Raw genomic sequence first — 57084 nt, 5'->3', positions numbered from 1 at the left:
ACGCCATTTGATGCCGAGAAGGCGGCACGGGACTACGCGCTGTCGACCTTTCCAGATCGAAAGTCCGGTATCGTGGCGGTGGAAGTTCGCAAAGACGACGGCACGGTTGTATTCAGCAAAGCAGGGGGCAGCTAAATCTCAGCGCTTCCCCATCCTGGGCCATTGCCTGTTCCATCGCGTTCTGCCTCTGCCTTGTCTTTCGCGAGGAAGAGATGGCCGACACGCCGCCCTGGCGCACCAGTTACTGCGATGCTACTTCGGCTCGCAGAGGTGCTCCGTTGAGCGACGAACGACCGCCTGCAGCCACTCCGCTGTTGTGAAAGGCGGAACATATCTCCCAGCCCGGAGCGATGGTGGCAGCGTGGAAGGCGATTATCAGCTTTCCCGTTTTCCGATCCCAATCGGGAAGGCCGGTGATACGGGATGACGGCAGCTATCGCCACCCGCGTTCTCGAAACCTGCCGGACCGCTTTCCATCAAACCCGGCCATTCAGAAAATGGCTAAAACCGCTGACGAACCGCACCAATTAGCCCTGGAAGTCGCACCGTGCGGCGTTAGAGGGCTATAGCGTAGACATAGTGCTCATCATCGGCGGGCACGGCCCCGCCATAAATAATTGATTTAATTTGATTATTTTGTCTTCGTGCGAGCGAAGACGAGCGCCGCATTATGTAAGGCCGGTGATCGGCCTCGTCTTGCCGCTGATATGCGCGCCCAGTGTCAGTGTTTGCGGGAAAATCCGAACAGCCGCCCCCATCAGTGCCGCGCCGCCGGGGCCGATGGCCATCCGGGCGATGGCTGCAGCTGCGTAGACCCGCGTCGAAAACAGTTTTCGCCAGGCGGCTTGATAGCGTCTACCGGCAGCTTCACGCCCCGCTCGGCCGCTCGGCGCGCCCGCAAGTTCCGTGGCTAGCAGCCAACCGGACTGAAGCGCCATCGAGATGCCTTCGGCGATGATCGGATGAGACTCTCCGGCGGCATTGCCGACGCGGAAGATATCCCCTTCATAGCAGGCGCGAATACCAGGCCGGATCGGGCCGGCTGCAAGCCACGGACCGTCGCGCCGGGCTCCATCCAGAGCATCGCTCATGCCCCGGCAAGAAGCCATGAGATGGCGAAACACCGCGTCGGCAGCCGACACCTGGCCATCCTGTTTGGGGCCATCCCGTCTGGAGCTATGGTTCCTGCGCAGCCGCGCGAGCATGTCGCGACGTATGCAGCATGAGATCGACAGCCGGCCACGATCGGCCAGGACCATGCCGCCATAGCCGCCGGGAAACGCCAGCAGCGGCATCAGATCGGGCGCGAGCGACGACCCGGTGAAATGCGCCTTGAAACCGAGCAGGTCCCACGGGCGGCTGGTCTTTTCGAGCTGGCTTGGCAGCGGTCCCGGTTCCCAGGAACCGTGCGCGGCGACGATCACCGGCGCACGCAAGGTCGTCTCATCGGCGGAATTGTCGTCCCTTGCCTGAATGTGCACCCTTTGCATGTCTCCATCCCGGTCGATGGCGACCGCCTGGCAAGGCTGGAAGATCTCGGCACCCGCCGACCGCGCCGCCTGCAAGAGCAGAGTGTCGAGAACGTCACGGCCCAGCGCCCGGCCGAAGCCGTCTTTTGCGGGAGGCCCATATTTTGCACCCGGCATCGGCGCCTCGACGCAGGTCTCGCCGGAAAAGAAGCCGACGCGGCGGATTTCGGGACCGGCATTTGCGCGCCAGGCATCGCCGATCTCCAGATGGTCGAGCAGCGCGATGTTGCTGGCCGAGACGTATTCCCCGCAGACTTTGCGGCGCGGGAATGCGCTCTTTTCTACAATCGCCACGGCCCATCCGCGCCGGGCCAGCGTCAGCGCGGCGGAGGAACCGGCCGGGCCGGCGCCTATGATGACCGCATCGTAGGTCGACAATCGCCTCATGAGTCACGACCGCCGTCGGCGCTGGCGCCGACGAAGATGTGGGAAAAGAGACCGGCGCGCCGCTCCTCGAGCGGCCTTCCATTCGCCGCAAGCCAGAGAGCGGAAAGCTCGCTGTCGCGAAAGCCGGCGCGCACGCTCTGGGCCGCATCATGTCGGGTAACGTCGTTGGCGCCGATCACCGGCAGAAGTCGGGTCGCGGCCAGTGCCGGCATCGCCCTCAGCGGTTCGGTCGCCAGGAGCAACGGGGCTTTCGGCGCCAGCAACGAAAACAGAAGCACCAGTTGGGCGTCGTGGAAATGATGCAGGAACAGATTGACGGTGATTGCATCGAAGTGCTTGCCCTCGGCCCTTTCCGCCCAATCGAAGACGTCGCAGGTGATGGTCTCGATCTGCCATCCCAGCCTACCGAAATCGGCGGACAGCGCAGCGGTGACAAGGCCGGTACGATCGAGCAGCGTCAGCTCGACCTGAGGCCAATGCTTGGCGATGCGCCGCGCCACGGCAAGCATGAAGGTGCCGTCGCCGGCTCCGATCTCCAGAATGCGGCGTGGCGGCCTCGGCACGAATTTTCGCAGCAATGATGCCATGATCCGCGCCTGGAACATCAGCGCGTTGATGTGGCGGAGATCTCGGCGCGAAGTGAGCGCGCGCGGATCGTCGGCCGCAAGCCCGTCAAGGATTTCCGGGACGAGGCTGCGGTGGCTGAGCGCCGTCATGACACGGTTCGGAAAAGCATGGTTTCGGCCGTCAATCCGGGTCCGAACGACATACCGCAGCCGAGCAGACCCGCTGGTGTCTTCAGCATCTTTTCCAGCACGAACATGACGGTGGCCGACGACATGTTGCCGTATCGGCGCAGCACCTCGCGCGACGGCGCCAGTGCTGCGGGCGCAAGGTTCAGCGCCCTTTCGACGGCGTCGAGAATCGAACGTCCGCCGGGGTGTACGGCCCAGAGATCGATCGCTTCGGTTGGCCGGTCGTGGAGGATAGCGCCCAGGTTGCTCCGCAAGGTTTCATGAACCGCCGCCGGTACCTGGCCGGAGAGAACCATGTTAAAGCCGTGGTCGCCAATGTCCCAGCTCATCAGGTCGCGCCGCTCGTCCGCGACAGCGCAATGGAAGCTCTCAAGCTCGATGCCGGGCGGCTCGGCGGTGACAAGTGCGGCAGCGCACCCATCGCCCCAGAGGCAGAAAGACAGCAGCTTTTCCAACTCACTGGTTTCCCTGAGATGCAAGGTGCAGAGTTCGATGTTGACAACCAGGACCCTCGCCTTCGGGTCGGATCGAACGATGTGGCGGGCAAGCTTGAGCGCGTTGATCGCCGCGTAGCAGCCCATGAACCCGATCATCGTGCGTTCGACCCTGTCCGACAGGCCGCAGCGCCGAACCAGGTCCAGATCGATACCTGGCGCGGAAAACCCTGTGCAGGTGGCAACGATAAGATGGGTAATGCGTGTCGCTTCGTCGCCAAGCCGCAATCCGTCGACGCCTTTTTGTGCCAACACAGGGGCGGCTTCGCAAAACATCGCCATTCTCGCGGCCGTTCCGGGAAACGCGCCGCGGATGAAGCTTCCCTGAAGATCGACGAACGGCCCTTCAGGGTCTAGGGCGGGTGCAAAACAGGAATAGCGGCTCTCGATGTCGGCAAGGCCGGCCATGCGTTCGAAAATCCTCCGGTGGCTGGCAGCAAGCATGGAAGCCGCGAACCGCAGATAGAATTGATGAACCTCATGTTCCGGAACCGCTGTCGCGATCCGGTTGATATAGGCGTTCGCGGACATTTCCGGTCTCCCTGGGCGTCATGCGCGGCTTCGCGCCGCTGCCGGAGCAGGAGGAGTTTTTGCTCACTGACGCCGGTGTTGGACGCCAGTCTTGCGCTGCCTGTTCCATGAACGTTTCCGCAAACAGGTTTCGTCCCGGGCTATCTGTGGCGGCGCTTCATGCCAGTCCGGCTGGCCGAACGCGCTATCCGGGAGCTGGTGGCTGGGCATCCCATGCACACGCACGATCTCGTTGTCTCGCTGCGCAACTTCATCCGCGAGGCCCTCGACCTTGCGCCGATCCCGTCCGATCTCATGATCCCGCAACAAGGTCCGACCAGGCCATCGGCTTCGAGCGCACGCGGCAAGAGCGACCGTGGCAACGAGCCTTCCGGCGGCGGTGGGAAAGGCCGCATGGGTGGTGGAGGGCACAGTTGGAGAATAGCTTCCCCTCACCTCTAGACAGGGGTATAATCGAGCGTTGTTTAGCCTAAGCTCGGCAACAGGTAGGAGGAGCAGGCCCATCCCCCCCTGGGTCTGTCCGTCGCCCCTCCCCCTCGCGACGCTCCTCCTACTGGCCCTCGCCCGTCGCGCGTGGCCTAACCCCTCTTGGCTGCACTGCGGTGGAAACCGAACGAGCCTGCGGGCTGTTGAGGATTGCCGCGTGTCGGATGGGGTGCGCTTCGCTCGACCAAATTATTCCGCGCGAACGCCAATTGTGGTATGATTGGACCCGGGCCTTGAGGACAGGGCTGACCGTCCTCGGCCAAGGTTGCGGAGGACTGGGCGATGTCCGTTACCGACCAAGCACTAAAACACGGTATCCTGAGCGCCAAGGAGTTGGCTCTATTGAGTCGCGCGTTCGACGAGGCATGTCGTCAACGTCTGGTAGACGACCATTCGTTGGAGGCGGAAATCATAGCTGAGGAAATCGTTGCCGCTTATCGACATGGAGTGAGGGACGAGGACGAATTGATCAAGACCGCTGGAACCTCGTCACACATCGGGTAGATCACACTGCCCCCGGCCATGCACGTATTCGCTACCAGCTGATCCCGACCTTAGCCTTGCCGGCATAGCTCTGGACATTGCCGGAGAACTCACCCTGGAAGCCGAGCGACGCAAACAGGCCGGAGCCGGATGTGTATGTCGCGCTCGCATTGAGGAGGGCGGCGTTGGTGTCCGGTTCGGCCCCGTCGATGGTGAACGTCGCGCCGGGCAGGTCCTGGAACGTCGCCGTCACCTTGCGGCCGGTGCTGCCGTTGATGGCCCAGGCGGCGCGGCCCGACAGCGTCAGCTTCGCGCCGTCCTGCAGCAGGATGTCCTTGTCGAGGTTGAGGCCCAGTTCGAAGCGCGTTGCGGTGGTCGTCTGGGATCCGTAACCGAGCGCGAACTCGCCGGAACCGGCGCTGGTCTCGGAATAACCCGGCAGGTGATAGGCTGTGGCCTGGAAGGCGGCGTAGGGCGTCAGCACCGCAACCGGCGTGGCGAAGCGGTAGCCGCCCTCGACGCGTCCAGACCAGGTCTGCGCGTTGAAGGAAGCCTCCAGCGTGTCGCCCGGCACCGCCCGGCTGGTGTCGGTGTCGTTGAAGCCATAGGCCAGCACGCCGGCGATATAGGCATCGCCAAAACCCTGCCGGCCGAACACGCCGACATTGAAACTGTTGGCATGGCCGGAGCCGAGATCATCCGACAGGGAGAAGTTGGACGAGCCGCCGCCGATGGCGACGCCGAGACGGCTGTCGCCCCAGTTCCTGACGATGCCGCCGGCGACGCCAAAAATGTCCGAATTCGTGTCGTGCGAACCGACGCTGGCATCTCCGCCGATCTTCTGCGAACCGCCATAGACGGCGCCCCATGCCTGCCAGCGGCTGGCGAAGACAGACCCCACCAGGTCGGCATTGTGGCTGGCCTTCACGCCGAGCGAGGCGAACTGGTCCTTGCCGCCGGCCGCTTCTTCTTCGCCATAGGCCGTCCCTGTGCCGCCGCCGGTCGTGGCCGCCTCGCCCTGACCTGCCTGGGCATCGAGCGCATTGATGAACTGGTCGGCGCTGTCGATGCCGGCATTGATCGCACCGGCCGCCACCTCGCCCGACAGCTGGGAAAGCCCCGCCGCCGTCAGGCCGCCGAACACCAGCGGAATGCTGCCATTGGTGTCGAAGGCGTTGATGATGGCGTTACCGACGGCTTGCTGGTTGCCGGAAAGCCCTGTGCCTGGCGGCGGAATGAACGCGAGCGACAGATCGAGATAGGCGTGGGTGCCGTCGTAGCTCAAATCCGCCTTGAAACCAGACGGCAGGTTGGTGTTGACGAGCGAGTCAAAGGCCCCGCCGACACTGGTTGCGGTCAGGATGGTGTATTGCTTGGCGACATAACTGCCATTGGCGTAGGAGGCATTCACCGTCGCGCCGACGAGCGTCGCCGTGCCGGTGACGTTGGCGAACGACGAGGTCGCGGGATTGAGCTGCACCAGATATTGCGCGCCGGACTGGAATGCGAGATCGCCCGATATCGTCATCGACGTGCCCGGCGTGCCGTTGCCTGGCGCCAGCATGCCGCCGGACGCGATGGTCACGGTGTTGGGGGGACCGACAAGGCCGGTGCCGGTCAAGGTACCGCCGGCGTTCACGGTCACGCTCGATGAGCTGGTGATCGCGCCATCGACTTCCAGCACGCCGCCGTCGATCGTGGTCGCGCCGGTATAGGTGTTGGTGCCGGAGAGAATGAGCGTACCGGTGCCGGTCTTGGTCAGCGAGCCGCCGGCGCCGAGATAGAAGCCACCATCCTGGATCACGCCGGAAAAAATGGTCGAGAGATTGTTGCCGCCGACCGCGAGATCCGCCGCGCCGAGAAAGACACTGCCGTTACCCTCGATCGAACCGGCGGTGGTGCTGCCGGTCGTGAGCCCCGAAATATCCAGCAACCCGCTGCCGTTCAGGATGAAGCGCGCGGCTCCGCCGCTGGCACCGCCAGCTATATAGGTCTGGCCGCCGCTGTTGGTGGTGATGATGGCGCTGCCGGCCGTGCTGGTATGATTGAAGCGCAGGGTCGCGCCGGCGTTGTTGGTGATGTTGGCGCTGCCGGCCGTGCTGGTGTTGAAGAATCCCATGCCGGCGTTGTTGGTGATGCTGGCGCTGCCGGCCGTGCTGGTGCTGGTGAATTGGACGCTGCCGTTGTTGGTGAGATTGGCGGTGCCAGCGGTGCTGGCGTCGCTGAAGAGCATGGTGCCGCCGCTGTTGGTGGTGATGTGAGCGCTGCCGGCCGAACTGGTGTTGAAGAAATCCAGGCCGTGGTTGTTGGTGATGGTGGCGGTGCCGGCCGTGCTGGTGTCGGAGAAGACAAGGCCGCCATAGTTGGTGATGTGGGCGCTGCCCGCGCTTGTTGCGTTGAAGAAGCCCGTGGTACTGTTGTTGGTGATCGAGGTGATGCCTGTCGTGTCCGCATTGACGATGTCGAACGTGGCATTGTTGACCACCGCGCCGACGATTTTCCCCGTATTGCTGGCGTCGCCGAGCTGCAGGGTGCCGGCCGAGATCGTCGTGCCGCCGGTGTAGGTGCTGGACCCGGTAAGGATGGTGGTGCCGGCGCCGTTTTGCGCCACCGCACCGGCTCCCGAGATCGCGCCGGCGAAGGTGTAGGCGTCAGACCGGTTGAACGCCAGCAGGCCGTTGTCGAGCACGGCGCCGACGATCGACCCGCCGGCCCCGCCATTGCCGAGCTGCAGCGTTCCGCCATTGATCGCCGTGCCGCCGGTGTAAATGCTGGCACCGGTGAGGATCGTGGTGCCGGTGCCGTTTTGCGCGAGCTTCCCGGCGCCGGTGATGGCGCCGGCGAAGGTGTAGGCGTCAGACCGATTGAACGCCAGCAGGCCGTTGTCGAGCACGTCGCCGACGATCGACCCGCCGGCCCCGCCATTGCCGAGTTGCAGTGCGGCCCCGGCATCGATCGTGGTGCCGCCGGTATAGGTGTTGGTGCCCGAGAGAATCGTGGTGCCGCTCACCACATCGAGCGCACCGGTTCCCGTGATCGCGCCGGCGAAATTGCTCGCCCCTCTCAAGCCCAGTGTAGCCCCCCGGTTGCGACCGTGCCGCTGCCGAGGAGAGTGTTCACGCGTGTGTTGAAGCCGTTGATGTCGAGCGTGGCGCCGCCGTCGACCGTCGTCGAAGCTCCGGCGTCAAGGAGTGCGCCCAGGGCGGAGTTACCGGCGCGCAAGGTGCCGCCGACCACCTCGTAGGTCTGGGTAAAAAGAGCGCCGGTGAACGTTCCTTGTGCCGGCGCGAACACGACGGTGCCCGTGTCCGTCGCGGAGCCGAACCTGATGCCCGAGCCGTTGCCGATGACAAAATCTGGCGTATTCAACGTCAGCGTCTGTCCCGCCGCCGCGCCAAACGTCGCGGTCACGCCATCGTTTATCACAATGGTGTGCGTCAGCGTCGTCGTGGCATCCGCGCCGAGTGTGCCGGCGCCGGCGAAGATCACATTGCCGGTTCCGAGCGCCCCGCCGGCGCCGATGCGCAGCGCGCCGGCGGCGATCGTCGTCCCGCCCGAATAGGTGTTGGCACCGGTGAGGATCGTCGTGCCGGTGCCGTTTTGCGCAAGCGTCCCGGTGCCGGTGATGGCCCCGGCGAACGTATAGCTGTCCGACCGGTTGAAGATCAGCGCCCCATTGTCGAGAACGTCGCCGACGATCGACCCGCCGGCGCCGCCATTGCCGAGTTGCAGCGCGCCGGCAGCGATCGTCGTCCCGCCCGCATAGGTATTGGCGCCGGTGAGGATCGTCGTGCCGGTGCCGTTCTGCGCAAGCGTCCCGGCGCCGGTAATAGTGCCGGCGAACGTATAGCTATCCGACCGGTTGAAGATCAGTGCCCCATTGTCGGTGGCGTCACCGAGGATCGAACCGCCGGCGCCGCCATTGCCGAGTTGCAGTGTGCCCGGGGCATCGATCGTGGTGCCACCAGTGTAGGTGTTGGCGCCCGAGAGTATTTGCGTGCCCCAATACACGTGGAGCGCACCGGTTCCGGTGATGGCGCCGGCGAAGTTGGACCCTCCGCTCAGGTACAGTGTGGCGCCCCCGGTTGTGATCGTGCCGCTGCCGAAGAGAGTGTTCACGCTTGTGTCGAAGCCGTTCAGGTCGAGCGTGGCGCCACCGTCGACCGTTGTCGAAACTCCGTTGGCAAGAAGGCTGCTCAAGACGGAATTGCCGGCGCGCAAGGTGCCGCCGGCCACCTCATAGGTGTTGCTTCCAAGTAGGCCGATCCCCGCCGATGCCGGCGCGAACACCACGGTGCCGGTGTCCGTCGCGGAGCCGATCTTCATGCCCGCGAGGACGCCGATGCCAAAGAATGAGGAATTCAACGTCAGCGTCTTTCCCGCCGCCGCACCGAACGTCGCGGTCACCCCATCGTTTATCAAGATGTTGTTCGTCAGCGTCGCCGTGGCATCCGCACCGAGCGTGCCGCTGCCGGTGAACGTCACATCGCCGGTTCCGAGCGCCCCGCTGGCGCCGATGCGCAGCGCGCCGGCAGCGATATTGGTGCCGCCGGTGTAGGTGTTGGCATCATTCAGAACGACAGTACCGGGACCCGCGATGGTCATTGCGCCGACGCCGGTGACCAGGCCATCGACTGTCAGATGGGCCGCGGAACTGGCAGTGGTGATCACCGTATTGGAATTCAGTTGCAGCGTTGCCGTGGTCGCAAAGTCGGCCGCGAAATTGCTGCTCTGCACATTGATCGCCGCCGACCCTGAACTGACCGCCATGATCAGCGTGCCCATTTGAAGATTATAGCTGCCGTTGGTGGAACTATTGAGGTTCAGCGTACCAACCGTGAACGGACCGCCGGTCAGAGCAACGCCGTAGGTCCAGTTGGGAACGACGGCGTTGAAGGTCGCGGTCGCGTCGATCGCATTGGGAACGATGGCGGGGCTCCAGTTGGCCGAGTCGCCCCAGTTTCCATTGGTGGTAGTCCAGATACTGTCGGCTGCCGCTGGCAGTGAGGCCACCAGCACAGCCGCCAAGGAGGTTGTGGTCAGAAGAACTCGCGCGCGGCCCGCTCGACGAGCGGCGCCCGGAAATGTCACGCCAGACATGCCTTGCCCTCAAAAAAGACCGTCGCGCGCCCTATCGACACACCAACATCGGCCGGATGCGCCGACTGCAACGACCCAAGGCATGTCTCATCATGGTTTATGAAGGCTTTGAACGAGAATCCGTGCGCCACTTGCAGTAGAGAGCCCAGATATCTCGGAGAGCAAGAGCAGCATTCACGCCGCGGGCTTTTCATCTTGGCTTGTTGCTTGCCGGCAACAGGAACATGGAAGTAACCGGGCAGAAGGCCCAAGTCGTGCATAAAAAAGCGGCATCGTCAGCAAAAAATAGCGTCGCCAGGCTTCCGATTCGCGCACCGCAATCGCGCCCGGAAAAACCACGCCGAACTCCTTGAGCTTGGCGAGACGAATGCCATTGACTTCGGGCTGCTCGGCCATGTCGATCAGCGTGCGATCGCAGACGAGCACATAGACCGGTACTTCCAGGCAAAACGCATTCGCCCGCGCATTAAGTTCATTTGACCGGCTTCGGTTGAACGGTAGGCTGGAAACAAGCCGCCGATTGCCGCATGGGATCGGTTCCCGTCCCATGCGTGCAGAGGCCGCTTGCTGTGAGCATTTTCGACCGATTTTCCCTGGAGGGGCGTGTGGCGCTGATCACCGGGGGCGGGCGTGGGCTCGGCTTCGAGATTGCGTGCGCCTTTGCCGAAGCCGGAGCCCATGTCGTGGTGACCGGACGCACCGCCGCAACACTCGATGGCGCCGTCGCCGCCATCACCGGAAATGGCGGCAGTGCGCAGGCGGCGGTCTTCGACATCGCCGACATTGGGGCGGGTCGCGCGACGATCGCCGATATTCGCAAAACCCGAGGCCGGCTCGACATCCTGGTCAACAATGTCGGCGCCCGCGACAGGAGGCCGCTCGCCGCTTTCGACGACGACGATATCCTCGATCTGATCAGGACGGATCTCTTGTCGGCGATCTCACTGTCACGCGATGCGGCGGAAATCATGAAAGCGCAGGGCTATGGCCGGCTGATCGCGGTGACCTCGATCGTCGGTGAGATGGCGCGGCCCGGCGATGCCATCTATCCCGCCGCCAAGCAGGGGCTGACCGGGCTGATGCGCAGCATGGCCGTCGAATACGGCGCGCACGGGGTAACGAGCAACGCCATCGCGCCAGGAATGTTCGCCACCGAGACCAATGCCGCGATGGCGGAAAATCCCGATATGGTTGCCTTCGCCCGCCAGCGGGTTCCGCTGCAGCGCTGGGGGCGGCCGCATGAAATCGCCGGTGCCGCACTTTACCTCGCCAGCGATGCGGCCTCCTTCGTCAACGGACATGTCTTGACTGTCGACGGCGGGATGTCCGTACAGATGTGACGACGCACGACAGGTCTTCAGACCGTTCCATCCGACTGGTGCGCGGCGATGGCGCTCAGAAAAGTCTGGCCGAACTCCTTGAGCTTGGCAGCACCGACGCCATTCACTTCGGCGAAGGCGTCGAGGTCGCGCGGGCGGCGTTCGGCCATGTCGATCAGCGTGCGGTCGGAAAACACCACATAGGCCGGCACCTGACGCTCCTTGGCGAGCCGCAGCCGCAGGGATTTGAGCGTGGCCAGCAGCGAAGCATCGACGCCTTCGGCGTTAGCACCCGACCCCTCGGCCGCTCGCATCTTGCGCAAGGCGCGGCCGCGCACCTCGACACGGTAGTGGAATGGCATCTCGCCACGGCCGAGCGCATGGCCTTTTTCGGCGATGGCGAGGCCGCCATGGCCAGCCGGATCCGGCGCCAGGAACCCGCCCGCGGCGAGCTGCCGGATCAGCGACAGCCAGAAATCCTTCTTTTGCGTCAGTCCGCTGCCGAAGCTGGCGAGCGGAATCGCATTTTGACAGCGGGAATGCGGTCAATCGGAATAATTCGAACGGGGGGCTCGTTAATTCCTCAGACGACGCCGGGTTTAGGCAAAGTGGATATGTCCGACGTTGAAGCCGCCAGGCAGGCCGCGGCTTGCTCTGGCTTAACTCGAAGGAAATCAGAGATGAAAACGGCTGTTTCAACCTCTTTAACAAGACGAAGCGTCGTTGCAGGGCTGGCGATGACCGCCGCATCGACGGCTGTATTGGCGACGGACAACGCGCATGCGCAGGCCAAACAAACTACACCTGAGAAAAGTCTATACGAGCGGCTGGGGGGCGTATTCGCCATCGCGGCGGTGGTGGATCATTTCAGCGACGCGGTGGTGAAGAACCCCATCGTCGGCCAGAAGTCCAAGAACCCGCAGTTGCGGAAATGGCACACCAAGAACCTTGGAAGGCTGCCTGGCCTCAAGTTCATGCGGACGCTGTGGGTCTGCGACGTTTCGGGTGGGCCCTTCAAGTTCGTGGCTACCAAGCCCGGCACGACGCCGCTCGGCCTTGAGGAGGCCCACCGGGACCTGCGGATCTCTCCCGCAGAATTCGATGAGGTCGCAGCGGAACTCGGCCGGACCTTGGACCACCTCAAGGTTCCAAAGCCCGAGAAGGCCGAAGTTCTGGCAGCTTTCGCCGCCCATAAGGACGAGGTCACCGCCGGCTACAAGCGAGCCTGAAGCCCGATGTTTCTTGACGGCGATGCTGCCCCCGCCCAGTGAAGGAGACGTAGAGAAAACATAGACAATGGATAAGATCAGGAGTCCGAATGATCCTTCCGGAAATTCTGTAGGGAGGCATGACGAAGACCCCTCCTCGCCACGCCTGGTATTGTCCGACGGAGGTAGGGGGATAAGCATGCTTGGATGAGTGGCTGGATAGGCGTTCGGACCAAGATCGTGTTGGGCCGGTCGTTCAACGCCGACGCTGCGATCATAGCTGCTTTGCTTTCTCAGCCCGCTCCACCCGCTTGGTGCGCGGCAATCGCGCTCAGAAAGACCTGGCCGAACTCCTTGAGCTTGGCCGCACCGACGCCATTCACTTCGGCGAAGGCGTCGAGGTCGTGCGGGCGACGCTCGGCCATGTCGATCAGCGTGCGATCGGAAAACACCACATAGGCCGGCACCTGGCGCTCCTTGGCGAGCCGCAGCCGCAAGGATTTGAGCGCGGCCAGCAGCGCGGTGTCCACATCCGCCTGCCCGAGATCCTGCGCGGAACGCGTCTTGCCGCGCAAGGCGCGGCTGCGCACCTCGACGCGGTAGTGGAACGGTATCTCGCCACGGCCAAGCGCATGGCCTTTTTCGGCGATGGCGAGGCCGCCATGGCCGGCCGGATCCGGCATCAGAAACCCGCCCGCGACGAGCTGCCGGATCAGCGACAGCCAGAAATCCTTCTTGTGCGCGAGCCCGCTGCCGAAGCTGGCAAGCCTCTGGTGGTTCCTGGCCAGCACCTTCTCGGTTTCATGGCCGAGCAGAATGTCGATGACATGGCCGGCCCCGAAACGCTCGCCACTGTGCGCGATGGCCGCCAGGATGATCCGCGCCTCCGCTCCGCCATCGGCGCGCGGCGCCTGGTCGAGGCAGGTGTCGCAATTGCCGCAAGGCTGCGCTTCCTCGCCGAAATAGCCGAGCAGCACCTGGCGGCGGCACTGCGCCGTCTCGCAATAGCCGATCAGCGTGTCGAGCCGGCCATGCGAGCGCCTCTTGTGCTCGGCCGGTGCGTCCTCGTCGTCGATGAACATCCGCCGCATGCGGATATCGCCAAGGCCGAACAGCATATGCGCCTCAGCGTCCCGCCCGTCGCGGCCCGCACGCCCGATCTCCTGGTAGTAGGCCTCCAGGCTGCCCGGCATGTCGGTGTGGAAGACATAGGCGACATCAGGCTTGTCGATGCCCATGCCGAAGGCGATGGTCGCCACCATGACGACACCCGACAGGGTCATGAAGCTGTTCTGGTTGGCGTCACGCGCCTCCTTGCTCATGCCGGCATGATAGGCGAGCGCGGTGACGCCATTCTTCTCGAGGAAGGCCGCCATCTCCTCCGTCTTCTTGCGCGACAGGCAGTAGACGATGCCGCTGCGGCCGGGATGACGCTCGACGAAGCGCAGCAATTGCCGCTTGCTGTCCTGCTTGGCCTCGATGGCAAGCTTGATGTTCGGCCGGTCGAAGCCCAGCACCAGGGTCTCGACGCGTTCGGCGAACAGCCGGGCTTCGATGTCGGTGCGCGTGCCCTCGTCCGCCGTCGCCGTCAGCGCGATGATCGGCACGTTCGCAAAGATATTGCGCAGCCGCGACAGGTCCTCGTACTCGCGCCGGAACGCCGGGCCCCATTGGGAAATGCAATGCGCCTCGTCGACAGCGATCAGGCTGATATCGAGCCTGGCCAGCGCGTCGAGCATCCGCTCGGTCATCAGCCGCTCCGGCGCGAGATAAAGCAGGCGCGTCTGGCCCGAAGCAACCCGCCGCCAGGCGGCGATATTGGCCTCGCGGTCGATCGAGGAATTGATCGTGTCGGCCGCCACGCCGGCAAGGCGCAAGGCAGCGACCTGATCCTGCATCAGCGCCACCAGCGGCGAAACGACAATGGTGAGCCCGCCCAGAACCAGCGCCGGAACCTGGTAGCAGAGCGATTTGCCCGCACCCGTCGGCATGACGGCCAGCACATGACGCCCGGCCAGCAGCGCATCCATGACATCGGCCTGGCCGGGACGAAAATCATCGAAGCCGAACACGTCCTTCAGGACGCGCCGCTTGGGATCCTCCGCCCGAACGCTCGCTGCCTGTGCCTGCATCAATCGGACACCGGGCTGGAATTTCTTGGACTGGAGAGGGTGTGGAAACCGGTCAAAACGACTCTCTGCATGGGCACCTTGGCTTAGCGCAGCTGTCATCGCACCACAACAGGAACAAGCCGGTATAGGAGATGGTCGAACTTCGGGAGCGCCGAAGCAGGCCGACTGATCGGCAGCATTCAGCAGGGGCGGGCCTTCCCCTGGGACACCCGCACGCCCGCTGGATTCCTCCACGCCTTGCGATGTAAGCTCGGCCCGACAGGCCAGGGAGGGCGCGATGCTGCAGACCAGACAGGATGTTCTCGGCGAGCGGCTCCAATCGCAGCGCGCCGCCTTCGAGGCGCAACCTTTCCCGGACTTTGACGTCCGCAAAGACCGCCTGAAGCGCCTGCTGGCGCTCACCGAGCGGCACGAAGCCGAGATTTGTGCGGCGATCGACGCCGACTTTGGTGGCCGTTCGGCACACGAGACGCGGCTTGCGGAACTGTTCGTGGTGCGCGCCGGCATCCGCCATGCGCTGTCGCATGTCAGGGGTTGGATGCGCGAACGTCGCGTAGCCACCACCATGCCGTTCCTGCCCGGCAGAAATCGCCTCATTCCACAGCCGCTCGGTGTCGTCGGCATCGTGTCGCCCTGGAATTATCCTTTCCAGCTCGCCGTCGCGCCGGTGACTGCAGCCCTTGCCGCCGGCAACCGCGTGCTCATAAAACCTTCCGAACTGACGCCGGCATTTTCGGCGCTGCTGGCCAAACTCGCTGCCGAGCATTTCGCAGCCAACGAGCTCAGCGTCATCACCGGCGATGCGGAGATGGGAAAGGCCTTCGTGTCGATGCCTTTCGATCACTTGCTGTTCACAGGCTCGACCGCGGTTGGCCGCCAGGTCGCGATCGCGGCGGCCGCCAACCTGACCCCGGTCACGCTCGAGCTCGGCGGCAAGTCGCCGGCAATCTTCGATCCGTCATGCGACCTCGATGCAGCGGTATCCAGCATTGCCTATGGCAAGCTGTTGAATGCCGGGCAGACCTGCATCGCGCCCGACTATCTGCTGGTACCGAAGGGACAGGCAGGCACGGTCGCTGCCAAGCTCGCAATGGCGATCGCGAAGCTCTACCCGACCTTACGCGACAACCCCGACTATACCGCCATCATCAGCGACCGACACCACCAGCGCCTGCGCGATATGGTCACCGAAGCGCGTGATGCCGGCGCCGATGTCACCGAAATCAACCCGGCCGGCGAGCAACTCAGCGCCACGAGCCGGAAATTGCTGCCGACCCTGGTCCGCAATGCCGGCGCAAACCTGCGGCTGATGCGCGAAGAGATCTTTGGGCCGGTGCTGCCGATCGTCGAATATGCCGGGATTGATGAGGCAATAGCCCATGTAAACGGGGCGGACCGGCCGCTGGCGCTCTACTGGTTCGGCCGCGACGGCGGCAATCGTCAACGTATCCTGCGTGAGACCGTCGCCGGCGGCGTCACCATCAACGACTGCATGCTGCATCTGGTGCAGGAGAACCAGCCCTTCGGCGGCGTCGGCGCCAGCGGCATGGGCGCCTATCACGGCGAATGGGGCTTTCGCACCTTCAGCAAGGAGAAGCCGGTTTTCCTGCAGTCGCGGCTGAGCGCTGGAGCCATGTTGCGTCCGCCCTACGGCAAGACGTTCGAGCGGCTTTTCAGCCTGCTCCGGCATATCACCTGACAGAGGACAGCTCTCGGTTGTACGGCGCATTAAGTCGATGTTCACCATGGTCCGGCAGGCTTCACATCCTGCGGTCATGTCTTGAGTACCGCGGCGCCACAAGCGCCCAGGCAACAACCCGCGCCTCTTGGGGCGCGGGTTTTCTCTGCGCGCTCGATCTTCTACCCGCCAGCCAGCCGCCATCCGCCGGAAACCACCGCGCCATGCACGCCGGCGCCAGCAAACAGACGGCGGCGTCGCCAATGTCGCCCGCCTCGCCCAGCGACCGGCCGGGATCGCGCCTGGATAACGGCGCTGCGAGAGATGACCAAATTCGTTGACGAGTGCGCCTCCTTGATATCAAGGAATCCGGTGGGAGCGTCGATCGCAGCGCTGCGTTGCTAAGGAGTCCAGAATGCGGGTGGGTATTTTAGGCGGGGGCCTTCAAGGCTGCTGCTCAGCTCTAGCTTTGGCCGAGCGAGGCATGGATGTGGTCCTTTTCGACAGAAATGATGCAATTCTCAGTCGAACAGCCGTCGCGAACGAAGGGAAGATTCACCTTGGATATATGTATGCTGGTGATCCGTCTCTTTCGACAGCCCGGATCATGATGAAGGGCGCTCTCGCCTTCGCACCTTTCATGGATCGGCACCTAGGCACTGACACGAACGCCTTGGCAACCTCGGTTCCCGCGGCCTACGTTGTCCATCGAGACAGCCAACATTCTGCCCAGGCGGTTGGGGGCTATCTCCGGGACGTTCATCAGTTGGTTGTTGAAGCATCAACTGGACGCGAGTTCGACTACTTCGGATTGGATCTTTCGGCGCCGCCGCGAGCATGGTCCAGCAGTGAGCGGGATACAACATTCAACTCGGACGCGGCGCTTGCGGCTTTCGACACTCCGGAAGTCGCCATCAATCCGGTAGCGCTGGCATCGGCCCTTAGGAGAGCAATTGCCGACCATCGCCGCATCGAAATGCGTCTTGGGCATCAGGTTTCGAAGGTTGACAGGGTCGATGAAAGGCTGCGCGTTGCGAGTGAGAAAAATGGCTTCCTTCAAGTAGATGCTTTCGATCACGTCGTGAACGCGCTTTGGGACGGGCGTTTGGCGATTGACGCGACAATGGGGCTGAAACCCAATCGACCTTGGCTTCATCGGTTAAAATACGGAATCAGCTTCACCTTGCCGGACGGACTTGACCGTCCTCCCAGTGCGACCTTTGTCTCTGGGCCATTCGGCGAAGTGGTCAGTTATCCTGATCGGCTGACATATCTTACGTGGTACCCGGAATGCATCCATGGGTATTCAACCGAGGTGATGCCGCCGGTTTGGGATACCTATCCGCCAGAGCCGCTCCGCACAAAAATCCTGACACGAACAATTGCCGCCATGGCAGAGATCGTCCCCTCACTGGCCGCGGTTGATGCCGCGAACTTGCCGGATGCCCTGGTCAAAGGTGGACTTATCGTTGCTTGGGGCGAGACGGACATCTACGACACCGATAGCGAACTGCATCAACGATATCAGATTGGAATTACCTCGAAGGGCGGTTACCACTCAATAGATCCAGGCAAACTCACCATGGCACCATATTTTGCCGATCAGTGTGCAGCGAGGATAATGGGTGACGTCTGATACCTCAAAGGATCGCGATGACGCCGACAATTACGGTAGGGATGCCTGTATATAAGGGCACGAAATATGTTGAGGGAGCACTCAAATGTCTTCAGGAGCAGACTTTCCGTGACTTCGAGGTCATAATTTCAGTCGACGGGAACGACCTTGCAACGGCCGAAAAGTGCCGGCCATTCCTCGACGACAACCGGTTTAGAATGGTTGTCCATCAAGAACGGCTCGACTGGTTTGGAAATCTCAACTGGTTGCTGAAACAGCCGCTCGGCGAGTTCTTCTGCTATCGTCAACACGACGACACAACCACGCCGGACTTCTTCGAAAGATTGGTTCGCACCGCCCGGGAGAAGCCCGATGCGGCGGCCGTTTACGCCGACTGCAAATGGATGGGCGGACGGACCGGTATGGATACATCTCCGTCAATCGAAGGGGAAACACTTCATCGCCTTCGGCAGCATATTGAGCAAAAGGAGCCCGTGGCCGTGCGGGGTCTACTCCGTCGCGACGCCGTTCGGCAAGCCGGACTCATTAGAGCCGATGAGTATCGGGGGCTTTCCGAAATATTTGTATGGTTGGCAAAGGTGTTGCGCTGGGGCAGCTTCATTCGAATTCCGGAGGCGCTATACTACCGGCTGGACCACGAGGAAAACTATCACAAACAGTGGTTTGACTGGTCCGAGGAGCAAAAACGCGGGTCTTGGACCACGCTATACACCGGACTTCTCGAGGCTGTAATACCGGTCTGCCATACAGCTGAGGAGCGTTTCTTCTTCCACCAGTTTATCCTGGATCGGATCGCTGTCATCCGGCCAAATCAGAGCTATCATTATTTGGCCGACTCACCTGACGCAGGTGGTGCCCTTATGATCGAATGCCTTGAACGGCTTGCGAGCGAAGGGAACATGCACCTCTTAGAGCTCCCTGCCATCCTGCAATCCAATGATTACGGTCAGGCGCTCCGTGCTGAGATCGACACGCTAACAGAGAAAAATTCCAAACTGGAAGCCGATCTTTCAGCCTTCCGGCGGGAACAGATGAGCCCTAGGCAAAAAATTCGCCGGTTCTTTGGTATCCGCTAAACCGAAGTAGACGAAACCGCGCAACTGCAATCCAGGGCCGCAGGCACTTCTGGTCGCTTGTTCCGCGCCTTGCCAGTTGCTGCCTCCTTCGCGCCTTGCGCGTCCAAAGCGTCGAGGCAACTGCCTACTTTCCAGGTTTGTCGTTCGAGGAGCGGATAGATGCGGCGCTGGCGCGCTCAGCCGAGAAAATCGGCCCGGTGCGGCGTAAAGCTGTCGACCAGCCGCCCCGCTTCGAGCGCCTTGACGCCGTGCACCAGACCGGACGGGACGATGAAGCTGCCGCCCGTCTCGAGCGTTTCGGTCCGGCCGTCGATGGTCACCTCGAAACGGCCCTCGGCGACATAGCTTGCCTGGACATGCGGGTGCGAATGCAGGGCGCCGACACCACCCTTGTCGAAGCCGAATTCGACCAGCATCAACTCATCGGTGTGAAGGAGAACACGTCGCCTGTTGCCGTCCGGGGTCGTCGTCCAGGCGCCCTCGCCGGCATGCGCGAAAATCTTTGCGGTCATCGTCATCTCCTCATCGCGGATAGCTGACCAGCGTCGATTGCGCGAGCACGCGTCAGAGCCGATAGGCTTTCTTGGCGAGCGTGTAGGCCAGTTCCCCCGCCAGCTCATGCGCCTCGTCCTCGCGCAGCCGATGTTCGGCGACCAGACGCGCCAGGAAAGCGCAGTCGACGCGACGCGCCACATCGTGGCGCGCCGGTATCGAGGGGAAGGCTCTCGTGTCGTCATTGAAGCCGACCGTGTTGTAGAAGCCGGCCGTTTCCGTCGTCATTTCGCGGAACCGGCGCATGCCTTCCGGGCTGTCGTGGAACCACCAGGCCGGCCCGAGTTTGAGCGCCGGATAGACGCCAGCGAGCGGCGCCAGTTCGCGCGCATAACTGGTCTCGTCGAGCGTGAAGAGGATGACGGTGAGGTCGCGCTCCAGCCCGACGCAGTCCAGCAGCGGCTTCAGCGCCGTCACATAATCCGTTCTGGTCGGAATATCGAAACCCTTGTCGCGGCCGAATTTCTCGAAGACGGCGCGTGAGTGATTGCGCTGGGAACCGGGATGGATTTGCAGGACCAGACCGTCGTCGAGGCTCATCTTGGCCATCTCGGTCAGCATCTGCGCGCGAAACAGCCGCTTTTCGCGCTCGTCGTCCGAGCCATGGCGGACCCGATTGAACAGCTCCTCGGCCGCGGCATCCGAAAGATTGGCGGTCTCGGCCGTCGGATGGCCGTGGTCGGACGAGGTTGCGCCAAAACTCTTGAAGAAGGCGCGCCGCTGGCGATGCGCGTCGAGATAGCCCACCCAACTGCCGGTATCGCAGCCGGTGATCTCGCCAAGCCGGTCGAGATTGGTCGAGAACCCTTCGAAGTCGGGATCGACGACCGCGTCCGGGCGATAGGCGGTGACGACGCGGCCCTGCCAGCCGCTGTCGCGGATCATCTTGTGCCATCTGAGATCGTCGAGCGCGCCTTCCGTCGTCGCGATGACCTCGATGTTGAAGCGCTCGAACAAAGCGCGCGGCCGAAAATTCTCCCACTGCAACAGCGTCGCGATCGTGTCGTAGTGGCCATCGGCCGTCTTGGCACTCAATGGCTCTTCGATACCGAACAGATGGGCGAGAACATGATCGAACCACAGCCGGGTCGGCGTGCCGCGGAACAGAAAATAATTTTCGGCAAAGCACCGCCAGATCGTCCTGCCGTCGGTTTCCACCGGTGCGCCGTCGAGCGTCGGCACGCCGAGATCCTCAAGCCGGACACCTTGGCTGAACAGCATGCGGAAAATGTAGTGATCCGGCACGATCAGCAGTTGCGCCGGATCCGGGAAAGGTTCGTCCAGCGCATACCAGCGCGGATCGGTATGACCGTGCGGGCTGACGATCGGCAGGTCCTTGATGCCGGCGTAGAGGTCGCGGGCAAGTGAGCGCGACTGCGCTTCGGGCGGAAACAGCAGGTCCGGATCGGTCAGCGCGACCATGGGAAAAGCGGCTCCTTCCAGGTTGAACATCGGTACGTTCGGGCAAAAGCGATGTCAACGTAGGCTCACAAACAGGCATCCTTGCGGCAAGCGGAAACAGGTGTTACGCCGCTTGTCACCCACCGCGCGGGACACCGTCATGCCGCCCCATCCAAAACCATCCGCCCTGTGATATGATGACCAGCAGCCATTTGTCCGACGCCTCGCTACAGTCACTGCCCGAGCGGGTGACAATTCCCGGATATGACCGTCGCGAGGTCGTCCCGGGCATCGTGCATCTCGGTGTCGGCGCCTTCCATCGCGCGCATCAGGCCGCCTATGTCGACGACTGCCTGGCGGCTGGCGAGACCGACTGGGGCATTGTCGGCGTCTCTCTGCGCAGTGCCGACACACGCGATGCGCTCACGCCGCAGGATGGGCTCTACACGCTGGCGATCAGAAGCAGTGGAACCGAAAAGCTGCAGGTCATCGGCTCGATCGGCGCGATGTTGGTGGCGCCGGAGGATCCGGGCGCGGTGCTGGCCGCGCTGACCGATCCGCGCACCCGCATCGTCATGCTGACGATCACCGAAAAAGCCTATCTGCGGGCAGCGGGCGGCGGACTGGATACCGCTCATGCCGATATCGTCCACGACCTGGCAAACCCGAAAATGCCGAAGACGGCGCATGGCTTTCTGACCGAGGCGCTTACCCGGCGACGCGCGGCCGGCACGCCACCTTTCACCGTGCTGTGCTGCGACAACCTGCCCGCCAACGGCGCCACGCTGCACCGGCTGCTGATCGAATTCGCCGAATTGCGGGATGCCAGCCTCGGCGCGAAGGGCGATGCCGGGCTCGCCAACCACATCGCCCATCACGTCTCGTTTCCCTCAAGCATGGTCGACCGCATCGTGCCGGCGACCACCGATGCCGACCGGGCGCGGATCGCAGAAGAACTCGGCGTCGAGGACGCCTGGCCGGTCATGACCGAGCCGTTCTGCCAATGGGTGGTCGAAGACAATTTCCCGGGGGGCCGGCCGGCCTGGGAACAGTTCGGCGTCACCATGGTCGACGACGTCAGGCCGTACGAAGACATGAAGCTCAGGCTGCTCAACGGCTCGCATTCGGCCATCGCCTATCTCGGCCTGCTCAGCGGCCATGCCACCGTCGACCGCGCTTTCGCCGATCCGGCGATACGAGCCTTTGTCGATGCGCTCTGGGCCGAGGCCATCCCGACACTGCCCAGGAATGCCGGGCTCGACACGGTGCGCTATACGGCCGAGCTGGCAAAACGCTTTTCAAACACAGCACTTGCCCACCGCACGGCGCAGATCGCCAATGACGGCAGCCAGAAATTGCCACAGCGCATCGTCGCCTCCGCGATCGAGAGGATCGAAGCCGGGGCTGTGCCCGAACACCTCACACTGGTGATCGCCGCCTGGATCGCGGCCTGCGAGGCCCGGGGCAAGACCTTGCCGGAGAGCCATTTCACCGATCCGCTCGACGCGGCACTGGCCGCATTCGGCGCCCGGCACCTGTCGGCCGCCGAAACCGTCGCGTCGGTTTTTGAGCTGGCTGGCTTTGCGAAAGGGGATCCGGGGCACGAGAGATTAATGGATCTCACGACCGCGCATCTCGAACAGCTGCGCCGCAGCGGACCAGCCGCTGTCTTCACTGCATTGGGCATCTAACAAAAAAAGCGAGGCAAGGCCCCGCTTTTCATCAAGTCTTCTGAAGCAGACTTCAGGCCGGCAGGATCGCGCCTTCCAGCGTGGTGAGCTGGCTAAGGAACTGTTCCGCCTTGCTGCGGGCCTGGTCGTCTTTGGCGTCGGCGGCGTCTTCTTTGGCTTCCTGGATGCGGCGCGCGAGATCGGCGCGGTCGACATCCTTCACGGCCACAGCCGATTCCGCCAGCAGCGTGCAGCCGGCCGGAACGATGTCGGCGAAGCCGCCGAACACCACATAGCGCTCTTCGCCACCCGACGCGGCCTTCACCGTGACGACGCCCGGCTTGATCGTGGTCATGACCGGCGCGTGATGCGCCATCACCGTCATCTCGCCTTCGGCGCCCGGAATGACGACGGATTCGACCTGCTCGGAAACGAGCAGACGCTCCGGCGACACCAGTTCGAACTTGAAAGCTTCAGCCATGATCAAATTAGCGAATAGCGAATAGCGAGTAGCGAATAGTCAGAAGAAGAATTCGCCGGCCCATATTCCCTATTCGCTACTCCCTATTCGCTATTCGCTTAATTACGCTGCTTCAGCCGCCAGGCGCTGTGCCTTCTCGACCGCTTCCTCGATGCCGCCGACCATGTAGAAGGCAGCTTCCGGAAGGTGATCATAGTCGCCATTGCAGAGGCCCTTGAAGCCCTTGATGGTGTCGGCGAGGTCGACCAGCTTGCCCGGCGCGCCGGTGAACACTTCGGCGACGAAGAACGGCTGCGACAGGAAGCGCTCGATCTTGCGGGCGCGGGCAACTGTCTGCTTGTCCTCTTCCGACAGCTCGTCCATGCCCAGGATGGCGATGATGTCCTGCAGCGACTTGTAGCGCTGGAGGATCGACTGCACCTGGCGCGCGACGCCATAGTGCTCGTCGCCGACGACCAGCGGGTCGAGCATGCGCGAGGTCGAATCCAGCGGATCGACAGCCGGATAGATGCCCTTTTCAGCGATGGCGCGGTTCAGCGTCGTCGTCGCGTCAAGGTGGGCGAACGAGGTCGCCGGCGCCGGATCGGTCAAGTCGTCGGCGGGCACATAGATGGCCTGCACGGACGTGATCGAGCCCTTGGTGGTGGTGGTGATGCGTTCCTGCAAAGCGCCCATGTCGGTGGCGAGCGTCGGCTGATAGCCCACCGCCGACGGGATACGGCCGAGCAGAGCCGACACTTCGGAACCCGCCTGCGTGAAGCGGAAGATGTTGTCGACGAAGAACAGCACGTCCTGGCCCTGGTCGCGGAAATATTCGGCAACCGTCAGGCCGGTCAGGCCGACGCGAGCACGCGCGCCCGGCGGCTCGTTCATCTGGCCGTAGACGAGTGCGGCCTTGGAGCCTTCGCCGCCGCCCTTCTTGTTGACGCCGGATTCGATGAACTCGTGATAGAGATCGTTGCCTTCGCGGGTACGCTCGCCAACGCCGGCGAACACCGAATAGCCGCCATGCGCCTTGGCGATGTTGTTGATCAGCTCCTGGATCAGCACGGTCTTGCCGACGCCGGCGCCGCCGAACAGGCCGATCTTGCCGCCCTTGGCGTAGGGAGCCAGCAGGTCGAGCACCTTGATGCCGGTGATCAGGATCTGTGCTTCCGTCGACTGCTCGACATAGGTCGGAGCCGGCTGGTGGATGGAGCGCATTTCGGTCGCGTCGACCGGGCCTTCTTCGTCGACCGGCTCGCCGATGACGTTGATGATGCGGCCGAGCATGCCCGGGCCGACCGGCACGGTGATCGGCGCGCCGGTGTCACGCACTTCCTGGCCGCGAACTAGACCTTCGGTCGAGTCCATGGCGATGCAGCGCACGGTGTTTTCACCCAGATGCTGGGCGACTTCGAGCACCAGGCGGTTGCCGACATTGGTCGTCTCGAGCGCGTTCAGGATCGCCGGCAGGTGATCGCCGAACTGCACGTCGACAACGGCGCCGATGACCTGGCGGACCTTGCCGACAACGCCGGTTGCCTTGCTGGCCACTGCCGATGTCTTGGCAGCGGTGGCTTTCGCTGGTGCTGCCGCCTTGGCCGGGGCCGCCTTCGCGGCTGCTACTGGAGCCTTTGCCGCCTTCGCGGGGGCTGCGGTCTTCGCGGCTGCGGCCTTGGGGGCCGCCTTCTGGGGGGTCGCTGCTTTCGCCATCGTCTTTACCCTTTTTCGTCCTTTGTTTCTCACGCGGTCCGGTCGCGGGTCGATGACCCGCGAACCGCGCCTAGAGCGCCTCGGCGCCCGAAATGATTTCGATCAGTTCCTTGGTGATCTGCGCCTGCCGCTGGCGGTTGTAGGTGATCGACAGCTTGTTGATCATCTCGCCGGCGTTGCGCGTCGCATTGTCCATGGCGCTCATCTTGGCGCCCATTTCGCCGGCCGCGTTTTCGAGCAGCGCCCGGAAAACTTGCACGGAGATATTGCGCGGAATGAGATCGGAGAGGATTTCACCCGGCTCCGGCTCATACTCATAGACAGCGTTGCCGCCATCCACCGCCTCGGCCGGAGCCGAAGCAACGCCTGCCGGGATGATCTGCTGCGCGGTCGGGATCTGGCTGATCACCGATTTGAACTGCGAATAGAACAGCGTGCAGATGTCGAAGCCGCCCTCGTTGAAGAGGTGGATGACCTTCTTGGCGATCGCATCGGCATTGACGAAACGCAGCGTCTTGACCTCGCGCAGGTCGACACGGTCGATGATCATCGAGGCATAGTCGCGGCGCAGGATATCGAAACCCTTCTTGCCGACGCAGATGATCTTGACTTGCTTGCCGTCCGCCAAAAGCTTGCGGATATGGTCGCGGGCAAGGCGGGCGATCTGCGAATTGAAGCCGCCGCACAGGCCGCGCTCGGCGGTGCAGACGACGAGCAGATGCACGTCATCCTTGCCGGTGCCGGTCATCAGCGCCGGGGCATCGCCGCCGCCGCCGATCGCCTGGGTGATGTTGGCCAGCACGGAACCCATGCGCTCCGAATAGGGGCGCGCCGCTTCCGCGGCCTCTTGCGCACGGCGCAGCTTCGCCGCGGCGACCATCTGCATCGCCTTGGTGATCTTCTGCGTCGCCTTGACCGAGGCGATACGGTTACGAAGGTCTTTTAATGAAGGCATGCTTCAAACCTGATCCCGTCTTGCAATTCGCTCAGGCGAAGGTCTTGGCGAAAGCGTCGATCTCGGCCTTCAGCTTGGCGCGCAGATCGTCCGACAGCGCCTTTTCCTTGCGGATGGCGTCGAGAACGTCCTTGCCGGCCGAACGCATGTGGCTGAGCAGGCCATGCTCGAACTTGCCGACCTGGTTGACCGGCAGCTTGTCGAGATAGCCGTTGACACCGGCGAAGATCACCGCGACCTGCTCTTCCGTCTTCAGCGGCGAGAACTGCGGCTGCTTCAGGAGTTCGGTCAGGCGCGATCCGCGGTTGAGCAGGCGCTGCGTGGCGGCGTCGAGATCGGAGCCGAACTGCGCGAAGGCCGCCATTTCGCGATACTGCGCGAGCTCGCCCTTGATCGAGCCGGCAACCTGCTTCATCGCCTTGATCTGCGCGGCCGAGCCGACGCGGCTGACCGATAGGCCGACGTTCACCGCAGGACGGATGCCCTGGAAGAACAGGTTGGTTTCGAGGAAGATCTGGCCGTCGGTGATCGAGATCACGTTGGTCGGGATGTAGGCCGACACGTCGTTGGCCTGCGTCTCGATGATCGGCAGGGCGGTCAGCGAACCACCGCCCAGATCGTCGTTGAGCTTGGCGGCGCGCTCGAGCAGGCGCGAGTGCAGGTAGAAGACGTCGCCCGGATAGGCTTCGCGGCCCGGCGGACGGCGCAGCAACAGCGACATCTGGCGATAGGCGACGGCCTGCTTCGACAGATCGTCATAGCTGATCAGCGCATGCATGCCATTGTCACGGAAATATTCGCCCATGGTGGCGCCGGCGAACGGCGCCAGGAACTGCATCGGCGCCGGATCGGAAGCGGTGGCGGCGACGATGATCGAGTATTCGAGCGCGCCGCGCTCTTCCAGCACCTTGACGAACTGCGCCACGGTCGAGCGCTTCTGGCCGACGGCGACGTAGACGCAGTAGAGCTTTTCCTTCTCGGGGCCGTTGTCGTGCACCGACTTCTGGTTGAGCATCGTGTCGAGGATGATGGCGGTCTTGCCGGTCTGGCGATCGCCGATGACCAGCTCGCGCTGGCCGCGGCCGACCGGGATCAGTGCATCGATGGCCTTGAGGCCGGTCGACATCGGCTCGTTCACCGACTTGCGCGGGATGATGCCGGGCGCCTTGACGTCGACGCGCTTGCGCTCGACTGCCTTGATCGGGCCCTTGCCGTCGATCGGATTGCCGAGCGCATCGACGACGCGGCCGAGCAGGCCGGGGCCGACGGGGACGTCGACGATGGCGCCGGTGCGCTTGACGATGTCGCCTTCCTTGATGTCGCGGTCGGCGCCGAAGATGACGACGCCGACATTGTCGGCTTCGAGGTTGAGCGCCATGCCGCGGATGCCGCCGGGGAATTCGACCATCTCGCCGGCCTGGACATTGTCGAGGCCATAGACACGGGCGATACCGTCACCGACGGACAGCACCTGTCCGACTTCGGAGACCTCGGCCTCCTTGCCGAAATTCTTGATCTGGTCTTTCAGAATTGCGGAAATTTCCGCGGCGCGGATGTCCATCAGCCGACCTCTTTCAGTGCAAGCTTGAGCGAATTGAGTTTGGTTTTGAGCGACGTATCGATCTGGCGCGAGCCCATCTTGACCACCAGCCCGCCGAGCAGCGACGGATCGACGGTGACGGAGATGGCCACGTCCTTGCCGGCAACGCTCTTCAGCGCCGCCTTGAGTTCGGTCTGCTGGGTAGCGGTCAGCTCATGCGCCGACGTCACTTCAGCAGCGGTTTCGCCACGATGTTCGGCGGCGATCTGGCGGAACGCCCTGATCATGCCGGGAATGGCGAACAGGCGGCGGTTGCGGGCGACGACGCGCAGGAAATTGCCGGTGAGGCCGGTAATCCCGGCCTTGTCGGCGATCGCCGCGATGGCCTTGGCCTGGTCCTCGCTGGAGAACACCGGGCTGTTGATCAGCCGGGTGAGATCAGCGCTGCCCGCGAGCATCGCTTCGAAGCTGTTGAGGTCGGCTTCGACCTTGGCCACGGAATTTGCCTGCAGGGCGAGTTCGAACAGCGAACCCGCATAGCGTTCTGCGACACCTGAGATTGGCGATGACGATTGAGCCACGGACCGTCTTTTCTCTTGTCTGACAGGCCGCAGATTGTTGGCGCGAGCAAAAACTCTGGCTAAATCTTTGACCTTACTGCATTTTTTCGAGCACGGAGGCGCGGCTTCCGCTATCCCCGGCCGAAAGTCGATTGCCGTCTAGCACAGGCATTTTAAGACCGCAATGCGTCGTTCCGCATGGTTTTCAGGCACTATTGTCGCATCCGGCGAAAGTCACCCGCCTTCCATCGCGGAATACCCAACGATTCAAGGCAGAAAGCCGAAGGCAAAGGCGAGAGGCAATGCCGCCAGCACCAATTCCACCACGATGGAAACCCAATTGAAAGGCGTGTTGGCGCCATCCGACATCATCGACAGCAGCCGGCCGAAGGCGGTGAACAGCCAGGAGAAGCCGAGCGCCATGTAGATCAGCGGCTGCGCCAAGAGGATGCAGCACAGGCCGACGCCGAGATAGAAGCCCGACATCCTGCCGCGCCCCTCGGCGATCGCCGCCGCCTTCTCGGGCTTGACCTGCAAGCGCAAGGCGCGGAAGGCGAGGCTAGGTGCCAGAAAAAACAAAAGCCCGAGCAGCACGGTGAAGACGGCGCTCGACCACGCCAGCCATTCGCCCTGGCTCGTCGGCCACGGAAGCGCAAAATCCATACTGTCCCCTCGAAATGCCTGTTTTGAAATTCCGGGCATTCTAACGGAGGAAAAACGCCGCGCCAGATGGCTCCCGGCACTTTAGGAGAAGCGCATCAGCTAAGCGCGAATTCCACTGCCGCCTCGGCATGAATGCGCGTCGTGTCGAAGACCGGAATGTCGAAATCCTGCTGGCCGATGAGCATGGTGATCTCGGTGCAGCCCATGATGACGCTGTCGGCGGCCTCTTCGCGGCGCAGGCGTTCGGTCTCGGCGATATAGGCCGCCTTCGAGATTTCCGTGACGATGCCCTGGCACAATTCCTCGTAGATGACGCGGTGGACCATGTCGCGCCCGATCGCATTGGGCACCACGGGCCGCAGGCCGTATTTCTCGGCGAGCCGGCCCTTGTAGAAATCCTGCTCCATGGTGAAGCGCGTCGCCAGCAGCGCCGGGCGCTGCATGCCGGCGCGCTTGACTGCCACCGCGGTGGCATCGGCGATGTGGATCAGCGGAATCGACACCGATTCCTGCACCTGGTCGGCCAATTTGTGCATGGTGTTGGTGCACAAAAGCAGACCTTCCGCGCCGCCGGCCTCGAGTTTGCGGGCGGCCTCGACCAGAAGCACGCCGGCGCCGTCCCAGTCGCCATGATGCTGCCGTTCGGCGATCTCTGCGAAGTCGAACGACCACAGCAGAAGCCTGGCCGAATGCAGCCCGCCCAGCCGCTCGCGCACGATCTCATTAAGCAGGCGATAGTAGATGGCGGTCGATTCCCAGCTCATGCCGCCCAGAAGGCCAAGGGTTTTCATGATTGGCTGTTCCTTTGCATCTGCAATGCCTATATTATGACCACATGAGACCACAAGGAGTGTCGCTGTGAAAATCATGCAGGTTCGGGAGGCCAAGGCGGGGTTCTCGGCACTCGTCGAAGCCGCCGAAAACGGCGAGCCAACCATCATTACGAAGCATGGCAAGCCGACTGCCATGGTCGTGCCGATTGATGAGGGGCGGAAGCTGTATCCTCAGAGCAGCCAAAAAAGATTCGTCGACTTCCTGCTTCAGTATCCCGGCGGCATCGAGCTTGAGCGGAATGAATCGCCATCGCGGGACGTCGAATTTTGAGCGGCTACCTGCTTGATACATCTTTTCTCTCGGCCTTCGCACCCGATCGTAGCCCGCTTCCCTCCCACGTTCAGAAGTGGGTTGCCGAACAGCGGGAACGTGGCACTTGGCATATATCGTCGATCGTTGTTTTGGAGGTGGAAAGAGGCATTGCGAAACTGACGCGGTCAGGTGGGCTTGCAAAGGCGGAGCGCCTGAGTCTCTGGTTCGAAAGCCTGGTCATCGAATTCGACCAACGCATCATCCCGGTCGATACAGCCGTCGCGCGGGAAGCCGGACGGCTGGAAGACGCCACTATCGCGCGTGGCTTCAGTCCGGGCTTGGCAGATATCCTGATCGCAGCGACGGCTCGTTTAAACGATCTTTCCGTGCTGACGGCCAACATCCGGCATTTTGCCGTTCTCGATGTGCCTTGCCTGAACCCTTTCACTGAGGGCGGCTCGGCGGCGTAACCCTTCAATTTTACAAAAAGCTCTGCGGATCGATATCGACCTGCACCCGAACCGAGCCGCGCTGTTTCGGCCCGTTGGCCAGCATCGCGCGAATAAACCCTTGCATGTCGGCGCGTCGCTCGCCCTGGATCAGCAGGCGGAAGCGGTGACGACCGCCGAGCAGTGACAACGGCGCCTCGGCTGGCCCCAGCACGAACAGATCGGTGGCCTCGGGCGCGGCGCGGCGCAGGCCGCGTGCATGGCCCTCGGCTTCCGCCCGCGTCACCGCACTGACGATGACACCGGCCAGCCGGCCGAAAGGCGGCAGGGCGGCCCGTTCGCGCTCGGCAATCTCGCGCTCGTAAAAAGCCTCGGCGTCGCCGGAGACGATCGCCCGCATCACCGGATGGTCGGGCTGGAAGGTCTGCAGCAGTCCAAGGCTCTTCTTGCCGGTGCGGCCGGCGCGGCCGGTCACCTGGCTGAGCAACTGGAACGTACGCTCGGCGGCGCGCGGATCGCCATTGGCAAGGCCGAGATCGGCATCCACGACACCGACCAAAGTCATGTTGGGGAAGTTATGCCCCTTGGCGACGAGCTGCGTGCCGATGACGATGTCGGCCTCGCCATTGGCGATCGCCTCCAGCTCCAGCCGCAACCGCCTCACGCCGCCCATCAGGTCGGATGACAGCACGATGGTGCGCGCGTCCGGGAAATGCGCGACCACTTCTTCGGCGATGCGCTCGACACCTGGCCCGCAGGCGACCAGATGATCGAGCGTACCGCATTCCGGGCAGGCTTCGGGGCGGCGCTCATTGTGCCCGCAATGATGGCAGACGAGCTGGCCGCGAAAGCGGTGCTCTACCAGCCAGGCCGAGCAGACCGGGCAGCCGAAGCGATGGCCGCAGACCCGGCACAGCGTCAGCGGCGCATAACCGCGCCGGTTGAGGAACAGCAGCGACTGCTCCTTCCTCTCCAGCGTCTGGCGCATCTGGTCGAGCAGCACCGGCGACAGGAAGCCGCCGCGCGCCGGCGGTGCGCGGCGCATGTCGATCGTCTTCAGATGCGGCAGCGCCGCCTCGGCGAAGCGAGCGGAAAGAACGGCCCTGTTGTATTTGCCTTGGCTGGCATTGACCCGGCTTTCGACCGACGGCGTCGCCGACGCCAGCACCACCGGAAAGCTGCCGATATGGCCGCGCACCACGGCCATGTCGCGCGCATTGTAGAAGACGCGGTCCTCCTGCTTGTAGGCGGGGTCGTGCTCCTCGTCGATGACGATCAGGCCGAGCTCCTTGAACGGCAGGAACAGCGCCGAGCGCGCGCCGGCGACGACGCGCACGCCGCCCTCCGCCACTTGCCGCCAGACTTTTTCGCGCATCCGCGGCGGCAGGTCGGAATGCCATTCGCCCGGCTTGGCGCCGAAGCGCTGCTGGAAGCGCTCGAGAAAGGCATGCGTCAGCGCGATTTCCGGCAGCAGGATCAGCACCTGCTTGCCCTGGTCGAGCGCGGCCGCCACCGCCTCGAAATAAACCTCCGTCTTGCCCGAGCCGGTGACGCCGTCGAGCAGCGCGACGTTGAACACGCCGGCTGCGACATTGGCGCGCAGCATCAGCGCCGCGTCGCTCTGATCTGGCATCAGTTCCGGTATGGCGTAGCTGGAATCGGGCGCGGCCACCACCGGGCGCGGCGGGATCATCACCGTCTCGAACACGCCTTGCGCCCTCAGGCCGTCGATCACCGTCGACGACACACCTGCGGCATGGGCGAGGCCCGAGCGCGTCCAGGCAAGCCCGCCTTCGGCCGTCTCCAGCACGCGCTGCCTGGCGCCCGTCATCCGGTCGGGTGCGAGAAGCGTGCGCTGCAGCCCCTCGATCCACGGTTCGGGGTCGAAAGCCTCCGGCGCCCGAAGCAGCATGCGCGCCACCATGCCTGGCGGCGACAGCGTGTACTGCGCCACCCAGTCGACGAAACGGCGCATGGCGCGGTCGATCGGCGGGCAATCGAAGACCTGTTCGATGGGGCGCAGCTTTTTCGCATCGACCTTCTCGACCGCACCGTCCCAGACGATGCCGGCGACCTGGCGCGGACCGAGCGGCACGCGCACGATCGAGCCCGGCACCACGCGCATGCCGGCCGGCACGGCATAGGTGTAGGGGCGTTCGGCGGGCATCGGCACCAGCACCGGTGCGGCTGCGACAAAGGGCGAATCTTCGATCATGAGGCGTGACCTTGCCCTGACTTTGGTCTAGATCAAAGGCCGAGCCCGAATGTGCATGGCATGCACATAAGAATCTTCAGGAGACCCGCCATGAAATTTTTTGTCGACACCGCCGACATCAAGGATATCCGTGAGCTGAACGATCTGGGACTGCTCGACGGCGTCACCACCAATCCGTCGCTGATCCTCAAATCAGGCGGCAAGATCGCCGACGTCACCAAGCAGATCTGCGATATCGTCGAAGGTCCGGTCTCGGCGGAGGTCGTGGCGACCGAATTCAAGGACATGATGGCGGAGGCCGAGGTGCTGGCCAAGATCGCGCCCAATGTCTGCATCAAGGTGCCGCTGACGCTCGACGGACTGAAGGCCTGCAAGACGATCCGCACGCAGATGAACCGTATGGTCAATGTCACGCTGTGCTTTTCGGCCAATCAGGCGCTGCTGGCGGCCAAGGCCGGCGCCTCCTTCATCTCGCCCTTCGTCGGCCGTGTCGACGACACCGGCTCGGACGGCATGGAGCTGATTCAGGAGATTCGGCAGATCTACGACAATTACGATTTCCAGACCGAGATCCTCGTCGCTTCGGTGCGCACCGTGAACCACGTCAAGCAGGCAGCGCTGATCGGCGCCGATGTCGTGACCGCACCGCCGGCGACGCTGAAGGCGCTGGTCAAGCACCCGCTGACCGACAAGGGCCTGGAACAGTTCCTCGCCGACTGGGCCAAGACCGGCCAGAAGATCGGCTGAGGCCACACCACTTTCAACTAGAAAAGGCCGGGCAACCGGCCTTTTTTTAATGCGCTTCAGTTAAGCCACGTCGCCAAAGGAGCCCGCCACTCAATCCGCACTGTCATCGTCAGGCGCGGTCGCCTGCTGGCGCCGGCCCATGATGATTTCGCGTTTGCCGACATGGTTGGGTGTGCCGACCAATCCTTCTTTTTCCATGCGTTCGACCAGGGATGCGGCGCGGTTGTAGCCGATGCCCAGGCGCCGCTGGATGTAAGACGTCGAACACTTCTTGTCGCGCACCACCACCTTGACCGCCTCGTCATAGATGGCATCGCTGTCTTCGGCGGCAACGGATCCCTTGTCGAAGACCGCGCGCTGGTCGTCTTCGATTTCTTCCTCATCCTCGTCGGCTGTAACGGTTTCCAGATATTCAGGGCGGCCCTGCGCCTTCAGATGCGCGACGACATGCTCGACCTCCGCGTCCGAAACAAAGGGGCCATGCACGCGGGAAATGCGCCCGCCACCCATCATGTGCAACATGTCGCCCTGGCCAAGCAGTTGTTCGGCGCCCTGCTCGCCCAGGATGGTGCGGCTGTCGATCTTGGATGTAACCTGGAAGGAAATCCGGGTCGGGAAATTGGCCTTGATCGTGCCCGTGATAACATCGACCGAGGGGCGCTGCGTTGCCATGATCAGGTGAATGCCGGCAGCGCGCGCCATCTGCGCCAGACGCTGGATGGCGCCTTCGATCTCCTTGCCGGCAACCATCATCAGGTCGGCCATCTCGTCGACGATGACGACGATGTAGGGCATCGGCGCAAGGTCGATTTCCTGCTGCTCGAAAAGCGGCTCGCCGGTACCCTTTTCGAAGCCGGTCTGCACGGTCATGACAACCGTCTCGCCCTTGTCGCGGGCAGCGGCGGCACGCTCGTTGTAGCCGTCGATGTTGCGCACACCGAGCCGCGCCATCTTGCGATACCGGTCCTCCATTTCGCGCACGGCCCATTTGAGCGCGGTAACGGCTTTTTTGGGGTCCGTGACGACGGGCGTCAGAAGATGCGGGATGCCGTCATAGACGGAGAGTTCAAGCATCTTGGGATCGACCATGATCAGCCGGCATTCTTCCGGCTTCAGCCGGTAGAGCAACGACAGGATCATGGTGTTGATGGCAACCGACTTGCCGGAGCCGGTGGTTCCGGCCACGAGCAAATGAGGCATCTTCGCCAGCTCGGCAATGACCGGCTCACCCCCGATCGTCTTGCCGAGACAAAGCGCCAGCTTGCAGCTGGTCTTGCGAAAGCCCTCCGATTCGATCAACTCGCGGAAATAGACGGTTTCGCGGGTCTCGTTTGGAAGCTCGATGCCGATGACATTGCGGCCAGGCACGACGGCGACGCGCGCCGAAATCGCCGACATGGAGCGGGCGATATCATCGGCAAGCCCGATGACGCGAGAGGATTTGACGCCCGGCGCCGGTTCGAATTCATAGAGCGTGACGACCGGGCCGGGGCGAACATGAATGATCTCGCCGCGCACACCGAAATCTTCGAGCACGCTCTCCAACAGATCGGCGTTCTGCTCGAGCCGCTCCTGCGACATGTAGAAGCCTTGTCCCTCCGGTGGCTGCTGCAACAGGCCTTCCGGGGGAAGCTCATAGGGATCGCCCGATGTTGATGGCCCGATTTTGCCGGTCCGAGGCAAGCGTGAAGAGCGGGCGGCAGCGACCCTGACGGGGACGCCCACACCTGGCGCGGCCGGTGCGGGAACAGCAGCGCTTTTGGCAGCGGGGATTGCGACGGCCTCGGCCCGGAACGGCACGCTGCTCGCAGGCACGTCGGACTGGACGGCGGCCTGGTTCGAATTGGCCGGCGAGACGTCCGGCAAAGGCTTCGAGACCTGGCCTGGAAGCCATTCGATGACACGAAACAGCGAGGTCGCATCGGCCGCTATTGGCGGGCGGATGTCGACCCGCGCAGCGGCGACGGGCACTGCGGCGACCGGTACTAGCGAGGTTGGGCTGACCTGCCGGGCCTGGGATGAAACATCGACCAGATAGGGCGCCATAGCCTCGAAGAAAGCATGATCCGAAAGATGGGGCCAGCGCAGCTTTTCGGGGGCGGCCGGCTTGATCGGGGCGCCCGGAGCGGCAATCGTGCGCGCGGCTGCTCGTTCCGTTGCGGCCGTCTTCGGCGGCACCGGCGCAACGACTGGCGCCTTCTCTCCGGCGCGGCCCTGGGGAACGAAAGCCGCAGCCGGCGGTGACGACTTTTGCGTGATGGCTCCGCGGCCGGCCAGCGGCTGGGAGGCGGGGCTTTTCACCGATGCCGGCAATGCCAGGAGCGAGGGCGTGGAGGATGCCTCATCGACCATCGGTTGCCCGGTTGCTTGCTGCGTCGGAACGGCCCCTGGACCGGCTTGCCCGACAAGGCGGTCTTGCTGCTGGCGCTGCTTTTTGGGTTCATAGTCCGGTGTGCGGGTAAACCGCACGTTGGGTGCGAGGAAGAAATATTCCTGCCAGGCAGGGCTTTCGATCTCCCCGGTTTTCGAGGGCGCGTTGCTCGCCTCCGCGCCACCCCTCGGCTCCATATAGGGCCGCTTGTTGCCGCCGAGATCGACAACCGGTGCGGAATAGCCGGCCTGCTGCGTGCCGGGCTGCCGGCCATCCAGTCCCTTGTGAGTCGGACGATCAAGAGCGCCTGTCGCGGCTGAAGACGTTCGCTGACCGCCCTTGTCGTTGATGCCGTCGAAACGCTTCCCCTCGGGATCGTCGGGCGATGCTGCCTTCACCAAATTGACCCGGGGAAAACGCCTGGCTTCCATTCTCAAGACTCACTCTGCAATGTCTGCCGAGACATAGGGAGCGAGTGGTTAACAGTTGCTTCCCGGATGGACCGCCGGGCGATCCTTGGGCAGCAAAATCGGCGTGACAGCCTCCAAGAGCGACGCGACCGAATCGTCATCTCACGGCGCACACGCCGGTGGCGCGATCTGCTCGCCGTGTCATTGAGGATGTGTGGTGGCGCATTGTCGCAGCAATGCCGGACGATCTAGCTTCGGGGGCCGGATCGTCATTTCATGCTTGGGGCGCTAGAGCAATTCTAGGAAAAGTGTAAAGCGGTTTTCCCGGGAAAAGCGCGTAGCGCTTTCCCTAGAGAATTGCGTCAAAACAAAGAATTAGAGTAGCTCGCCGTTTCCGTGAAACGGTGAACTGCTCTAGACCGTTTCCGGGGAGCGATGAGCCGCGCTAGCCAGCCTTGGCGTGCCTGACCAGATCCTGGGCGATGGACAGTTGTAGCGCTTCCGCCAGTTCGCGCGCGGCGCGGTTCTCGGCGTCGATCTGCGCCCGGTATGCGGCGAATTCCTGACGCGGCCTGTCGAAGGACGAGGTGATCGAACGCTTGCCGGACGCTATCACCACACCGGTCTTCGCATCGGCCAGCGTATAGGTGCCGGTCAGCGTCACGGAACCGGCGGTCGGCTCGTCCTGGTCGGTTCCGACCTGCACAAGTGCCGAGGACTCGACGGCTTCGGTCACGCCGAGAGTGAGCGAATAGGCCGGTGAGGCCGGCTCGCCGGCGCCTCGTCCAAACCCGAAAATCAAATTGTTGCGCACCTGCTGGCCGTAACGCGAGCCGACCGGCTTGATGCCGATCGACGCCAGTTCGGCACTGGCGCTGACCTGCGAACCCGACAGCGGCGCACTCGAATAGAGCGGCCGCACCGTACAGGCCGAGACAAGCGCGAGCGAGCCGACCAGGCCGGCAAGCGCGATGCGGCGCAGCAAACGGCTCAACTCTGTCTTTTCCGGATCAGGCAACGACATTGACGATCCTCTGCGGCACGATGATCACCTTGCGCGGAGCCTTACCTTCGAGTGCTTTCTGCACGAAGTCGAGAGCCAATACCGCTTTTTCGACCGCACCTTGGTCCGCGTCGCGGGCAATTGTCAAATCCCCCCGCTTCTTGCCGTTGACCTGTACCGGATAGGTGACTTCGTTGTCGACGACCAGCGCCGGATCGAAGACCGGCCACGGCCGTTCGGCGACCAGATCGGTCCCGCCGAGCGTTTCCCAGCACTCCTCGGCCAGATGCGGCATGACCGGCGCGATCAGATGCACGAGAATCTCCACGGCCTGCCGGCAGGCGCCTTTCAGCGCTGCATCGGCCTTGCCTTCGGCCACCTCGTTGAGCGGCGTGGTCAGCGCGTTGGCCAGTTCGTACATGCGGGCGATGGCGCGGTTGAAAGCCAGCTTCTCGATATCCTCACCGACCGCCTTCAGGATCTTGTGCGCAGCCTTGGAAACCACCGCGGCCTCGCCGCTGCCGGCCGCCGCGGGCTTGATGCCGACCAGCGTCTCGGCCGCCGTCGACACCAGGCGCCAGATGCGCTGGATGAAGCGATGCGCGCCGGCGGCGCCATCGTCGGTCCATTCGACATCGCGCTCGGGCGGCGAATCCGACAGCATGAACCAGCGCGCCGTATCGGCGCCGTAGCCATCGGTGATGTCTTCCGGGCTCACCGTGTTCTTCTTCGACTTCGACATCTTTTCCAGCGGGCCGATGGTGACGGCCTCGCCGGTGGCGATGTCGATGGCGCTGCGCTTGCCGTCGACATCCTCCAGCCGAACCTCGGTGGGCGCCAGCCAGCGGCCATTCGATGCCGAGCCGACGCGATAGGTTTCGTGCACCACCATGCCTTGCGTGAACAGGCCCTTGAACGGCTCGGCCAGATCGACATGGCCGGTCTCGCGCATGGCGCGGGTGAAGAAGCGCGAATAGAGCAGGTGCAGGATCGCGTGCTCGATGCCGCCAATATACTGGTCGACCGGCAGCCATTCATTCGCCGCCTTGGGATCGGTCGGCTCATGCGCCCACGGCGCGGTGAAGCGGGCAAAATACCAGGACGAATCGACGAACGTGTCCATCGTGTCGGTTTCGCGCCGCGCGTCCTTGCCGCATCGCGGGCATTTCACATGGCGCCATGTCGGATGCCGGTCGAGCGGATTGCCCGGCCGGTCGAAATCGACATCGTCGGGCAGCTTCACCGGCAGGTCGGCCTTCGGCACCGGCACCACGCCGCAATCCTCGCAATGGATCATCGGGATCGGGCAGCCCCAGTAGCGCTGGCGCGAAATGCCCCAGTCGCGCAGGCGGAAATTCACCTTGCGCTCGGCCATCGGCCGGTTGCCGATGGTCTTCTGCTCCAGCAGTTTCGCCACCTCGGCGAAAGCCTGATCCGGCTTCATGCCGTCGAGGAAGCGCGAATTGATCATCACGCCGTCGCCGTCATAGGCTTCATCGATGATCTGGAACGTCGCCGGATTCTCGCCTTCCGGCATCACCACCGGAATCACCGGCAGGCCGTATTTGTTGGCGAAGTCGAGGTCGCGCTGGTCGCCCGACGGGCAGCCGAAGATGGCGCCGGTGCCGTATTCCATCAGCACGAAATTGGCGACATAGACAGGCAGCGTCCATGAGTCGTCAAACGGATGGACGACGCGGATACCGGTGTCAAAGCCCTTCTTCTCAGCCGTCTCCAGCGCCGCCACCGAGGTGCCCATATGGCGGACTTCCTCAATGAACTTCGCCAGGGCCGGATTGCTCTCGGCGGCTTTCTTGGCCAGCGGATGATCGGCGGCGACCGCCATGAAGGAAGCGCCGAAAATGGTGTCGGGCCTTGTCGTATAGACTTCCAGCTCATGCTCGCCGTTGCCAATCTTGCCAGCATCTGGAACAGCCAGAGGCCAGCGGATCAGCAGGCCTTCCGAGCGGCCGATCCAGTTCTGCTGCATCAGCTTCACTTTTTCCGGCCATTCGTCGAGGCCGTCGAGCGAATCCAGCAGGTCCTGCGCGAAGTCGGTGATCTTGAAGAACCATTGCGTCAGTTCACGCTGTTCGACCAGCGCGCCCGAACGCCAGCCGCGCCCGTCGATCACCTGCTCGTTGGCCAGCACGGTCATGTCCTCAGGGTCCCAGTTGACCTTGGAAGATTTGCGCGTCACCAGCCCCTTCTCGACGAAATCGAGGAACAGCATCTGCTGGCGGTGATAGTAGTCGACGTCGCAGGTGGCGAATTCGCGCGCCCAGTCCAGCGACAGGCCCATGACCTTGAGCTGCTCCCGCATGGTGGCGATGTTCTGGTAGGTCCATTCCTTGGGGTGGACCTTGTTCTGCATCGCCGCGTTTTCGGCCGGCATGCCGAAGGCGTCCCAGCCCATCGGGTGCAGCACGTTGAAGCCCTTGGCCCGCTTGTAGCGCGCCACCACGTCGCCCATCGTGTAGTTGCGGGTGTGGCCGATATGGATGCGCCCCGACGGATAGGGGAACATCTCCAGCACGTAGTATTTCGGGCGCGGATCGTCGTTGTGCGCTTCGAACAGCTTCTTGGCGTCCCAGGCCTTCTGCCATTTGGGCTCTGACGCGCGCGGATTGTATCGTTCGGTTGCCATGGGACGTTTTTCACTTAAAAGCATGCGCGAACTGCGGGCGACGGCTCGGCAGTTCAGGGAATGTGGTCCGGGTGTTCACCATGGTTTGGCAAACCCGTCAACCATATGGGTATCGCGTCTGACAAAAACGCCGGTCAAAACAGCAGGATTTGCATATGGGCGATGTCGTTCAGCAGTTTTTCGCGGTCAAGGCGAAGATCGCCGCCGCCGAGCACGAGGCCGGTCGCCAAGCCGGCGCGGTGACGCTGGTCGCGGTTTCCAAGACCTTTGACGCCGCCGACATTAGCCCGGTCATCGAGGCCGGCCAGCGCGTCTTCGGTGAGAATCGCGTGCAGGAAGCGCAAGGCAAATGGCCTGACCTGAAGGACGCATTTCCCGACATCGAATTGCATCTGATCGGCCCGCTGCAGTCCAACAAGGCCAAGGAGGCGGTCGCGCTGTTCGACGTCATCGAGACGATCGATCGCGAAAAGATCGCCGCCGAACTCGCCAAGGAGATCGCCAGGCAAGGCCGGGCACCAAGGCTCTACGTCCAGGTCAACACCGGCTCCGAACCGCAGAAGGCCGGCATCGAGCCGCGCGAGGCGGTGGCCTTTGTCGCCCGCTGCCGCGATGTGCATGGCCTCGCCATCGAAGGCCTGATGTGCATCCCGCCGGCCGACGAGAACCCCGGCCCGCATTTCGCCCTGCTGGAAAAGCTTGCGCATGAGGCCGGCGTCGCCAGATTGTCGATGGGCATGTCCGGCGACTACGAGACGGCGATCGCCTTCGGCGCCACCAGCGTCCGGGTCGGTTCGGCGATCTTCGGCAGCCGATAGTCACCCCGTAGATCTGCTCGCCAGCAGTTCGAGGTGCAACGTTCCTTGTCGTTTTGCCGCACCAATGTTATATCTAGCCAAGCTAGCTAGGAAGCATTCTTATGAACTGGCACCTTCAGGACGCAAAGAACAATTTTTCCAAAGTGGTTCAACGCGCGCGCAGCGAGGGACCTCAGACGGTGACCCTGCGCGGCGAGCGCGCCGCAGTGGTGCTCTCTGCCGAAGATTACGACCGCCTGTCTGGAAAGAAGAAAAGTCTGGCCGAATATCTTTTGACTGGCCCTGTCTGGGACGATGATTTCGCTGAAGAGGTCAACCGTCGCTCGGATACCATGATCCGGGATGTCGATCTCTGATGTATCTGCTCGACACGAACATCGTTTCGGATGTGCAAAGGCGGCTACCCAAGCCGACTGCATGGCTGGCTTCGATCGATCCGGAATCCCTCAATCTCAGCGTCATCACCATCGGCGAGATCGAACGCGGAATCGTCAAGCAGCGCAAGGTCGATGCCGAAAGAGCCACGCGTCTCGATCTTTGGCTGCGGGAACTTCGCCGCGACAATGCCGACCGCATCCTTGCGGTGACGGAAGAGGTGGCATTGGCATGGGGACGTATCTCGGCTGGGCGAACGCGAGGCAGCGCCGACACACTCATCGCGGCAACCGCGCTGGTCCATGATCTCATTCTTGTGACGCGCAACGTCACCGATTTCGATGATACAGGCGTGACGGTGCTCAACCCCTGGGACGACTAACCTATCCGCCTCCGTCTCATCTAACACTCACGCCGGCATCTTTGGACCAATCCCGAGGCGTCATTGAGCCAGCAATTGGAAACGAAACGTACCGTTCCTATTTGCTTTGTGCCATCACAAACTCTCTGGAGCCTCCACCATGCGTTACAACCAGCTTGGAAATACGGGGATGTTCGTCTCCGAACTGTGCCTCGGCACCATGACCTTCGGTGCTGCCGGCGAAAATGCCCAATGGGGCCTGATCGCCAGCCTCGACCAGAAGGGCGTCAACGAGATTGTTGCCCATTCGCTCGCCGCTGGCGTCAATTTCTTCGATACCGCCGACGTCTACTCCTTCGGCCAGTCCGAGCGCCTGCTTGGTCAGTCGCTCAGGGATCTCGGCGTCAACAGGCAGAATGTGGTCATCGCCACCAAGGCGCATGGCGCCATGGGCGAAGGCCCCAACCAGCGCGGCTCGTCACGCGGCCACATCATGGACTCGGTCGATGCCAGCCTCGAGCGGCTGCAGCTCGACCATATCGATCTCTATCAGCTGCACGGCACCGACACCGTGACGCCGATCGACGAGACGCTGCGGGCACTGGACGATCTGGTTGCCAGCGGCAAGGTCCGCTATGTCGGCGTCTCGAACTGGGCGGCATGGCGCATCGCCAAGGCGCTCGGCATCGCCGAGCGCAAGGGCTTTGCCCGTTTCGAGACCGTCCAGTCCTATTATTCGATCGCCGGCCGCGACCTCGAGCGCGAAATCGTGCCGCTGCTCAACGAGGAGAAGCTCGGCCTGATGGTGTGGTCGCCGATGGCCGGCGGCTTGCTCTCCGGCAAATATGGCCCCGGCGCACCGGGCAATGGCGAAGGCCGGCGCGCCAGCTTCAACTTCCCGCCGGTCAATGAGGACCGTGCCTGGGCGGCTGTTGCCGTCATGCGCGAGATCGCTGGGAAGCATGACGTGAGCGTCGCCACGGTGGCGCTCGGCTATGTCCTGGCCAAGCCCTTCGTGATGAGCGTCATCATCGGCGCCAGCCGCATGGAGCAGCTGGAGCAGAACCTTGCCGCGACCCAGCTGAAGCTCGACACCGACGATCTGGTTCGTCTCGACGAGGTCAGCGCCCTGCCGTCCGAATACCCCGGCTGGATGCTCGAGCGTCAGGCAGCGGGCCGACGCCCGGCGCCGTTCACGCCGAAAGCATAAATGCAGCCCACACTGACATCTCGGGAGCCCGTGGCTCCCGGGATGTCAGGTCAGCCGCACGCTCTCCCCCAGAAAATCGAGAAAGGCGCGCACCCGCGCCGGCAGATGCCGGCCCTGGCCGACATAGACGGCGTGGGTGGGCTCCTCGTCGCCGGGATTGAATGCCTCCAACAGCGACACCAGCCGGCCGGCGGCGATATCGGCTGCCACATGCCAGTACGCCAGCCGGGCGATGCCCGCGCCCGCCAACGCCATCAACCGCATCGCCTCGCCATCGCTGACCAGCGTGTTACCGATGATCGGAACCATGATGGCGCGGCCTTCCGCGTCGAGGAACGGCCAGCCATCGACATGCCGCACGAATCCAAAGCCCATGCGGTTGTGCCTGTCGAGATCGGCTGGCGTCAGCGGCATGCCGTGCGTCTCGAGATAAGAAGGTGCTGCAACGACGACGACCGGGCTTTGCCCGAGCTTGCGCGCCACCAGCCGTGACTCACTCAGCGGCCCGGCACGGATGGCGACGTCGGCGCGTTCCGCCATCAGGTCGATGACACTGTCGGTCAGCACCAGATCGACCGAAATCTCGGGGTAGCGTTCGAGGAAGCGCGGCAGAAGCGGGATCAGCCGATGCACCCCGAAGGGCACGTAGGTGTTGACGCGCAACCGTCCGCGCGGTGCTGCACCCGCCGCCGCCTCCTGCTCGGCCGCCGCCATGTCGGCGAGGATGCGCAGGCCGCTCTCGTAGAACGCCGTGCCTTCCGGCGTCAGTTGCAGCTTTCGCGTCGAACGGCTGACCAGCCGCGCGCCAAGCCGGGTCTCCAGCCGCGCGATCAGCTTGCTCACCGCCGACGGCGTCATGCGCAACGCGCGTGCCGCGGAGGAGAAACTGCCGTCCTCGACGACACGTACGAACACTTCGATCTCGCCGGAGCGATTGACGTCAGGCCTGGCCATTTGTGAATCTATTTCACAGAAAATGTGCCCAAGGCAAGTCTGGTTCACAATGCATGGCAACACGATCTTTCGGGTCGGGGCGCGGGACGGCGCTCTTCGTCATCGAAGTGGAAACCGCCATGCCTCTTGCTCTCTACGCCCTCGCCGCCGGTGCCTTCGGCATTGGCGTCACCGAATTCGTCATCATGGGTCTGCTGCTCGATGTCAGCAAGGATCTTGGCGTTTCGATCTCGGCCGCCGGCCAGCTCATTTCGGGCTATGCGCTTGGCGTCGTCATCGGCGCGCCCCTGCTGACCATCGCCACCGGCAACTGGCCACGCAAGACCGTGCTTCTGGCGCTGATGGCGATCTTCACGCTTGGCAATCTCGCCTGTGCGCTGGCCCCCGATTACTGGACGCTGATGGGCGCCCGCATCATCACCGCCTTTGCCCACGGCACCTTCTTCGGCGTCGGCTCGGTCGTCGCCACCGGCCTGGTCGCGCCCAACAAGAAGGCCTCGGCGATCGCGCTGATGTTCACCGGCCTGACCATCGCCAACATCCTCGGCGTGCCCTTCGGCACCTGGCTCGGCCAGGCTTTCGGCTGGCGGGCGACATTCTGGGCGGTGACATTGGTCGGTCTGGCGGCCTTCGCCGTCATCCTGGCTCTGGTGCCTCGCAGCCGGACGGCGCCTGAAAAGAGCGACCTGCGCGCCGATCTCGCCGTGCTGCGCCGCACGCCCGTCCTGCTCGGTCTTGCCACCACCGTGCTCGGCTATGCCGGTGTCTTCGCCGTCTTCACCTACATCGCTCCGTTGCTGACCGAGATAAGCGGCTTCAAGGAAGCGGCCGTATCGCCGATCCTGCTCGTCTTCGGTGGCGGTCTCATCGCCGGCAATCTCGCCGGCGGCAAGGTCGCCGACCGCTGGCTGGTGCCGGCCGTTCTCGGCAGTCTCGTAGTGCTTGCCCTGGTGCTCGCCACCATGACCTTCGCCATCCACAGCCAGGTGATGGCCGTCATCTATGTCGGCCTGCTCGGCGCTGCCGCCTTCGCCACCGTGGCGCCGCTGCAGATGTGGGTATTGGACAAGGCGCAAGGTGCCGGCCAGAGCCTCGCCTCGTCCTTCAACATCGCCGCCTTCAACCTCGGCAATGCGGCAGGCGCCTGGCTTGGTGGCGCGGTTATTGCCCATGGCCTTGGCCTGGGTTCCCTCACCTGGGTCGCCGCCCTGCTGCCGCTCGCGGCACTCGGTGTGGCGGGACTGGCCCTGCGTCTCGACAGAAATGAAGAGCGGCTGGTCCCGGCTGCTGCTCGCTCCGGCTCCATGGATTGAAGGCAGTCCCGAGATCCACCGTCAGCATGACGTGAAAACAGAACGCGAGAGGAGAGACCCGATGACACATTCCGTTCGCCAGACCATCGTCGCCCTTGTGGCAAAGCGCCTGACGCTCGGCGCATTCGCCTTGGCGGCTTCGTTGATGGTCGGCCCCGCCATGTCAGGCGAAAGACAGGACTGGGTTGGCACTTGGATGGCCAGCCCGCAACCGACATGGGGGTCCGATTTCGCCTTGCCCGTGAAGATAGCGCCGAAGCTTGAGAACCAGACCATACGCCAGACGGTCAGGACCAGCGTTGGCGGCAAGCGGTTCCGCATCGTCTTGTCGAACGAGTACTCAAACGTGCCGGTCCAGATCGGCGAAGCGCATGTGGCGATCGCCGGCGAGGGGTCAGGAATCATCCCTGGGACCGATCGCGTCGTTACCTTCGGTGGCCAGGCAAAGGCAACAATTCCGGCGGGCGCGCCTTTGGTCAGCGATCCGGTGGAACTGCCCCTCGACGCTTTGAGCCGACTTTCGATATCGATCTACCTGCCGCAGGCCACACCGATCTCCACCTTCCATTGGGATGGCAAGCAGACCGCCTATATCGGCGACGGCAACCAGACGGCTGCCGAAACAGTCGCCGCCGCACAGACCACCGATGCGCGTATCCTGGTCAGCGAAGTCCTCATCGATGCGCCGGCAAATGATGGCGCCGTTATCGCCATCGGCGATTCGATCACCGATGGTAATGGCGCCACACTGGACGCCGACGACCGCTGGCCGGACTTCCTGGCAGGGCGTCTCGTCTCCAACAAGATAGCGGTGCTCAACGCGGGCATATCCGGCGCCAGGCTGCTGGACGATGCGATGGGCGTGAAGGCATCGGCGCGCTTCGGCCGTGACGTGCTGGCCCAGCCGGGCGCCAGGGCGGTGGTTGTGCTCATCGGCATCAACGACGTCAGTTGGCCCGGCACGCCCTTCGTGTCCGAAAAATCGCTGCCATCGCTGGCGGCCCTGACCAAAGGCTATCTGCAGCTCGCCGCCCAGGCCCACGCCCACAATCTCATTATCGTTGGCGGCACCTTGACACCCTTCGAGGGCGCGCTGAGCGGCACGCCGCTCGATGGCTACTACACGCCTCAAAAGGAAGCGCTACGCCAAGAGGTAAACGAGTGTATCAGAACCAGCGGCGCCTTTGATGCGGTCGTCGACTTCGATCTCCTGCTTCGCGATCCCGCGCATCCGACACGCCTGCTGCCGGAGTTCGATTCCGGCGACCATCTGCATCCCGGCGACAAGGGAAACAGGGCTATGGCGCAGGTCATCGATCTCGGCCAGCTGGTCAAAGACTAAGCAGGCCAGCACCTGACATCACCCGGCAATTGAAAGGACAAGAAAATGGATTATCGACGTCTCGGTGCATCGGGCCTGAAAGTGCCCGCACTCTCCTTCGGCGCGGGAACCTTTGGCGGTTCCGGCCCGCTGTTCGGCGCCTGGGGCAACAGCGACGCCAGGGAAGCGCGGCGGCTGATCGACATCTGCCTCGAGGCCGGCGTCAATTTGTTCGACACCGCCGACGTCTATTCGAACGGCGCTTCGGAAGAGGTGCTTGGCGAAGCGATAAAAGGCCGCCGCGACGCCGTGCTGATCTCGACCAAGACCTCGCTGCCGATGGGCGACGGCCCGGCCGATTACGGCTCGTCACGTTCGCGGCTGATCAAATCCGTGGACGCCGCGTTGAAACGTCTCGGCACCGATTACATCGACCTTTTGCAGCTGCACGCCTTCGATGCCGGCACGCCGATCGAGGAGGTGCTGTCGACGCTGGACGAGCTCGTGCGTGCCGGCAAGTTGCGCTATGTCGGCGTCTCCAATTTCTCCGGCTGGCAAGTGATGAAATCGTTGGCGCAAGCCGACAGCCAAGGCTATCCGCGCTATGTCGCCCATCAGGTCTATTATTCGCTGGTCGGCCGCGACTATGAATGGGAGCTGATGCCGCTCGGCCTCGACCAGGGCGTCGGCGCACTGGTCTGGAGCCCGCTCGGCTGGGGTCGCCTGACCGGCAAGATCCGCCGTGGCCAGCCCTTGCCGGAAAAGAGCCGGCTGCACGACACAGCGAGCTTCGGGCCGCCGGTCGAGGACGAGCATCTCTACCGAGTCATGGATGCCCTCGACGCCGTGGCCGAGGAAACCGGCAAGACCGTGCCGCAGATCGCCATCAACTGGCTGCTGCGGCGCCCGACGGTGTCGTCCGTCATCATCGGCGCCCGCAACGAGGAACAGCTGCGCCAGAATCTGGGCGCTGTCGGCTGGACGTTGACGCCGGAGCAGATCAGGACACTCGACGCGGCAAGCGAAGTCACCGCGCCCTACCCGTATTTCCCGTACCGGCGGCAGGAAGGTTTCGCCCGGCTCAACCCGCCGGCGGTGTGAGCGCATCGGACTGCTAAGGCCAAGGTTCGCAGGACAGAGGGGGGCGCCGTGGGGCGCCAACCTCAACGGCTCCCGAGCACTAGCTCCTAATGCAGCACGAACTCGCCATCCACCTTGCGCCATTCATTCGGCGCGATCAGCTTCTGGTGCGTGTAGCTGATCGAATGCAGCGGCCCGTCCAGCTTGGCCTTCCAGAATTCGATGAACTTGATCAGCACCGGAAATTGCGGAGCCAGATCGTAGTCCTGCCAGATGAAGCTCTGCAGCAGATGCGGATGGTCCGGAAAATGATAGAGAATCTTGGCCGTGGTCAGGCCATAGCCTTTGAGCATCAGGTCCATTTCGGAATGGTCGCGCATGGCAGTCCCCTTGGGCGGTCCTGGTTGAGTCTCCTTTCCTCCCAACGTCAGAGTGTGCGCGCCGTTGCTTAACTGTCTATTGATTTTTCCTGATCGACAACGGGTTTTCCGCGCGAAAACATGCAGTTAGCAGCGAGCCCGTCGGAGTGCTGACAGCTGCAGGCAAAATGCCTGCGGCATCCCGCCGCGCGAATCCAACGTCTAATATTGCGATCACAGACGAACTGGTAATAATGCCGCCGAATTCGCGGGCAGCTCTGCCGCGATCCCGCCGGCGTTTCAAGCCGGCGGATTGGTTTGGGAGGAAAGTCAGGAATGTCCGAGGTTCATGTCCATCGCGTCCAGCCGGCGTGGAAGAAAAACGCGCTGATCGACAATGACACCTACCTGAAATGGTATGCCGAGAGCGTCAAGAATCCGGACAAGTTCTGGGGCAAGCACGGCAAGCGCATCGACTGGTTCAAGCCCTTCAGCAAGGTCAAGAACACCTCCTTCGACGGCAAGGTCTCGATCAAGTGGTTCGAGGACGGGCTGACCAACGTCTCGGTCAACTGCATCGACCGGCACCTGAAGAAGCGCGGCAACCAGACCGCCATCATTTGGGAAGGCGACAATCCCTACGACGACAAGAAGATCACCTACAACGAGCTCTACGAGCATGTTTGCCGGCTCGCCAATGTGATGAAGAAGCACGGCGTCAAGAAGGGCGACCGCGTCACCATCTACATGCCGATGATCCCGGAAGCCGCCTATGCGATGCTGGCCTGCACGCGCATCGGCGCCATCCACTCGATCGTCTTCGGCGGCTTTTCGCCGGACGCGCTGGCTGGCCGCATCGACGACTGCAAGTCGACCTTCGTCATCACATCAGACGAGGGCCTGCGCGGTGGCAAGCCGATCCCGTTGAAGGAGAACACCGACAAGGCGATCGAAATCGCCGCGAAAGCCGGAACGAAAGTCGAAAAGGTGGTGGTCGTGCGCCGCACCGGCGGCAAGACCGGCTGGGTGGCCGGACGCGACGTCTGGTACCATGACGAGATCGCGACGGTGAAGGCCGAATGCAAGCCCGAGAAGATGAAGGCCGAGGATCCGCTGTTCATCCTCTACACCTCCGGCTCGACCGGCAAGCCGAAGGGCGTGCTGCACACCACCGCCGGCTACCTCGTCTACGTCTCGATGACGCACCAATATGTCTTCGACTACCATGACGGCGACATCTACTGGTGCACCGCCGATGTCGGCTGGGTCACCGGCCACAGCTACATCGTCTACGGCCCCCTCGCCAACGGCGCCACCACGCTGATGTTCGAAGGCGTGCCGAACTATCCGTCGCAGTCGCGCTTCTGGGAAGTCATCGACAAGCACAAGGTCAATATCTTCTACACCGCGCCGACGGCTCTGCGCGCGCTGATGGGCGCCGGCGACTCCCATGTGAAGAAGACGTCGCGCAAGTCGCTGCGCGTGCTGGGCTCGGTCGGCGAGCCGATCAATCCGGAAGCCTGGGAGTGGTATTTCAACGTCGTCGGCGACGGCAAGGTGCCGATCGTCGACACCTGGTGGCAGACCGAGACCGGCGGCATCCTGATCACGCCGCTGCCGGGCGCCACCGACCTCAAGGCAGGCTCGGCGACGCGGCCGTTCTTCGGCGTCCAGCCGCAGCTGGTCGACGGCGAGGGCAAGGTGCTGGAGGATGCCGCCGACGGCAACCTGTGCATCACCGATTCCTGGCCCGGCCAGATGCGCACCGTCTATGGCGATCATGAACGCTTCATCCAGACCTATTTCTCCACCTACAAGGGCAAGTACTTCACCGGCGACGGCTGCCGCCGCGACGCCGACGGCTATTACTGGATCACCGGCCGCGTCGACGACGTCATCAATGTTTCCGGCCATCGCATGGGTACGGCCGAAGTCGAATCCGCACTGGTCAGCCACGACAAGGTCTCGGAAGCCGCCGTCGTCGGCTATCCGCACGACATCAAGGGCCAGGGCATCTACTGCTACGTCACGCTGATGGGCGGCGAGCAGCCGAGCGAGGAGTTGCGCAAGGAACTGATCGCACATGTCCGCAAGGAGATCGGCGCCATCGCTTCGCCCGACAAGATCCAGTTCGCGCCCGGCCTGCCGAAGACACGTTCCGGCAAGATCATGCGCCGCATCCTCCGCAAGATAGCCGAGGACGATTTTTCAGCCCTCGGCGACACCTCGACGCTGGCCGACCCGGCCGTCGTCGAAGACCTGATCGCCAACCGGCAGAACAAGAAGAGCTGATGCAGGACGAGGCCGCGCTGGGCACTGTCACCGAGCTTTGGCGCTATCCGGCGAGTTCGCTCGCCGGCGAACGGCTCGATGCGATCCTTGTCGGTTCGGAAAGCATCGACGGCGACCGCCTGTTCGGCCTTGTCGACGTGTCCGACAATGAGATCGCACGACCGGATCGCGAGGCCAAATGGCACAAGGTGCCGCGCATCCGGACCCGGCTGTCGCCTGCCCGCGAACTCGAGATCGCCGTGCCTAACGGCGACTGGCTGGCTGCGCCGGATATCGAGAGCGACCGCGCGGTGTCGGCCTATCTTGGCTTCGAGGCCTCGATCCGGCCGTTTCGCCGGGAGAATGCCGCGCCTGGCTATTCCGGCCCGCTGACGGCGGAGCGCTATCGCAAGGCGCCGATCCATCTGTTGACCACGGCTTCGCTGGCGCGCCTGAAGGCATTGCATCCGGAAGGCACCCCCGATCCGCGCCGTTTTCGTCCCAACATCGTCGTCGACATGGTGGCAATCGAAGGGTCGTTTCCCGAGACGGAATGGATCGGCCGAAAGCTGGTGATCGGCGACCTGTTGCTGACCATCTCCGAACCCTGCCGCCGCTGCGGTTTCACCATCATCGCCCAGGATGGCTTCGACCATGATCCGGCGATCCTGCGCAATCTGGTTCGCCACAACGCGCACAATCTCGGCGTCTATTGCACGGTCGATCGGCCGGCCAGCATCGAGCTCGGCGATACGATGCGCTTCATCTGATCATTGATACAGATCCGCCCGCGTCGGCGGCAGCCCGCTCGGGCCACGCGCGCGCTTGGTGACGACGGTCTGGAAAATCTGTGCCGAGGCGCGTTCGAAGGTGATCGAACAGCCGGTCAGGTAAAGCAGCCACAGCCGCGCCTTGGCTTCGCCCACCTCGGCGATTGCCTCGTCGAACCTTGCGTGCAGACGCTCGGCCCACAGCCTGCAGGTGCGGGCATAGTGCTCGCGCAGGTTCTCGACATCGTAGACGAGGAAGCCGTGGGCTTCGAGATTGCCGAGCGTCATGCCGATCGTGTCGAGTTCGCCGCCGGGGAAGATGTATTTGATCAGCGCCTTGAACTCCGGACCCTTGCGCAGGGTCTTCTTGATGTCGCCCTTGCTGCGCCTGGTGATGGCGTGATGCAGATAGATGCCGCCCGGCTTCAGCAGCCGGTGGATGGTGGAAAAGTAGGTGGCATGGTTGGCGAGCCCCAGATGCTCGAACATGCCGATCGACGATATCTTGTCGAAGCTACCGGTAAGCTCGGCGTAGGATTTTATTTCAATCGTGATCTTGTCCTCCAGCCCCTCGGCGCGAATGCGCTCACGGGCAAGTTGCGTCTGGGCTTCCGACAGCGAGACACCATGGCCGATGACGCCGTAGTTCTTCGCGGCATGGATCAGCATCGCGCCCCAGCCGCAGCCGATGTCGAGCAGCCTCTCGCCGGGCTTCAGCCGCAGCTTGCGGCAGATATGGTCGAGCTTGTCGATTTGCGCTTGATCGATGCTGTTGGCGAAATCCTTGAAGTAACCGCAGCTATAGACCATGCGCTCGTCGAGAAAGAGCCGATAGAAAGCATTCGAGATGTCATAGTGATGCTGGATCGCTTCCTGGCTCGAACCGCTGACGAAGGGATTGCGCCCCGAAAGGTCGGTCCGCGCCGTCATCTGTTTCCTTGAAAACAGCACGGCCGGCAGATCACGCAGGATCGCCAGCTTCGGCAATGTCTTGAGTTTCGACCTGAGCTTGCCTTGCGAAGGCAGGGCGTAGAAATCAAACAGCGAACCGCCTTCGACATCGACCGCCTTGGAAATCCACATCTCGATCAGTGTCGAGAAGTTGGGTCGGCGAACCATCTGCCAGACAATGTCCGGGTCGTTGACGGTGAGCACAGGGCCGGTGGCGGGGCCAATGCGCTCGCCGGTCCACAGCTTGACAGCAAAGCCCGGCTTCAGCGTTTCAACAACCGTTCGAACGATCCGCGCGGCCTTGTCGGTGGCGTCCATGCTTCCTCCCCGAAGCCAGAGCGCCAATGTTGTCTGTTTGCCCCTGGACTGCAAGCCACCCGTCCGGCCAGCCTGTCTGGAAAGACACACACCCGGCTTTTTGAGGGTGGCACCTTGCCATTTCCCAAATGAGACCCCATCATCTGAGTGTGTTCAACAAATCGAAAGGAGGTGATCCGATGTCGAGTGATTTCGTTTTCCAGAACGTGGCCTCAGCGGATTGCACTTTCGGGAAGCAGTCTTCCCGTTAAGGCGCGAGATGCGCGGCGGGTGACCTCTTGGGGTCATCGCCATAGGGCCGCGCCACGGACGGAAACACGGAAGGCCGCCAGCTTCGAAAGAAGCGGCGGCCTTTTCCTTTTTTGCGGATTACTGGGTCAGTGCGACCTTTTCGGTGTTGCGGATGATTTCCTGAAAGGCGGCGTCCAATTCCACTCCGGTGGACACCTCGAAGTAATGTCTCTCGGCGGCTGAGCTATCTTTCGACGAACAGTCCTTCAGCACCGCCTTTGCCTGGTCCCGCTCGGTCGCCGACATGTCCTTGTCGTTCAGATCGAAGCCGATGGTGAAAATCTCGATGCCGTCATCTTTCATGTTGCCGCACAGCGTTTCGGCGTTGCCGCGCGCAAGGTTGCCCTGGCTGTTGTAGCTGCCCCCCGCACCGGCAAAGGCGGTATTGAACTGGCCATCGGTCATCAGGATCGCGACCTTGGCGATCTTCTTCGCATTGGCATCCGAGGCGCCTTTGCCGAGACCGGCATTCTCGATCGCGGCGCGCCATTGCGGCGACAGCATATAATAGGTCCACTGAATGGCGATCGCGCCGGCCGTATAACCACCGGCCTGGAAGTCGTCGATCGAATCAAGCAATGCATCGGAATCCGCGGTCAGCGGGATCACTTCCGCATCAGGGCACCTGTTCATTCCCCCACCACTGAGATGATCGTCTCGGTTGACCAGGGCATAATATTTCTTGCCGGTGCTGTCCGTGCGAACCGTCTCTGGCCCGTCGGCGCTCAAATCCGCATCGCCGTTTTTGTCCTTGCGCTCCGTCGTGCAATTATCGGGGTGTGGCATCGCCGCGCCAACAATGGAGATGTAATCGTTGTAGGATGGCAGTAAATCCTTGCCCGTCTTGGCGACGAGAAGCGAACTGCCGGCGACCGGTGGCAGCTCCGAGCTCCCTTGGTTCTCGGCATAGACGTTTTCCGCCAGCTTGCCGGCGTTCACGCCAGATGCGTAGGGCACAATTGCGACGCGGATGCGGGGGTTCTTCGGATCCTGGTTCTGGAGCATCGTCTGAACGGCGTTTCTTGCAGCTGCTTTCAGATCGCCGATCTTGTCGATCTTGCCCCGCTTCGCCATCGATCCTGTTATGTCGAGCATCATCGCCACTTCGACGGTCTTGTCCGAATAGAGCGCCGTTGTCGAAGCGGTGACGCGTTTCATGTCACCCGTCCCAAAAATCGGGAAATACAGCGCGACATCGACATGGGCGTCGGCTTGGACCGTCTTGGCGGTACTGTTGACCGTCAGTCTGTCGAGCACGATCTGGTCGACCTGCAGGATGCCCGCCGTGCTGTTGGCATCGAGAAAGGTCTGAACCGATTTGTTGGCATCGGCCTCCTTGATGGCCCCTGTCGTCAGGTCGCGTGCGGTCGATGTCACGGCGGCATCGACCACGCCCTGCAGACTCGATTTGGCATTATAGAGCTGCGAGACGTTGACGGAAAAGCCGACGGCTAGCGCCAAGACCGAGGCAGCAAGGCCGAACAGGACTGCGAAATTTCCACCGCGATCTCTGGCGAACCCGCCGACCGCGTGAACAAGACCCCCGTAATTCCGCATCCTACAGCCTCCGCTTGCCTCGGCCTCGTCGCCGCAGCAAGGACAATGCAGGATTCCAGCCGGATGACGCCGCTCAGCCTCGGAAAGCAGGCCGCTCGCAAGCAACGCATTGTTTTCCTTTGGTTTCGAGCTTCGCAAAGGTGAATGACTGGTAAACAGAAATGCGCGGGCCCGGCTGTGTTTACGAGCCGGTTACCATGCTCAAAACGAAGCAATCGCGGAATGCCCGATGACGTCCTGTTGCGGGACAGGGCCTGTGTGCCGAAGCGAGCCAGCTGTCCCGAGATTGCAGGGGCAAGTTGAGGCGCGAACGGACCATAGTGTGTGGAGATTCAGTTCAGCCGAATGCCTCTAGGCCAGCATCCGCGCGCTGACGGTCCTGTCGATGCCGTGATAGGGCGGGTTGAACAAATTGCCTTCCTGCTCGTAGGTCCACACCTTGAACAGGCTGAGCCGGTGCGGGCCGAAGCTGTGCAGCAGCGGCACGTCGGTGGCGTCACGGCCGCGTGCGATGACGACGCGCCCGATCCTCGGCGTGTTATGGCGGGCATCGAACGTGTACCATTTGCCGTCGAGGAACACTTCCAGCCAGGCCGAGAAATCCATCGGCGCCGGATCGATCGGCACGCCGATATCGCCGAGATAGCCGTTCACATAGCGCGCCGGAATGTTCATGCAGCGGCACAGCGTGATCGCCAGGTGGGCGAAGTCGCGGCAGACGCCGACCCGCTCCTCATGCGCCTGCGCCGCGGTGCGGGTCGAGCGGGCATAGCCATAGCCGAAGGACAGCCGGTTGTGGACATAGTCGACGATCGCCTGCACGCGCGCCCAGCCGGGCGGGACATGGCCGAAGAGCTGCCAGGCCAGGCCACTCAGATGATCTGTCTCGCAATAGCGGCTGCCCAGCAGATAGCCGAGCACCTCGTCGGGCAATTCCGCCACCGGCACTTCCCTGGCCAGCGTATTGACCTCGTCCGTCTCGCCGCTGTCCTCGACGACCGCGTCATACAGGATGCGAAAACCACCGGCTGGCGCCGTGAAGCGGCGGCAGGCATTGCCATGCAGATCGTGGTAGAGCTTGGTCGGCACAGAAGGCGAGGTCAGCACGCGCGTCTGCCGCTTGATGTCGGCCTGGCGGTCCTTGTGGATCTCGAGCAGCGAAATCACGGGGGTGGCCTCGGTGCATTCAATGGCGATTTCATAGCCGAGCCGGATCAGCATTGCAGTCCCCTTCGATCGTCGTGGAAAACAGTTTTGCTCAAACGCAAAAAGACTGGCTGTGGTTCCCTGGGCCGATCGAAAAGCTCGGCCCGTGTCTTCCCCTGCCGTGGCCGAGACGTTAGGTTCGGGAACGCCGCAAGCGCTCCCCCGGACTCTAAGGAAAATCATGTATTCAGGCAGAAAATTCGCGGCCTTCCTCTTCGATATGGACGGCACGCTCATCAATTCCATCGCCTCGGCGGAACGGGTGTGGAGCGATTGGGCACGCCGCCAGGGCCTCGACGTCGCCGCCTTCCTGCCGACGATCCATGGCGTGCGGGCGATCGAGACCATCACCGGCCTGGCACTCCCAGGCGTCGACCCGGCGCACGAGGCTGATCTGCTGCTGAAGGCCGAGGCGGCCGATCTGGATGGCATTCTCCAGATCGCCGGCGCGGCGGCGTTTCTCAATTCGCTGCCCACCGAGCGCTGGGCGATCGTGACCTCCGCGCCGCGCGAACTGGCGCTGTTGCGCATGCAGGCCGCCGGCATCCCTGTCCCGGCCGTCCTCGTCGCGGCGGAAGATGTCTCCCGCGGCAAGCCGGCGCCCGATTGCTTCCGGCTTGGCGCAGAACGGCTCGGCTTCGATGCGCGCGACTGCCTGGTGTTCGAGGACGCTCCGGCCGGCATCACGGCAGCCGAGGCGGCGGGCGCGGCGGTGATGGTCATCAACGCCACGCACAAGCATCCATTGCCGACACAACATGCCACGATCGCAGGCTACGACACGGTCGGCATCACCATCGACGAGCGTGGCTGGATCGCGCTCGAGCCGCAACGCAGCGCTGCGTAGGGAAGCATCTAGAAATCGCTGGTCAGGCCCTTGACCTCCCAGTCGCCATAGCGCCCGGGCTCCTTGCCGCCGCGGCCGCCGACTTCCTTCGGCGCCGAGGCTTCCTTTTCCAGGTATTTTACACGCCTTGCTTCGGCTTCCGCGAGCGCACGTCTGGCTTCCGGCGTGAGCGCCTTTGGCTCGACGTCATGGCCAAGGTCGGCATCGATTTTACTGGTTTCGTCGTTCATGCGATATTTCCAGCGGATTGAAACAGGACCAGGCGTTTCCCATCATATAGCGACGAAGTCACGACGATCGACCCCCTTTCGCTATCACCTGGACAGGAGCAGACGATGAACACCATCCGCACCGCCATGCTTCTTGCCGCGATGACCGCGCTGTTCATGGGTGTCGGCTTTTTGATCGGCGGATCGGGCGGCATGATGATCGCGCTGCTGATCGCTGCCGGCACCAATCTGTTCAGCTACTGGAACGCCGACAAGATGGTGCTGTCGATGAACCGCGCCGTCGAGGTCGACGAAAGGAACGCGCCTGAATATTACGCCATCGTCCAGGCAATGGCCAAACAGGCCGGCCTGCCGATGCCGAAGACCTATCTGATCGACAACCCACAGCCGAACGCCTTTGCCACCGGCCGCAACCCGCAGAACGCGGCGGTCGCTGCCTCCACCGGCCTGTTGCAGGCTTTGACGCCTGAAGAGGTCGCCGCCGTGATGGCGCACGAGCTCGCCCATGTGCAGCACCGCGACACGCTGACGATGACGATCGTCGCCACCTTTGCCGGCGCCATCTCGATGCTCGGCAATTTCGCCTTCTTCCTCGGCGGCAATCGCGACAACAATCCGTTCGGCTTCGTCGGCGTGCTGGCGGCGATGATCGTGGCGCCCTTTGCCGCGATGGTCGTGCAGATGGCGGTCAGCCGCACCCGCGAATACGAGGCCGACCGGCGCGGTGCCGAAATCTGTGGACACCCGCTCTGGCTGGCATCCGCCCTTGACAAGATAGCCCGCGGCGCCGAACGCATCCGCAACCCCGATGCCGAGCGCAATCCGGCAACCGCGCATCTCTTCATCATCAATCCCCTTCACGGCGAGCGCATGGACAGTCTGTTTTCCACCCACCCGAGCACCGACAACCGCATCGCCGCTTTGCAGGCGATGGCGCTGCAGATGGGAGGGAGCCAGACCCAAGCTCCGCGCCAGGCGCCGACGCCACGGCAGGCGGACGAACAGCGGCCATCCGGCCCGTGGGGCGAGGCAGCACGGCCCGAGCAGCCGGCGGAGCCCGCCAAGCCGAAATCCAACCCGTGGGGGCGCAACCCGACCGGGCCCAAAGGCCGGTGGTCGTGAGCGTGGCGGACAGAGGATCTCGACGCACGGTTTCAGGTGATCAGGAACACAGGGACGGCGGCGACTTCGTTGCCGGCCTCGCCGCCCGCAAGGCGGCGGCGCGCCTGCTTGCCGCCGTCATCGACGCCAGGACGCCGCTCGACGGCCTGACCGATCACGAAAACGGCCACCCGCAATACAAGGCGCTCGACCTGCGCGATCGCGGCCTGGTGCGCGCCATCCTGATTACCGCGCTGCGCTATCGCATGACCATATCAGGGCTGCTGGCGCGGCGTCTGGAGAAGCCGTTGCCGCCCAACGCCACCGCGCTGTCGCACATATTGCATGTGGCGGCGGCCCAGATCCTGTTCCTCGACATTCCCGACAGCGCCGCCGTCGACATTGCGGTGACCCACGCCAAGTCCGATCCACGCACGCAGCGTTTTTCCGGTCTCGTCAATGGCGTGCTGCGCACCTTGGCGCGCGCCAAGG

At 63.1% G+C, this 57084-nt stretch carries 49 protein-coding genes and 1 pseudogene; 23 read left to right on the top strand and 27 right to left on the bottom strand.

The window, feature by feature from the left end:
* Positions 1 to 668 precede the first annotated feature (668 nt).
* Genes FCU66_RS10505 through FCU66_RS10495 form a run of 3 tightly spaced genes read right to left on the bottom strand, consistent with a single transcriptional unit; the run spans position 669 to position 3696 of the window.
* On the bottom strand, positions 669 to 1916 hold the full coding sequence (locus FCU66_RS10505) for an NAD(P)/FAD-dependent oxidoreductase (RefSeq protein WP_136625407.1): 1248 nt from the start codon (positions 1914 to 1916) through the stop codon (positions 669 to 671).
* Positions 1913 to 2632 carry a methyltransferase domain-containing protein gene (locus tag FCU66_RS10500; protein WP_136622815.1) on the bottom strand — a complete coding sequence of 240 codons (720 nt, stop codon included), beginning with the start codon at positions 2630 to 2632 and terminating at the stop codon, positions 1913 to 1915. Before FCU66_RS10500 ends, FCU66_RS10505 begins: the two co-directional genes overlap by 4 nt.
* Entirely contained in the window at positions 2629 to 3696 is a 1068-nt protein-coding gene (locus tag FCU66_RS10495) for a type III polyketide synthase (RefSeq protein ID WP_136622816.1), read from the bottom strand. The genes FCU66_RS10500 and FCU66_RS10495 overlap by 4 nt, the downstream gene beginning before the upstream one ends.
* A 159-nt stretch (positions 3697 to 3855) precedes the next feature.
* On the opposite strand from FCU66_RS10495, the gene FCU66_RS10490 reads away from it, so the two are divergent.
* Entirely contained in the window at positions 3856 to 4137 is a 282-nt protein-coding gene (locus tag FCU66_RS10490) for a hypothetical protein (RefSeq protein WP_246093846.1), read from the top strand.
* Positions 4138 to 4464: 327 nt separating this feature from the next.
* Entirely contained in the window at positions 4465 to 4686 is a 222-nt protein-coding gene (locus FCU66_RS10485) for a hypothetical protein (RefSeq protein WP_136625406.1), read from the top strand.
* Positions 4687 to 4717: 31 nt separating this feature from the next.
* Here the strand turns inward: FCU66_RS10485 and FCU66_RS10480 are convergent, their stop codons facing one another.
* From FCU66_RS10480 to FCU66_RS10470, 3 genes are all read right to left on the bottom strand, one after another.
* A complete protein-coding gene (locus tag FCU66_RS10480; RefSeq protein ID WP_136625405.1) occupies positions 4718 to 7732 on the bottom strand; it encodes an autotransporter outer membrane beta-barrel domain-containing protein in 3015 nt (1004 codons plus the stop codon).
* Positions 7729 to 9684: an autotransporter-associated beta strand repeat-containing protein gene (locus FCU66_RS10475; RefSeq protein WP_246093849.1), complete on the bottom strand. Its 1956-nt coding sequence runs from the start codon at positions 9682 to 9684 to the stop codon at positions 7729 to 7731. Before FCU66_RS10475 ends, FCU66_RS10480 begins: the two co-directional genes overlap by 4 nt.
* Positions 9685 to 9939: 255 nt before the next feature.
* Positions 9940 to 10314, bottom strand: coding sequence for a hypothetical protein (locus tag FCU66_RS10470; RefSeq protein ID WP_136622199.1), 375 nt, complete (start codon positions 10312 to 10314; stop codon positions 9940 to 9942).
* Between the two features lie 20 nt (positions 10315 to 10334).
* On the opposite strand from FCU66_RS10470, the gene FCU66_RS10465 reads away from it, so the two are divergent.
* The gene (locus FCU66_RS10465) at positions 10335 to 11105 is read left to right on the top strand and encodes an SDR family oxidoreductase (protein ID WP_136622200.1); all 771 of its coding nucleotides are present in this window, start codon (positions 10335 to 10337) and stop codon (positions 11103 to 11105) included.
* 17 nt (positions 11106 to 11122) lie between these two features.
* On the opposite strand, the pseudogene FCU66_RS10460 reads toward FCU66_RS10465, so the two are convergent.
* Positions 11123 to 11599, bottom strand: a pseudogene (locus FCU66_RS10460) (HRDC domain-containing protein); the annotation flags it as partial.
* Between FCU66_RS10460 and FCU66_RS42640 the strand changes: the two are divergent.
* Positions 11495 to 12313: a group I truncated hemoglobin gene (locus tag FCU66_RS42640; protein WP_342778155.1), complete on the top strand. Its 819-nt coding sequence runs from the start codon at positions 11495 to 11497 to the stop codon at positions 12311 to 12313. The pseudogene FCU66_RS10460 and the gene FCU66_RS42640 sit on opposite strands and share 105 nt — an antisense overlap.
* Positions 12314 to 12585: 272 nt before the next feature.
* On the opposite strand, the gene recQ is transcribed toward FCU66_RS42640, so the two are convergent.
* On the bottom strand, positions 12586 to 14424 hold the full coding sequence (gene recQ, locus FCU66_RS10450) for a DNA helicase RecQ (protein ID WP_136622201.1): 1839 nt from the start codon (positions 14422 to 14424) through the stop codon (positions 12586 to 12588).
* A gap of 277 nt (positions 14425 to 14701) precedes the next feature.
* On the opposite strand from recQ, the gene FCU66_RS10445 reads away from it, so the two are divergent.
* From FCU66_RS10445 to FCU66_RS10435, 3 genes are all read left to right on the top strand, one after another.
* On the top strand, positions 14702 to 16123 hold the full coding sequence (locus tag FCU66_RS10445; protein ID WP_136622202.1) for a coniferyl aldehyde dehydrogenase: 1422 nt from the start codon (positions 14702 to 14704) through the stop codon (positions 16121 to 16123).
* 394 nt (positions 16124 to 16517) lie between these two features.
* Positions 16518 to 17738: an FAD-dependent oxidoreductase gene (locus FCU66_RS10440; protein ID WP_136622203.1), complete on the top strand. Its 1221-nt coding sequence runs from the start codon at positions 16518 to 16520 to the stop codon at positions 17736 to 17738.
* 17 nt (positions 17739 to 17755) lie between these two features.
* Positions 17756 to 18814 carry a glycosyltransferase family 2 protein gene (locus FCU66_RS10435; protein ID WP_136622204.1) on the top strand — a complete coding sequence of 353 codons (1059 nt, stop codon included), beginning with the start codon at positions 17756 to 17758 and terminating at the stop codon, positions 18812 to 18814.
* 176 nt (positions 18815 to 18990) lie between these two features.
* On the opposite strand, the gene FCU66_RS10430 is transcribed toward FCU66_RS10435, so the two are convergent.
* A complete protein-coding gene (locus FCU66_RS10430) occupies positions 18991 to 19326 on the bottom strand; it encodes a cupin domain-containing protein (RefSeq protein WP_136622205.1) in 336 nt (111 codons plus the stop codon).
* Between the two features lie 52 nt (positions 19327 to 19378).
* Positions 19379 to 20788: a glucuronate isomerase gene (gene uxaC, locus FCU66_RS10425; protein ID WP_136622206.1), complete on the bottom strand. Its 1410-nt coding sequence runs from the start codon at positions 20786 to 20788 to the stop codon at positions 19379 to 19381.
* Positions 20789 to 20964: 176 nt separating this feature from the next.
* Between uxaC and FCU66_RS10420 the strand changes: the two genes are divergently transcribed.
* On the top strand, positions 20965 to 22458 hold the full coding sequence (locus FCU66_RS10420; RefSeq protein ID WP_168992192.1) for a mannitol dehydrogenase family protein: 1494 nt from the start codon (positions 20965 to 20967) through the stop codon (positions 22456 to 22458).
* Between the two features lie 52 nt (positions 22459 to 22510).
* On the opposite strand, the gene FCU66_RS10415 is transcribed toward FCU66_RS10420, so the two are convergent.
* From FCU66_RS10415 to FCU66_RS10385, 7 genes are all read right to left on the bottom strand, one after another.
* Positions 22511 to 22918: a F0F1 ATP synthase subunit epsilon gene (locus FCU66_RS10415; protein WP_136622208.1), complete on the bottom strand. Its 408-nt coding sequence runs from the start codon at positions 22916 to 22918 to the stop codon at positions 22511 to 22513.
* A 102-nt stretch (positions 22919 to 23020) separates the two neighbouring features.
* Positions 23021 to 24613 (bottom strand): F0F1 ATP synthase subunit beta, encoded by a 1593-nt coding sequence (gene atpD / locus FCU66_RS10410; RefSeq protein ID WP_168992193.1) that lies wholly within the window; start codon positions 24611 to 24613, stop codon positions 23021 to 23023.
* A gap of 70 nt (positions 24614 to 24683) precedes the next feature.
* On the bottom strand, positions 24684 to 25568 hold the full coding sequence (locus FCU66_RS10405) for a F0F1 ATP synthase subunit gamma (protein ID WP_136622209.1): 885 nt from the start codon (positions 25566 to 25568) through the stop codon (positions 24684 to 24686).
* Positions 25569 to 25599: 31 nt separating this feature from the next.
* Positions 25600 to 27129, bottom strand: a complete 1530-nt coding sequence (gene atpA, locus FCU66_RS10400) for a F0F1 ATP synthase subunit alpha (RefSeq protein ID WP_023811756.1) — start codon at positions 27127 to 27129, stop codon at positions 25600 to 25602.
* Positions 27129 to 27689 carry a F0F1 ATP synthase subunit delta gene (locus FCU66_RS10395; protein WP_136622210.1) on the bottom strand — a complete coding sequence of 187 codons (561 nt, stop codon included), beginning with the start codon at positions 27687 to 27689 and terminating at the stop codon, positions 27129 to 27131. The genes atpA and FCU66_RS10395 overlap by 1 nt, the downstream gene beginning before the upstream one ends.
* A gap of 246 nt (positions 27690 to 27935) precedes the next feature.
* Entirely contained in the window at positions 27936 to 28331 is a 396-nt protein-coding gene (locus FCU66_RS10390; protein ID WP_136622211.1) for an AGROH133_08824 family phage infection protein, read from the bottom strand.
* Positions 28332 to 28426: 95 nt separating this feature from the next.
* Positions 28427 to 29122 carry an aspartate/glutamate racemase family protein gene (locus FCU66_RS10385; RefSeq protein ID WP_136622212.1) on the bottom strand — a complete coding sequence of 232 codons (696 nt, stop codon included), beginning with the start codon at positions 29120 to 29122 and terminating at the stop codon, positions 28427 to 28429.
* 76 nt (positions 29123 to 29198) lie between these two features.
* Between FCU66_RS10385 and FCU66_RS10380 the strand changes: the two genes are divergently transcribed.
* Both FCU66_RS10380 and FCU66_RS10375 read left to right on the top strand, forming a co-directional pair.
* Positions 29199 to 29435, top strand: coding sequence for a type II toxin-antitoxin system Phd/YefM family antitoxin (locus FCU66_RS10380; RefSeq protein ID WP_246093847.1), 237 nt, complete (start codon positions 29199 to 29201; stop codon positions 29433 to 29435).
* Positions 29432 to 29887 carry a type II toxin-antitoxin system VapC family toxin gene (locus tag FCU66_RS10375; protein ID WP_136622214.1) on the top strand — a complete coding sequence of 152 codons (456 nt, stop codon included), beginning with the start codon at positions 29432 to 29434 and terminating at the stop codon, positions 29885 to 29887. Before FCU66_RS10380 ends, FCU66_RS10375 begins: the two co-directional genes overlap by 4 nt.
* Before the next feature lie 10 nt (positions 29888 to 29897).
* Here the strand turns inward: FCU66_RS10375 and FCU66_RS10370 are convergent, their stop codons facing one another.
* Positions 29898 to 32081 carry a primosomal protein N' gene (locus tag FCU66_RS10370; protein WP_136622215.1) on the bottom strand — a complete coding sequence of 728 codons (2184 nt, stop codon included), beginning with the start codon at positions 32079 to 32081 and terminating at the stop codon, positions 29898 to 29900.
* Between the two features lie 90 nt (positions 32082 to 32171).
* Between FCU66_RS10370 and fsa the strand changes: the two genes are divergently transcribed.
* Positions 32172 to 32828, top strand: coding sequence for a fructose-6-phosphate aldolase (gene fsa, locus FCU66_RS10365; RefSeq protein ID WP_057145111.1), 657 nt, complete (start codon positions 32172 to 32174; stop codon positions 32826 to 32828).
* 90 nt (positions 32829 to 32918) lie between these two features.
* Here the strand turns inward: fsa and FCU66_RS10360 are convergent, their stop codons facing one another.
* The 3 genes from FCU66_RS10360 to leuS all read right to left on the bottom strand — a co-directional run bounded on the left by FCU66_RS10360 (position 32919) and on the right by leuS (position 39259).
* Positions 32919 to 35630 carry a DNA translocase FtsK gene (locus tag FCU66_RS10360; RefSeq protein ID WP_136622216.1) on the bottom strand — a complete coding sequence of 904 codons (2712 nt, stop codon included), beginning with the start codon at positions 35628 to 35630 and terminating at the stop codon, positions 32919 to 32921.
* A gap of 424 nt (positions 35631 to 36054) precedes the next feature.
* A complete protein-coding gene (locus tag FCU66_RS10355) occupies positions 36055 to 36633 on the bottom strand; it encodes an LPS assembly lipoprotein LptE (protein WP_136622217.1) in 579 nt (192 codons plus the stop codon).
* Complete coding sequence (gene leuS, locus FCU66_RS10350) at positions 36620 to 39259, bottom strand: leucine--tRNA ligase (RefSeq protein ID WP_136622218.1); 2640 nt, start codon at positions 39257 to 39259, stop codon at positions 36620 to 36622. The genes FCU66_RS10355 and leuS overlap by 14 nt, the downstream gene beginning before the upstream one ends.
* Before the next feature lie 155 nt (positions 39260 to 39414).
* On the opposite strand from leuS, the gene FCU66_RS10345 reads away from it, so the two are divergent.
* The 4 genes from FCU66_RS10345 to FCU66_RS10330 all read left to right on the top strand — a co-directional run bounded on the left by FCU66_RS10345 (position 39415) and on the right by FCU66_RS10330 (position 42023).
* On the top strand, positions 39415 to 40077 hold the full coding sequence (locus FCU66_RS10345) for a YggS family pyridoxal phosphate-dependent enzyme (RefSeq protein WP_136622219.1): 663 nt from the start codon (positions 39415 to 39417) through the stop codon (positions 40075 to 40077).
* 101 nt (positions 40078 to 40178) lie between these two features.
* Positions 40179 to 40433 carry a type II toxin-antitoxin system Phd/YefM family antitoxin gene (locus tag FCU66_RS10340; RefSeq protein WP_136622220.1) on the top strand — a complete coding sequence of 85 codons (255 nt, stop codon included), beginning with the start codon at positions 40179 to 40181 and terminating at the stop codon, positions 40431 to 40433.
* The gene (locus FCU66_RS10335) at positions 40433 to 40834 is read left to right on the top strand and encodes a type II toxin-antitoxin system VapC family toxin (RefSeq protein ID WP_136622221.1); all 402 of its coding nucleotides are present in this window, start codon (positions 40433 to 40435) and stop codon (positions 40832 to 40834) included. Before FCU66_RS10340 ends, FCU66_RS10335 begins: the two co-directional genes overlap by 1 nt.
* Before the next feature lie 139 nt (positions 40835 to 40973).
* On the top strand, positions 40974 to 42023 hold the full coding sequence (locus FCU66_RS10330; RefSeq protein WP_136622222.1) for an aldo/keto reductase: 1050 nt from the start codon (positions 40974 to 40976) through the stop codon (positions 42021 to 42023).
* 45 nt (positions 42024 to 42068) lie between these two features.
* On the opposite strand, the gene FCU66_RS10325 is transcribed toward FCU66_RS10330, so the two are convergent.
* A complete protein-coding gene (locus FCU66_RS10325; RefSeq protein ID WP_136622223.1) occupies positions 42069 to 42977 on the bottom strand; it encodes a LysR family transcriptional regulator in 909 nt (302 codons plus the stop codon).
* Between the two features lie 119 nt (positions 42978 to 43096).
* Between FCU66_RS10325 and FCU66_RS10320 the strand changes: the two genes are divergently transcribed.
* From FCU66_RS10320 to FCU66_RS10310, 3 genes are all read left to right on the top strand, one after another.
* Positions 43097 to 44290 carry an MFS transporter gene (locus tag FCU66_RS10320; protein WP_136622224.1) on the top strand — a complete coding sequence of 398 codons (1194 nt, stop codon included), beginning with the start codon at positions 43097 to 43099 and terminating at the stop codon, positions 44288 to 44290.
* 61 nt (positions 44291 to 44351) lie between these two features.
* Entirely contained in the window at positions 44352 to 45632 is a 1281-nt protein-coding gene (locus FCU66_RS10315) for an SGNH/GDSL hydrolase family protein (protein ID WP_136622225.1), read from the top strand.
* A gap of 45 nt (positions 45633 to 45677) precedes the next feature.
* Positions 45678 to 46712 carry an aldo/keto reductase gene (locus tag FCU66_RS10310; protein ID WP_136622226.1) on the top strand — a complete coding sequence of 345 codons (1035 nt, stop codon included), beginning with the start codon at positions 45678 to 45680 and terminating at the stop codon, positions 46710 to 46712.
* Positions 46713 to 46798: 86 nt separating this feature from the next.
* Here FCU66_RS10310 and FCU66_RS10305 read toward each other — a convergent pair whose 3' ends face one another.
* Positions 46799 to 47071 carry an usg protein gene (locus FCU66_RS10305; protein WP_109664371.1) on the bottom strand — a complete coding sequence of 91 codons (273 nt, stop codon included), beginning with the start codon at positions 47069 to 47071 and terminating at the stop codon, positions 46799 to 46801.
* 315 nt (positions 47072 to 47386) lie between these two features.
* On the opposite strand from FCU66_RS10305, the gene acs reads away from it, so the two are divergent.
* Entirely contained in the window at positions 47387 to 49342 is a 1956-nt protein-coding gene (acs, locus tag FCU66_RS10300; RefSeq protein WP_136622227.1) for an acetate--CoA ligase, read from the top strand.
* Positions 49342 to 50091 (top strand): MOSC domain-containing protein, encoded by a 750-nt coding sequence (locus FCU66_RS10295; RefSeq protein WP_136622228.1) that lies wholly within the window; start codon positions 49342 to 49344, stop codon positions 50089 to 50091. The genes acs and FCU66_RS10295 overlap by 1 nt, the downstream gene beginning before the upstream one ends.
* On the opposite strand, the gene FCU66_RS10290 is transcribed toward FCU66_RS10295, so the two are convergent.
* The 3 genes from FCU66_RS10290 to FCU66_RS10280 all read right to left on the bottom strand — a co-directional run bounded on the left by FCU66_RS10290 (position 50092) and on the right by FCU66_RS10280 (position 54429).
* Entirely contained in the window at positions 50092 to 51360 is a 1269-nt protein-coding gene (locus tag FCU66_RS10290; RefSeq protein ID WP_136622229.1) for an SAM-dependent methyltransferase, read from the bottom strand.
* A gap of 369 nt (positions 51361 to 51729) precedes the next feature.
* Positions 51730 to 53208: a TadE/TadG family type IV pilus assembly protein gene (locus FCU66_RS10285; RefSeq protein ID WP_136622230.1), complete on the bottom strand. Its 1479-nt coding sequence runs from the start codon at positions 53206 to 53208 to the stop codon at positions 51730 to 51732.
* 351 nt (positions 53209 to 53559) lie between these two features.
* Positions 53560 to 54429, bottom strand: coding sequence for a transglutaminase-like domain-containing protein (locus tag FCU66_RS10280; RefSeq protein ID WP_136622231.1), 870 nt, complete (start codon positions 54427 to 54429; stop codon positions 53560 to 53562).
* 166 nt (positions 54430 to 54595) lie between these two features.
* On the opposite strand from FCU66_RS10280, the gene FCU66_RS10275 reads away from it, so the two are divergent.
* Entirely contained in the window at positions 54596 to 55261 is a 666-nt protein-coding gene (locus tag FCU66_RS10275; RefSeq protein ID WP_136622232.1) for an HAD-IA family hydrolase, read from the top strand.
* Between the two features lie 8 nt (positions 55262 to 55269).
* Here FCU66_RS10275 and FCU66_RS10270 read toward each other — a convergent pair whose 3' ends face one another.
* Positions 55270 to 55491 (bottom strand): DUF1674 domain-containing protein, encoded by a 222-nt coding sequence (locus FCU66_RS10270; RefSeq protein ID WP_136622233.1) that lies wholly within the window; start codon positions 55489 to 55491, stop codon positions 55270 to 55272.
* A 105-nt stretch (positions 55492 to 55596) separates the two neighbouring features.
* Here FCU66_RS10270 and htpX point away from each other — a divergent pair, with 105 nt between their 5' ends.
* Positions 55597 to 56613: a zinc metalloprotease HtpX gene (gene htpX, locus FCU66_RS10265; RefSeq protein ID WP_136622234.1), complete on the top strand. Its 1017-nt coding sequence runs from the start codon at positions 55597 to 55599 to the stop codon at positions 56611 to 56613.
* A partial coding sequence (locus FCU66_RS10260) for a transcription antitermination factor NusB (protein ID WP_281285513.1) occupies positions 56610 to 57084 on the top strand: 475 nt, incomplete at its 3' end. The genes htpX and FCU66_RS10260, both read left to right, overlap by 4 nt.

Source organism: Mesorhizobium norvegicum, assembly GCF_004919685.1.
GTDB classification, from domain to species: Bacteria; Pseudomonadota; Alphaproteobacteria; order Rhizobiales; family Rhizobiaceae; genus Mesorhizobium; species Mesorhizobium norvegicum.
This window is presented reverse-complemented; position numbering and strand designations above follow the sequence as displayed.

Coding starts and splice junctions, on each gene's coding strand:
- FCU66_RS10505 (WP_136625407.1), bottom strand. CDS start 1,916: ATGAGGCGATTGTCGACCTACGATGCGGTCATCATAGGCGCCGGCCCG.
- FCU66_RS10500 (WP_136622815.1), bottom strand. CDS start 2,632: ATGACGGCGCTCAGCCACCGCAGCCTCGTCCCGGAAATCCTTGACGGG.
- FCU66_RS10495 (WP_136622816.1), bottom strand. CDS start 3,696: ATGTCCGCGAACGCCTATATCAACCGGATCGCGACAGCGGTTCCGGAA.
- FCU66_RS10490 (WP_246093846.1), top strand. CDS start 3,856: ATGCCAGTCCGGCTGGCCGAACGCGCTATCCGGGAGCTGGTGGCTGGG.
- FCU66_RS10485 (WP_136625406.1), top strand. CDS start 4,465: ATGTCCGTTACCGACCAAGCACTAAAACACGGTATCCTGAGCGCCAAG.
- FCU66_RS10470 (WP_136622199.1), bottom strand. CDS start 10,314: ATGGGACGGGAACCGATCCCATGCGGCAATCGGCGGCTTGTTTCCAGC.
- FCU66_RS42640 (WP_342778155.1), top strand. CDS start 11,495: ATGGCCAGCCGGATCCGGCGCCAGGAACCCGCCCGCGGCGAGCTGCCG.
- recQ (WP_136622201.1), bottom strand. CDS start 14,424: ATGCAGGCACAGGCAGCGAGCGTTCGGGCGGAGGATCCCAAGCGGCGC.
- FCU66_RS10445 (WP_136622202.1), top strand. CDS start 14,702: ATGCTGCAGACCAGACAGGATGTTCTCGGCGAGCGGCTCCAATCGCAG.
- FCU66_RS10440 (WP_136622203.1), top strand. CDS start 16,518: ATGCGGGTGGGTATTTTAGGCGGGGGCCTTCAAGGCTGCTGCTCAGCT.
- FCU66_RS10435 (WP_136622204.1), top strand. CDS start 17,756: ATGACGCCGACAATTACGGTAGGGATGCCTGTATATAAGGGCACGAAA.
- FCU66_RS10430 (WP_136622205.1), bottom strand. CDS start 19,326: ATGACCGCAAAGATTTTCGCGCATGCCGGCGAGGGCGCCTGGACGACG.
- uxaC (WP_136622206.1), bottom strand. CDS start 20,788: ATGGTCGCGCTGACCGATCCGGACCTGCTGTTTCCGCCCGAAGCGCAG.
- FCU66_RS10420 (WP_168992192.1), top strand. CDS start 20,965: ATGACCAGCAGCCATTTGTCCGACGCCTCGCTACAGTCACTGCCCGAG.
- FCU66_RS10415 (WP_136622208.1), bottom strand. CDS start 22,918: ATGGCTGAAGCTTTCAAGTTCGAACTGGTGTCGCCGGAGCGTCTGCTC.
- atpD (WP_168992193.1), bottom strand. CDS start 24,613: ATGGCGAAAGCAGCGACCCCCCAGAAGGCGGCCCCCAAGGCCGCAGCC.
- FCU66_RS10405 (WP_136622209.1), bottom strand. CDS start 25,568: ATGCCTTCATTAAAAGACCTTCGTAACCGTATCGCCTCGGTCAAGGCG.
- atpA (WP_023811756.1), bottom strand. CDS start 27,129: ATGGACATCCGCGCCGCGGAAATTTCCGCAATTCTGAAAGACCAGATC.
- FCU66_RS10390 (WP_136622211.1), bottom strand. CDS start 28,331: ATGGATTTTGCGCTTCCGTGGCCGACGAGCCAGGGCGAATGGCTGGCG.
- FCU66_RS10385 (WP_136622212.1), bottom strand. CDS start 29,122: ATGAAAACCCTTGGCCTTCTGGGCGGCATGAGCTGGGAATCGACCGCC.
- FCU66_RS10380 (WP_246093847.1), top strand. CDS start 29,199: ATGCAGGTTCGGGAGGCCAAGGCGGGGTTCTCGGCACTCGTCGAAGCC.
- FCU66_RS10370 (WP_136622215.1), bottom strand. CDS start 32,081: ATGATCGAAGATTCGCCCTTTGTCGCAGCCGCACCGGTGCTGGTGCCG.
- fsa (WP_057145111.1), top strand. CDS start 32,172: ATGAAATTTTTTGTCGACACCGCCGACATCAAGGATATCCGTGAGCTG.
- FCU66_RS10360 (WP_136622216.1), bottom strand. CDS start 35,630: ATGGAAGCCAGGCGTTTTCCCCGGGTCAATTTGGTGAAGGCAGCATCG.
- FCU66_RS10355 (WP_136622217.1), bottom strand. CDS start 36,633: ATGTCGTTGCCTGATCCGGAAAAGACAGAGTTGAGCCGTTTGCTGCGC.
- leuS (WP_136622218.1), bottom strand. CDS start 39,259: ATGGCAACCGAACGATACAATCCGCGCGCGTCAGAGCCCAAATGGCAG.
- FCU66_RS10345 (WP_136622219.1), top strand. CDS start 39,415: ATGGGCGATGTCGTTCAGCAGTTTTTCGCGGTCAAGGCGAAGATCGCC.
- FCU66_RS10340 (WP_136622220.1), top strand. CDS start 40,179: ATGAACTGGCACCTTCAGGACGCAAAGAACAATTTTTCCAAAGTGGTT.
- FCU66_RS10335 (WP_136622221.1), top strand. CDS start 40,433: ATGTATCTGCTCGACACGAACATCGTTTCGGATGTGCAAAGGCGGCTA.
- FCU66_RS10330 (WP_136622222.1), top strand. CDS start 40,974: ATGCGTTACAACCAGCTTGGAAATACGGGGATGTTCGTCTCCGAACTG.
- FCU66_RS10325 (WP_136622223.1), bottom strand. CDS start 42,977: ATGGCCAGGCCTGACGTCAATCGCTCCGGCGAGATCGAAGTGTTCGTA.
- FCU66_RS10320 (WP_136622224.1), top strand. CDS start 43,097: ATGCCTCTTGCTCTCTACGCCCTCGCCGCCGGTGCCTTCGGCATTGGC.
- FCU66_RS10315 (WP_136622225.1), top strand. CDS start 44,352: ATGACACATTCCGTTCGCCAGACCATCGTCGCCCTTGTGGCAAAGCGC.
- FCU66_RS10310 (WP_136622226.1), top strand. CDS start 45,678: ATGGATTATCGACGTCTCGGTGCATCGGGCCTGAAAGTGCCCGCACTC.
- FCU66_RS10305 (WP_109664371.1), bottom strand. CDS start 47,071: ATGCGCGACCATTCCGAAATGGACCTGATGCTCAAAGGCTATGGCCTG.
- acs (WP_136622227.1), top strand. CDS start 47,387: ATGTCCGAGGTTCATGTCCATCGCGTCCAGCCGGCGTGGAAGAAAAAC.
- FCU66_RS10295 (WP_136622228.1), top strand. CDS start 49,342: ATGCAGGACGAGGCCGCGCTGGGCACTGTCACCGAGCTTTGGCGCTAT.
- FCU66_RS10290 (WP_136622229.1), bottom strand. CDS start 51,360: ATGGACGCCACCGACAAGGCCGCGCGGATCGTTCGAACGGTTGTTGAA.
- FCU66_RS10285 (WP_136622230.1), bottom strand. CDS start 53,208: ATGCGGAATTACGGGGGTCTTGTTCACGCGGTCGGCGGGTTCGCCAGA.
- FCU66_RS10280 (WP_136622231.1), bottom strand. CDS start 54,429: ATGCTGATCCGGCTCGGCTATGAAATCGCCATTGAATGCACCGAGGCC.
- FCU66_RS10275 (WP_136622232.1), top strand. CDS start 54,596: ATGTATTCAGGCAGAAAATTCGCGGCCTTCCTCTTCGATATGGACGGC.
- FCU66_RS10270 (WP_136622233.1), bottom strand. CDS start 55,491: ATGAACGACGAAACCAGTAAAATCGATGCCGACCTTGGCCATGACGTC.
- htpX (WP_136622234.1), top strand. CDS start 55,597: ATGAACACCATCCGCACCGCCATGCTTCTTGCCGCGATGACCGCGCTG.